The organism is Trinickia soli (assembly GCF_002879855.1).
GTDB lineage: Bacteria > Pseudomonadota > Gammaproteobacteria > Burkholderiales > Burkholderiaceae > Trinickia > Trinickia soli.
In genome coordinates, this window is sequence record NZ_PNYB01000019.1 from 1 (window position 1) to 56434 (window position 56434).

General features: G+C 62.7%; 54 protein-coding genes and 3 tRNA genes (1 of these 57 cut by a window edge). 17 read left to right on the forward strand and 40 right to left on the reverse strand.

Annotated features, from left to right (window positions below; all coding sequences use genetic code 11):
• The coding region (locus tag C0Z19_RS20050) for a C45 family autoproteolytic acyltransferase/hydrolase (protein ID WP_233196222.1) at nucleotides 1-1545 on the forward strand (1545 nt) is incomplete at its 5' end.
• Between the two features lie 90 nt (nucleotides 1546-1635).
• Nucleotides 1636-2886, forward strand: coding sequence for a phosphatidylserine decarboxylase family protein (locus tag C0Z19_RS20055; protein WP_102611594.1), 1251 nt, complete (start codon nucleotides 1636-1638; stop codon nucleotides 2884-2886).
• A 158-nt stretch (nucleotides 2887-3044) separates the two neighbouring features.
• On the opposite strand, the gene C0Z19_RS20060 is transcribed toward C0Z19_RS20055, so the two are convergent.
• On the reverse strand, nucleotides 3045-4607 hold the full coding sequence (locus C0Z19_RS20060; protein ID WP_102611595.1) for a hypothetical protein: 1563 nt from the start codon (nucleotides 4605-4607) through the stop codon (nucleotides 3045-3047).
• A gap of 892 nt (nucleotides 4608-5499) precedes the next feature.
• On the opposite strand from C0Z19_RS20060, the gene C0Z19_RS20065 reads away from it, so the two are divergent.
• Entirely contained in the window at nucleotides 5500-5715 is a 216-nt protein-coding gene (locus C0Z19_RS20065) for a hypothetical protein (protein ID WP_102611596.1), read from the forward strand.
• Nucleotides 5716-5825: 110 nt separating this feature from the next.
• Here the strand turns inward: C0Z19_RS20065 and C0Z19_RS20070 are convergent, their stop codons facing one another.
• From C0Z19_RS20070 to C0Z19_RS20080, 3 genes are all read right to left on the reverse strand, one after another.
• On the reverse strand, nucleotides 5826-6050 hold the full coding sequence (locus C0Z19_RS20070) for a hypothetical protein (protein ID WP_102611597.1): 225 nt from the start codon (nucleotides 6048-6050) through the stop codon (nucleotides 5826-5828).
• A gap of 204 nt (nucleotides 6051-6254) precedes the next feature.
• On the reverse strand, nucleotides 6255-6458 hold the full coding sequence (locus C0Z19_RS20075) for a cold-shock protein (RefSeq protein WP_102611598.1): 204 nt from the start codon (nucleotides 6456-6458) through the stop codon (nucleotides 6255-6257).
• Between the two features lie 278 nt (nucleotides 6459-6736).
• On the reverse strand, nucleotides 6737-7021 hold the full coding sequence (locus tag C0Z19_RS20080; RefSeq protein ID WP_102611599.1) for a hypothetical protein: 285 nt from the start codon (nucleotides 7019-7021) through the stop codon (nucleotides 6737-6739).
• A 311-nt stretch (nucleotides 7022-7332) separates the two neighbouring features.
• Here C0Z19_RS20080 and C0Z19_RS28770 point away from each other — a divergent pair, with 311 nt between their 5' ends.
• Nucleotides 7333-7620 (forward strand): hypothetical protein, encoded by a 288-nt coding sequence (locus tag C0Z19_RS28770; protein ID WP_102611600.1) that lies wholly within the window; start codon nucleotides 7333-7335, stop codon nucleotides 7618-7620.
• Nucleotides 7621-8188: 568 nt separating this feature from the next.
• On the forward strand, nucleotides 8189-8443 hold the full coding sequence (locus C0Z19_RS20095) for a hypothetical protein (RefSeq protein WP_102611601.1): 255 nt from the start codon (nucleotides 8189-8191) through the stop codon (nucleotides 8441-8443).
• On the opposite strand, the gene C0Z19_RS20100 is transcribed toward C0Z19_RS20095, so the two are convergent.
• The 17 genes from C0Z19_RS20100 to C0Z19_RS20185 form a co-directional block, all read right to left on the reverse strand.
• Entirely contained in the window at nucleotides 8440-8664 is a 225-nt protein-coding gene (locus C0Z19_RS20100; RefSeq protein ID WP_175084074.1) for a hypothetical protein, read from the reverse strand. The genes C0Z19_RS20095 and C0Z19_RS20100 overlap by 4 nt on opposite strands.
• Nucleotides 8664-8876: a 30S ribosomal protein S21 gene (gene rpsU / locus C0Z19_RS20105; RefSeq protein ID WP_102611602.1), complete on the reverse strand. Its 213-nt coding sequence runs from the start codon at nucleotides 8874-8876 to the stop codon at nucleotides 8664-8666. The genes C0Z19_RS20100 and rpsU overlap by 1 nt, the downstream gene beginning before the upstream one ends.
• 648 nt (nucleotides 8877-9524) lie before the next feature.
• Nucleotides 9525-9601 (reverse strand) — tRNA-Pro (locus C0Z19_RS20110).
• 53 nt (nucleotides 9602-9654) lie between these two features.
• Complete coding sequence (locus C0Z19_RS20115) at nucleotides 9655-10095, reverse strand: MerR family transcriptional regulator (protein ID WP_102611603.1); 441 nt, start codon at nucleotides 10093-10095, stop codon at nucleotides 9655-9657.
• Nucleotides 10096-10148: 53 nt separating this feature from the next.
• Nucleotides 10149-10565: an integration host factor subunit alpha gene (locus C0Z19_RS20120; protein WP_102611604.1), complete on the reverse strand. Its 417-nt coding sequence runs from the start codon at nucleotides 10563-10565 to the stop codon at nucleotides 10149-10151.
• 68 nt (nucleotides 10566-10633) lie between these two features.
• On the reverse strand, nucleotides 10634-13063 hold the full coding sequence (pheT, locus tag C0Z19_RS20125; protein WP_102611605.1) for a phenylalanine--tRNA ligase subunit beta: 2430 nt from the start codon (nucleotides 13061-13063) through the stop codon (nucleotides 10634-10636).
• A gap of 122 nt (nucleotides 13064-13185) precedes the next feature.
• Entirely contained in the window at nucleotides 13186-14199 is a 1014-nt protein-coding gene (gene pheS, locus C0Z19_RS20130) for a phenylalanine--tRNA ligase subunit alpha (RefSeq protein WP_175084075.1), read from the reverse strand.
• Between the two features lie 134 nt (nucleotides 14200-14333).
• Nucleotides 14334-14693 (reverse strand): 50S ribosomal protein L20, encoded by a 360-nt coding sequence (rplT, locus tag C0Z19_RS20135; RefSeq protein ID WP_004192938.1) that lies wholly within the window; start codon nucleotides 14691-14693, stop codon nucleotides 14334-14336.
• Between the two features lie 29 nt (nucleotides 14694-14722).
• Entirely contained in the window at nucleotides 14723-14920 is a 198-nt protein-coding gene (gene rpmI / locus C0Z19_RS20140) for a 50S ribosomal protein L35 (RefSeq protein WP_102611606.1), read from the reverse strand.
• Between the two features lie 260 nt (nucleotides 14921-15180).
• Complete coding sequence (infC, locus tag C0Z19_RS20145; RefSeq protein WP_102611607.1) at nucleotides 15181-15702, reverse strand: translation initiation factor IF-3; 522 nt, start codon at nucleotides 15700-15702, stop codon at nucleotides 15181-15183.
• A gap of 49 nt (nucleotides 15703-15751) precedes the next feature.
• Nucleotides 15752-17659: a threonine--tRNA ligase gene (thrS, locus tag C0Z19_RS20150; protein WP_102611608.1), complete on the reverse strand. Its 1908-nt coding sequence runs from the start codon at nucleotides 17657-17659 to the stop codon at nucleotides 15752-15754.
• A gap of 305 nt (nucleotides 17660-17964) precedes the next feature.
• Nucleotides 17965-18041, reverse strand: a tRNA-Val gene (locus C0Z19_RS20160).
• Between the two features lie 69 nt (nucleotides 18042-18110).
• The gene (locus C0Z19_RS20165; protein WP_102611609.1) at nucleotides 18111-20345 is read right to left on the reverse strand and encodes a RelA/SpoT family protein; all 2235 of its coding nucleotides are present in this window, start codon (nucleotides 20343-20345) and stop codon (nucleotides 18111-18113) included.
• A gap of 69 nt (nucleotides 20346-20414) precedes the next feature.
• Complete coding sequence (locus C0Z19_RS20170) at nucleotides 20415-20768, reverse strand: RidA family protein (RefSeq protein WP_102611610.1); 354 nt, start codon at nucleotides 20766-20768, stop codon at nucleotides 20415-20417.
• Between the two features lie 81 nt (nucleotides 20769-20849).
• Complete coding sequence (locus tag C0Z19_RS20175; RefSeq protein WP_102611611.1) at nucleotides 20850-21770, reverse strand: alpha/beta fold hydrolase; 921 nt, start codon at nucleotides 21768-21770, stop codon at nucleotides 20850-20852.
• Between the two features lie 144 nt (nucleotides 21771-21914).
• Complete coding sequence (locus C0Z19_RS20180) at nucleotides 21915-22556, reverse strand: CoA transferase subunit B (RefSeq protein ID WP_102611612.1); 642 nt, start codon at nucleotides 22554-22556, stop codon at nucleotides 21915-21917.
• Between the two features lies 1 nt (nucleotide 22557).
• Nucleotides 22558-23262, reverse strand: a complete 705-nt coding sequence (locus C0Z19_RS20185) for a CoA transferase subunit A (RefSeq protein WP_102611613.1) — start codon at nucleotides 23260-23262, stop codon at nucleotides 22558-22560.
• Between the two features lie 252 nt (nucleotides 23263-23514).
• On the opposite strand from C0Z19_RS20185, the gene C0Z19_RS20190 reads away from it, so the two are divergent.
• Entirely contained in the window at nucleotides 23515-24060 is a 546-nt protein-coding gene (locus tag C0Z19_RS20190) for a PAS and helix-turn-helix domain-containing protein (RefSeq protein ID WP_102611614.1), read from the forward strand.
• Nucleotides 24061-24112: 52 nt separating this feature from the next.
• Here C0Z19_RS20190 and C0Z19_RS20195 read toward each other — a convergent pair whose 3' ends face one another.
• Nucleotides 24113-24565: an acyl-CoA thioesterase gene (locus tag C0Z19_RS20195; RefSeq protein ID WP_102611615.1), complete on the reverse strand. Its 453-nt coding sequence runs from the start codon at nucleotides 24563-24565 to the stop codon at nucleotides 24113-24115.
• Between the two features lie 58 nt (nucleotides 24566-24623).
• Entirely contained in the window at nucleotides 24624-25403 is a 780-nt protein-coding gene (locus C0Z19_RS20200) for an SDR family oxidoreductase (protein ID WP_102611616.1), read from the reverse strand.
• A gap of 243 nt (nucleotides 25404-25646) precedes the next feature.
• Here C0Z19_RS20200 and C0Z19_RS20205 point away from each other — a divergent pair, with 243 nt between their 5' ends.
• Nucleotides 25647-27320 carry an electron transfer flavoprotein-ubiquinone oxidoreductase gene (locus C0Z19_RS20205; RefSeq protein ID WP_102611617.1) on the forward strand — a complete coding sequence of 558 codons (1674 nt, stop codon included), beginning with the start codon at nucleotides 25647-25649 and terminating at the stop codon, nucleotides 27318-27320.
• 27 nt (nucleotides 27321-27347) lie between these two features.
• Here the strand turns inward: C0Z19_RS20205 and aroC are convergent, their stop codons facing one another.
• The 3 genes from aroC to C0Z19_RS20220 all read right to left on the reverse strand — a co-directional run bounded on the left by aroC (nucleotide 27348) and on the right by C0Z19_RS20220 (nucleotide 31008).
• Entirely contained in the window at nucleotides 27348-28448 is a 1101-nt protein-coding gene (gene aroC, locus C0Z19_RS20210; RefSeq protein WP_102611618.1) for a chorismate synthase, read from the reverse strand.
• A gap of 143 nt (nucleotides 28449-28591) precedes the next feature.
• Nucleotides 28592-30529: an MFS transporter gene (locus tag C0Z19_RS20215; protein ID WP_102611619.1), complete on the reverse strand. Its 1938-nt coding sequence runs from the start codon at nucleotides 30527-30529 to the stop codon at nucleotides 28592-28594.
• Nucleotides 30530-30549: 20 nt separating this feature from the next.
• The gene (locus C0Z19_RS20220) at nucleotides 30550-31008 is read right to left on the reverse strand and encodes a CBS domain-containing protein (protein ID WP_102611674.1); all 459 of its coding nucleotides are present in this window, start codon (nucleotides 31006-31008) and stop codon (nucleotides 30550-30552) included.
• Nucleotides 31009-31201: 193 nt separating this feature from the next.
• Here C0Z19_RS20220 and C0Z19_RS20225 point away from each other — a divergent pair, with 193 nt between their 5' ends.
• From C0Z19_RS20225 to C0Z19_RS20235, 3 genes are all read left to right on the forward strand, one after another.
• The gene (locus tag C0Z19_RS20225; protein WP_102611620.1) at nucleotides 31202-32521 is read left to right on the forward strand and encodes an O-acetylhomoserine aminocarboxypropyltransferase; all 1320 of its coding nucleotides are present in this window, start codon (nucleotides 31202-31204) and stop codon (nucleotides 32519-32521) included.
• The gene (locus C0Z19_RS20230) at nucleotides 32518-33351 is read left to right on the forward strand and encodes an alpha/beta fold hydrolase (RefSeq protein ID WP_102611621.1); all 834 of its coding nucleotides are present in this window, start codon (nucleotides 32518-32520) and stop codon (nucleotides 33349-33351) included. Before C0Z19_RS20225 ends, C0Z19_RS20230 begins: the two co-directional genes overlap by 4 nt.
• A gap of 203 nt (nucleotides 33352-33554) precedes the next feature.
• Nucleotides 33555-33875, forward strand: coding sequence for an Mpo1-like protein (locus C0Z19_RS20235; protein WP_102611675.1), 321 nt, complete (start codon nucleotides 33555-33557; stop codon nucleotides 33873-33875).
• A gap of 58 nt (nucleotides 33876-33933) precedes the next feature.
• Here C0Z19_RS20235 and C0Z19_RS20240 read toward each other — a convergent pair whose 3' ends face one another.
• Nucleotides 33934-35238 carry a YihY family inner membrane protein gene (locus tag C0Z19_RS20240; RefSeq protein WP_102611622.1) on the reverse strand — a complete coding sequence of 435 codons (1305 nt, stop codon included), beginning with the start codon at nucleotides 35236-35238 and terminating at the stop codon, nucleotides 33934-33936.
• 89 nt (nucleotides 35239-35327) lie between these two features.
• Here C0Z19_RS20240 and wrbA point away from each other — a divergent pair, with 89 nt between their 5' ends.
• The 4 genes from wrbA to C0Z19_RS20260 all read left to right on the forward strand — a co-directional run bounded on the left by wrbA (nucleotide 35328) and on the right by C0Z19_RS20260 (nucleotide 38716).
• Entirely contained in the window at nucleotides 35328-35930 is a 603-nt protein-coding gene (gene wrbA / locus C0Z19_RS20245) for an NAD(P)H:quinone oxidoreductase (protein ID WP_102611623.1), read from the forward strand.
• Nucleotides 35927-36367, forward strand: a complete 441-nt coding sequence (locus C0Z19_RS20250; RefSeq protein ID WP_102611624.1) for a DUF2069 domain-containing protein — start codon at nucleotides 35927-35929, stop codon at nucleotides 36365-36367. Before wrbA ends, C0Z19_RS20250 begins: the two co-directional genes overlap by 4 nt.
• Complete coding sequence (locus C0Z19_RS20255; protein ID WP_102611625.1) at nucleotides 36364-37800, forward strand: FAD-binding oxidoreductase; 1437 nt, start codon at nucleotides 36364-36366, stop codon at nucleotides 37798-37800. The genes C0Z19_RS20250 and C0Z19_RS20255 overlap by 4 nt, the downstream gene beginning before the upstream one ends.
• An 85-nt stretch (nucleotides 37801-37885) precedes the next feature.
• Complete coding sequence (locus C0Z19_RS20260; RefSeq protein WP_102611626.1) at nucleotides 37886-38716, forward strand: metallophosphoesterase; 831 nt, start codon at nucleotides 37886-37888, stop codon at nucleotides 38714-38716.
• A 46-nt stretch (nucleotides 38717-38762) separates the two neighbouring features.
• Here C0Z19_RS20260 and C0Z19_RS20265 read toward each other — a convergent pair whose 3' ends face one another.
• The 3 genes from C0Z19_RS20265 to C0Z19_RS20275 all read right to left on the reverse strand — a co-directional run bounded on the left by C0Z19_RS20265 (nucleotide 38763) and on the right by C0Z19_RS20275 (nucleotide 41978).
• Nucleotides 38763-40481 carry a sensor histidine kinase gene (locus C0Z19_RS20265; protein WP_102611627.1) on the reverse strand — a complete coding sequence of 573 codons (1719 nt, stop codon included), beginning with the start codon at nucleotides 40479-40481 and terminating at the stop codon, nucleotides 38763-38765.
• Nucleotides 40482-40611: 130 nt separating this feature from the next.
• Nucleotides 40612-41565 (reverse strand): spherulation-specific family 4 protein, encoded by a 954-nt coding sequence (locus C0Z19_RS20270; RefSeq protein WP_102611628.1) that lies wholly within the window; start codon nucleotides 41563-41565, stop codon nucleotides 40612-40614.
• Nucleotides 41566-41901: 336 nt separating this feature from the next.
• Nucleotides 41902-41978 (reverse strand) — tRNA-Pro (locus C0Z19_RS20275).
• Between the two features lie 168 nt (nucleotides 41979-42146).
• Between C0Z19_RS20275 and sixA the strand changes: the two genes are divergently transcribed.
• Both sixA and C0Z19_RS20285 read left to right on the forward strand, forming a co-directional pair.
• Nucleotides 42147-42608, forward strand: coding sequence for a phosphohistidine phosphatase SixA (sixA, locus tag C0Z19_RS20280; RefSeq protein WP_102611629.1), 462 nt, complete (start codon nucleotides 42147-42149; stop codon nucleotides 42606-42608).
• 161 nt (nucleotides 42609-42769) lie between these two features.
• Nucleotides 42770-43573, forward strand: a complete 804-nt coding sequence (locus C0Z19_RS20285) for a GNAT family N-acetyltransferase (protein ID WP_102611630.1) — start codon at nucleotides 42770-42772, stop codon at nucleotides 43571-43573.
• A gap of 169 nt (nucleotides 43574-43742) precedes the next feature.
• Here C0Z19_RS20285 and ppx read toward each other — a convergent pair whose 3' ends face one another.
• Nucleotides 43743-45254, reverse strand: a complete 1512-nt coding sequence (gene ppx, locus C0Z19_RS20290; RefSeq protein WP_102611631.1) for an exopolyphosphatase — start codon at nucleotides 45252-45254, stop codon at nucleotides 43743-43745.
• A gap of 351 nt (nucleotides 45255-45605) precedes the next feature.
• Between ppx and ppk1 the strand changes: the two genes are divergently transcribed.
• Nucleotides 45606-47669: a polyphosphate kinase 1 gene (gene ppk1, locus C0Z19_RS20295; RefSeq protein ID WP_102611632.1), complete on the forward strand. Its 2064-nt coding sequence runs from the start codon at nucleotides 45606-45608 to the stop codon at nucleotides 47667-47669.
• Nucleotides 47670-47736: 67 nt separating this feature from the next.
• Here the strand turns inward: ppk1 and phoR are convergent, their stop codons facing one another.
• The 9 genes from phoR to folP form a co-directional block, all read right to left on the reverse strand.
• The gene (gene phoR / locus C0Z19_RS20300; RefSeq protein WP_102611633.1) at nucleotides 47737-49050 is read right to left on the reverse strand and encodes a phosphate regulon sensor histidine kinase PhoR; all 1314 of its coding nucleotides are present in this window, start codon (nucleotides 49048-49050) and stop codon (nucleotides 47737-47739) included.
• A 68-nt stretch (nucleotides 49051-49118) separates the two neighbouring features.
• Entirely contained in the window at nucleotides 49119-49820 is a 702-nt protein-coding gene (phoB, locus tag C0Z19_RS20305) for a phosphate regulon transcriptional regulator PhoB (protein WP_102611634.1), read from the reverse strand.
• A gap of 26 nt (nucleotides 49821-49846) precedes the next feature.
• A complete protein-coding gene (gene phoU, locus C0Z19_RS20310) occupies nucleotides 49847-50551 on the reverse strand; it encodes a phosphate signaling complex protein PhoU (protein WP_102611635.1) in 705 nt (234 codons plus the stop codon).
• A gap of 17 nt (nucleotides 50552-50568) precedes the next feature.
• Nucleotides 50569-51417, reverse strand: a complete 849-nt coding sequence (pstB, locus tag C0Z19_RS20315) for a phosphate ABC transporter ATP-binding protein PstB (protein ID WP_102611636.1) — start codon at nucleotides 51415-51417, stop codon at nucleotides 50569-50571.
• A gap of 16 nt (nucleotides 51418-51433) precedes the next feature.
• Nucleotides 51434-52330, reverse strand: a complete 897-nt coding sequence (gene pstA, locus C0Z19_RS20320) for a phosphate ABC transporter permease PstA (RefSeq protein ID WP_102611637.1) — start codon at nucleotides 52328-52330, stop codon at nucleotides 51434-51436.
• A complete protein-coding gene (gene pstC, locus C0Z19_RS20325) occupies nucleotides 52327-53310 on the reverse strand; it encodes a phosphate ABC transporter permease PstC (protein ID WP_102611638.1) in 984 nt (327 codons plus the stop codon). The genes pstA and pstC overlap by 4 nt, the downstream gene beginning before the upstream one ends.
• A 107-nt stretch (nucleotides 53311-53417) precedes the next feature.
• Nucleotides 53418-54449 (reverse strand): phosphate ABC transporter substrate-binding protein PstS, encoded by a 1032-nt coding sequence (gene pstS, locus C0Z19_RS20330; RefSeq protein WP_102611639.1) that lies wholly within the window; start codon nucleotides 54447-54449, stop codon nucleotides 53418-53420.
• Between the two features lie 254 nt (nucleotides 54450-54703).
• On the reverse strand, nucleotides 54704-56062 hold the full coding sequence (gene glmM / locus C0Z19_RS20335) for a phosphoglucosamine mutase (RefSeq protein WP_102611640.1): 1359 nt from the start codon (nucleotides 56060-56062) through the stop codon (nucleotides 54704-54706).
• Between the two features lie 107 nt (nucleotides 56063-56169).
• Nucleotides 56170-56434: the end of a dihydropteroate synthase gene (gene folP / locus C0Z19_RS20340; RefSeq protein WP_102611676.1), read on the reverse strand. The gene runs 551 nt beyond the window's last position; only the last 265 of its 816 coding nucleotides appear in the window; the start codon falls outside the window, past its right edge — the gene reads right to left on this strand; it ends in the stop codon at nucleotides 56170-56172.

A 56434-nucleotide genomic window follows, 5' to 3' on the forward strand; every position in this document is an offset into this window, starting at 1 on the left:
ATCCGACATATCGCCGATCGCTTGCTTGATCACATCCTGCACGCGCGAATCGGACATGATTTGCCCGACTTGTCCCATGGCGACCGCTGCATCGGACCGGAGACCATCATGTCCAGCGCGACGTCGAATACGACATCTGTTGCGGCGTCCGCCGCCATCGAACATCTGACCGCGCAGGAACGCGCATGGCTCGCGAAAGCGAGCCGCACGGACATTAACGGCTGGATCCATCTGAAAACGCGCGGCGCACCGTTCGAACGCGGCTTTCAACATGGCTTTCTCGTCGCCGGCGAGTATGCGCAGGCACTGCGCGTCTACAAGGCGATGACGTTGCAGACGATCGGCATGGACTACGCGTTTTTCGTCGAAACCGCAGCCAAATGTCATGGCCCCATCATCGAACGCGTTGCCCCCGACCTGCTGCAAGAGATGCGCGGCATCGCGGCGGGTCTCACCAAAGCGGGCGTGCCGTCGACGCTTGCCGACATCATCGGCTGGAACGCTTACGAAGAACTGACCGGCTATTGGTGGCCAACCGTTGCACAAAAATATGCGGCAGCGCCGATCAATGCCGGCGCACAAGCGAAGAGTCATTGCAGCGCGTTCATCGCAACGGGGTCCGCCACGGCGGACCAACGCATCGTGCTCGGCCATGAGAGTTTCACCGAGTTTTGGAATGGGCAGTACATGAATACCATTCTCGACATCGAGCCCGACGATGGGCACCGAATGGTGATGCAAAGCTGCCCTGGCTGGATTGCCAGCATGACCGATTTTTGGGTGACGGCTGGCGGACTCGTCGTCGCCGAGACCACGATCGTGGGCTTCGCCGGCTACGACATGGAAAAAGTGCCCGAATACATCCGCGTGCGCCGAGCCTGCCAGCGCGCATCGAATATCGACGAGTGGGTCGCGCTGCTCGATGCCGGCAACAACGGCGGTTACGCGAATATGTGGCTCGTCGGCGACATCAACGCCAACGAGATCGCGAAGTACGAGCAAGGGCTGAAGTATCAAAACCTCTCGAAGCGCAGGGACGGTTGGTTTTTCGGCGATAACGCGCCCGACGATCCGCGGATCCGCAACCTCGAATGCACCGATGTCGGCTACAGCGATATCCGTCAGCAAACGGGTGCGCGTCGCATGCGCTGGCCGCAGGTGCTTGCGCAATTCGACGGCCGCATCGACGCGCAGGCCGGGCAAACCATGCTTGCGGACACGTTCGATGTGTACCTGATGCGGATCAATCCAAGCTCTCGCACGATTTGCTCGCACTACGACGTAGACCCGATGGAGTACGCGAGCGATCCGAACGCCGTCTGGAACGTGCCGTATTTCCCGGGCGGCTCCGTCGACGGCAAAGTGACGACGGCCGACATGGCGCGCACGCTGGGCATGCGCGCGCGCTTCGGACGTGCCGACGGCGTGCCGTTCGACGCCGATGAATTCCTGCGTATCCATCCGCAATGGAATTGGCAACAAGGCTACCTCGTCAGCCGTCCGCATCAGCCCTGGACGCCGTTTAACACAGCATCCGAACGATAGCAGCGCCAACCGGCTGCCGCGGCAAAGCGTGTCGCGGCACAACATCGCCGCATGCGGCGATTCCACCACACCAGCAAGGGGAAAGAGCTTATGGATACGCGATCGAGCGCGCCGCTCGCGGCGCGGCGCCGTTTAGGCCACTGGCTACCCGCCAACGAAACCGCCGTCGCAGCGTTTCGCAAGCGCATTGCCGCCCAGGTGCAAGACCAGCAGGTCGTCGTTCCGCTGCTGCCCGTCGTGCAGGAACTCGCGGCGCTCGTCAATGAAGATCCCGTCTTGCGCATGGGCTTCACGCAGGCGATCGACGAAGCGCTCGCGCGCGGGTATCAGCTCGGCTATACGAATGTCGATGAACTGATGGTGCTGATCAATCACGTGATGACCTATGCACCGCCATTCGGCAATTCCGACCTGGTCGGTTGCCCATTGAATGCGTTGCTCGACTGGCCGATGTGCATGCCGTCGGGCTTCGCGCTGTTTCACATGCCCGCGCTCAACGCGCAACTGAAGCGCGTGCTGAACTTTTGGTGCTCGTATTTGAGTGGACCGTATTCGCGCACATACTTGAACATCAACCCGCCCGAAGGCTGGTTCTGCCCCGACGCGATCAAAGCAACGAACATGTCCGAGTTCCGCTGCGATCCGAAGGCACCGTATTGGGGCTTCTCATCCTGGAACGCCTTCTTCACGCGCGAATTTCTGCCAGGCCAACGTCCCGTGGCGGATCCCACCGATAGCAAAGTAATCGTCAACGCCTGCGAGGCAACGCCGTATAACCTCCAGCATGAGGTGAAGCTCGAAGACAGATTCTGGATCAAGGCGCAGCCGTATTCGCTGCAGGACATCTTCACTGCGCAGCATCAAGAGTTGGCGCAGACTTTCGTCGGCGGCACGGTCTATCAGGCGTTTCTCAGCGCATACAACTATCACCGCTGGCATGCACCCGTTAGCGGCAGAATCGTCAAAGCGTATCTGGTCGACGGCACCTACTATTCGGACGCCCAGTCGGAAGGACTGGACCCGGCGGGCCCGAACGATTCGCAGGGCTACATCACGGCCGTGGCCGCCCGTGCGGTGCTGGTCATCGACTGCGACGACCCGTCGATCGGGCTGGTCGGATGCGTCTTTGTCGGCATGGCGGAGATTTCATCGTGCGTGGTCGAGGCGCTGCCGGGCACGCACGTGAACAAAGGCGATGAGATCGGCTACTTCCAATACGGCGGGTCGACGCACTGCCTGATCTTCCGGCCTGGCGTGATCAATAGTTTCGTGCCGAAGAAGCCCTTCAACTTCGAGGCCCCACCTCTGAAGATCAACTCGCACATTGCGACGGCGAATTGAATGCGGCGCCGATCATGCACTTGATGCCCGATTACTTGCCAAGCCGGCCCGGGTGCGTCGCGCCGGCCGGAGGAAGTAAAAAAACCTGAAACGTCGACGCTTTCGCGCCGGCGTTTCAGGCTCTCCCTGTCGAGCGGCTGTGCCTTGTCGTTTGAATTTCAGATGTCTGCGTGCTGCTTGACGAAAGTCTGGAACGTTCCGTACGTCGGCTGAATCGCCGTCAGGTTGTCGAGCACGATCCCGTAAGTGTAGTCGCCGCTCGTGAGTTCATAGAACATGACGGATTCGATCTGATCCGATTGGCGCGCGTTATAGAACTCGGTCAGTTGCTTTCCAACGTAAGTCGAACGGTTAGCTTCCGTGTACTCGGGACCGGCATTCCACTCGGTGATCATGAACGGCACGCCATAGCGAGCCTTGCAATAGACCGGCAGGTTGAAGCCGGGGCCGGCGCCGTCGGTGCCGATGTTGAAGATATCGCCGTAGGGCGAGTAGTTGTGCCACGTCGTGACGTCCCAGCGCACGGCCGGGTGCCCGGTCGAGCCGTCGGGCTGCCTGCCATCCCACAACATATCGGCAGCCGCCACATCGGCCACGCAGAAGTTGACGCCACAGCGCGCCGTCGGCTGCACCGATTTGACTCCGTCGATCATGCCGCGAATGACACCGCGCATGATCGGCCAGTTCGCGTTGTTGAAGTCGTTGTGGGACGTACCGGCCGTCGTCGAGTTCAGGATAATCGCCGGATCGCGCGTCAATTCGTTGCCGCATTCGTAGGTCGTGACGCCATACGGCGCCAACGCCTTGGCGATCGCCGCTGCGTTCGCGTGAACCGCGCTATACGCGGCCGCTTCGCTCGTGTAGAGGGTACCGCTCCCATCGCGCAGGCCATAGTTGATCAGCGTGAAAAGGTCGAGCTTCGCCGTCTGGAACTGCTTGGCCATCGCCACGACCGGGTTCAATTGTTTCGCAGTGTTGACGCAGCCGAGGCGATAGGTCGTGCAACCGAGCGCTTGCAACGCCGCGGCCGTCTGGGTCGGCGTGAACGGATAATCGTAGTGGCCGTTGATCCCATAGAACGAACCGGCCTTCGCGGCCTTGGCGATGCGCGGGTCCGTGCAGGTCAGCCACTCGCCCGTCAAAGACCGAACGTAGAACTGGCCGGTGCCCGTCTTCAGGTAGAACAGCGAGCCGTACCAAAGCAGCATGGCCGCGCTCGGCGCCGTCCTATCCTGCACGCCGTTCTTGAAAACGCCGCCGTTCGACATCGTCCAGTAGTTGTTCGATTTATCGATGATGTACGTCGCCGGCGGGATCGCCGTGCCGTCGGCCGAGGTGCCGCCCAAACGCGGATCGAGGCACTGCTTCCACGACGGGCCGACATACTGATAGAAGGCCTTGCTCGTGTTCTCGCCGTAGATGGCGCCGTTGTACCAGAGCAGCATCGTCATGTTGTACGCGTGCGAATCCTTGACGCCGTTCTTGTAGACGTAACCCTTCGAAAGCGTCCACACGTTGCCCGCGTTATCGACGATCTTCGAAGCGGACGGCACCGTCGTGCCGTTAGGCGAGGCCGTCACGCCCGCAGCGGCATCCGCCACCGCGCTGTCGCCACCGCTTGCGATGTTGCCGAGTGCATCGGTGCCGCCACCACCGCAGGCGACGAGGACATAGCTGCTTGCCGCCGCCGTCAGGCAACCGAGGAATTGACGTCGTTTCATGACTGAAGCTCGAAAGAATGTTGACTAGGGCTCGAGGGTTCGCGGTTGATGACCGCGAACCCTCGTTCGCACTTGAAAATCGCTTAGCAGTCCTAAGTAATCACTGCTGATCTGACTCCAAGTTGCCGCCCTGCTTCTTCGAGCTGCCGGCCGGTTCTATTCAACCTGCCGCGTTGCTACAACCTTGTTGTTGCTGGTCAGTGGCGTGACTTGTTGATATGAAGTATTCCAAAACGGACGTTGCGGCGAAATCAGGTTGGTCGGAGATTGGCGTGGGCCTTGCAGATCGACGCGTAGGATTCATCTGACAAAAGACTGACATGGCGTTTGTAGGCCACTGACGGCGCATTGCCGTGCGGCAGCGCTATGGGTGCTGACTGGAGCGCGAGAGGCAGCCGTTTTTTGCTGTGCACGTCGGGCAATGGGCGTAGTATGAAGCCGTCGCTCGACCTGCAACCGTCCCTGGCGTTTGAGTCGTCGCCACTTCCGACGGAACCGCGTTTCCCGATTTCACCCCAGACCGCGCGACGCGGTCGATTGCGTGCCGTACTGTCGGCGCGGCCACTCACGTCCCCTTGCACCCGCTGTCTTGTGGCGCATGACGATGTGGCTTCACAGGCAACTCACGACAACCGGTTTCTGTCTCTGCCGCCGACTCGCGGGCCGAACGGGACGGCATCCTTCACGACCGTCATCACGAGGTCGACCAGGGCGCGTATTTGATGTTCATGTCGATTCGCGCGCTGCTGTGCGAACGAGGCATGGCCCATATCGAGTCGGATTGCGAAGCGGGCCGGATCATGGCCATGCTGAACACGTGATTCGCACAGATCGATGCCTGCTGCGCCATCCGTAGCCAGGCGGGACCCATGGAGAAATGTAGAGGAATGCAATGCGCTTCAATTCGACGCTGATCGTCATCGACCCGACTCCCCGTCGTGCGGATGGCGAATATATGGCCCACGCACGCATCAGTAGCAGCCGTCCGGACGGCAGCCCGTACGACATTCATTTGAGTGGCGATCTGGCGGGTTTTGACGCGCGCGAGGAGGCGATCGCCTATGCGAGGCGCTGGGCCGAGGAATGGCTGGACGCGCGCTTTGGCTGAGCTTTGCCGGGCAATGTCCGGCATCGAAGCACCAGGAGAAAGCGAGTGATGGGCAATCGGGAGCCGGTAGCCATGCATGTCGTCAGAAAGACGGCATGCAGCAAAGATGATCAACCGCGGGTATCGACCCATTTCCGCGCCCATCGGCGCGAGAACTCGAGCGCATCGGCTTCGCTGACGAAGTACCCGAGCGAGTAGAACTCATAAGACATGGGGCCTGTACGGCGATCGGACCGCCTGAGCGTCAGGTTTGAAGAGAAAGTGCCGTCAGGCAGGTAGTGCGCGGACGGTTTGACCGCGTAGCCGCGATATTGAGTGGTGCCAGATTGTTGCATGGTGACTGATAGACCTGAATATGTGCATGCGACTCCATGGTCCCGTCAAGGGACGCTGATCCGTTCGGAGATCCGGAAACGAAGATGAGCCTGCGATGAATGTCGACCGCCATCTTGCGAGTGAGCGGCAAGAGCGGTCGACACGATGGTATTGCGAGGTAGCGTCCGGCTCCCGTTGGGAGCCCGACGAATAAGCGGAAGCGGTTACAGCGGTTTGATGTTGGACGCCTGTAGACCCTTCGGGCCGCGCTTCGTCTCGAAGCTGACCTTCTGGTTTTCGTTCAGTGTCTTGAACCCGTCGCCGGTAATTTCAGAAAAGTGGGCGAACAGATCCTCGCCGCCTGCATCGGGCGTGATAAATCCGAAGCCCTTGCTTTCGTTGAACCACTTGACGGTGCCGGTATCCATAATGAATCCCTCAAAAATAAAACTGACCATTCCCGGTCCGAATGGAGACGGGGAAGCATCAAGAAAGAGGGAGAAATAAGGAAACGAACTCCGCGCAAATGGCGGACATCAGACGAGCACCAATTGAACTTCCTGAACACTTCAGGCACCGACGATACGCGGATAGTACGGTCCGGTCAACCCATACCTGCGCTGCAGAAGTAACGACACGAAAACGCCGGAATCGGCGGAGCCTCTGCGCCACGCCGAAAAGCCGCCGAAACGCTGCAGCCCGGCACTTAGGCAGGCGACCAGATCGTGCGATCGGACCCGTCGCCGTCAATCAACATTTCCGCGTAAGCCAGGGAAGCACGACGTGCGTCGCCGGTATTCACGAATGGGCGCTTGCCCGGCACACGGAACAAGCGGCTTCGGGGTTCATCGATCCCCGAGCCCGGTTCGCTGATACGGATCGACGCGTCGAATCCCTCCTCGTAATTGCGGCCGAATCCGGTCTGGGTCGCACGATGGGGATACACCAACAGGGAAATATCGAGACCTCGATAGTGGCGAATGGTTGTCATAAGGTAACTCCGTTATGGCCGCAGCACGCGGCCGTTTTTTTGATGGTTGCGCAGATTTGGCGCAAGGCGATATCGCTCGCGAGCGTTATCGGGGATGGCCACACGCAGTGAAGGAGGAAGGACGCTGATAGCCGTCGTCAGGCCATCCTGAAGACGATTGACGACTGTGCAGGCAGTGGTCCGCTTTGCGAACCTTGCAGACCACCATACGCGCGCCGGCATCATCGGTCAATTCAATTCTGGTAACGACCTGCGCGGCCCTACGTGTCCTGTTTCGGGGTATAGTGAGTCTTCCCCTTGGAGTGACCAACATGTCGACCCGCCCGCTTCTTCTCTACAAGGGGTACGAACTTCATCCCCTCGTCTTCGCCCGCACATTCAATCGTTTCGACGGACATTCCCGTTACGCCGAAGGCTATGACATTGCAGTACGGATATGTCGCCCGGGCGCGATAGCGGCTTCCCCGGCCAGCCGCGTTTTCAGGTTGAATCAAGCGCATGCGATCTCCGACTTCGGGGTGGCCAAGCGTGCCGCGCGGCAGCGGGGAGAGGACATCATCGACGGAAAGGTGGACGGAGCTTCCGTCGTCGACATCTGAAAACAGCAATGGGCGTTCGACATGGGCCGGTTTGGTCGAGCGGCGGGTTGCGCTCTCCGCGACGGCCATTTGATCTTAACTGCTTGCAAGAGAGCGGCCGATGGTCAAGCGCCTCTTCCGGAGCAATCTTTTGCTCGGCCAAACGCGGCAACCGCTCCTGCGAACCGGGAAAGCCATCATGCAAAGCGATCACACCGAGGTTCCGCATTACCTCGTTTTACGAGAAGGCTGTGAGCCGTATGTTCTGAACGCTGACCGCCGTGTCGTGCGTCGCGAGGCAAGCCGTCTTCTACGAGCGTTCGCGAGATCATGCGGCAGACCGACATCGATCGCAGACGACACATGGAATGCCTTTTCCAGCTCGGAATCCATTTTGCTCATCGAGCGTGCGCAGATGCAGGCCTACGCACTGGTTAGCGGCATCGAAAGCGAACACCAACTCCGGTTGTTGGCCGGTCTCTGACTGCGCGAACGCGCATTGAGGGTCGACAGCGGACACATCCATCCGCACGCACATGCCCCGATCACGATGCGTGGCATCTTCACCGGCAATCCAAGGGAGTGTCCCGTGTATCGGATGATCACTTATCGCGGCTTCGAAATTCACGTCGAACTCAGTCAGTCCGCGGAAGATCTCTACGACGTAACGTTTCAGATCCGGGATGGCCACAACCTTCCCGTGGTCGGCGAACGTGGAGGCCGAATCCCGCTCCACAACGGCCCTTATACACGTCGTTGGGCATATCTGATCGCCGAAGTGGCGGGACAGGCGGCAATCGACGTGCTCCTTGGCGCCACCGCCACGGACAGCGATCGAACCTAGTTCTCCACGCTCAGCGCTTTCTCGACCGCGGCGATCAACCTGAACGCATCGTCGCGATCGAGCATGAGGCCGCGTCCGCCGTACTCGCATCCGAATGCGTAGAAAGTCGGCAGCAGCGTGACGACATCGCGATGAGCGTCGAAGTCCACTTCAATGCGCGTTATCGGGTAATACGTTCGCCCGGAAACCTGCTTGCATTCCACGCCGCCTCGATCATCCATCAGTAGGCCTTCTTGGGCGGGGTCGCCCGCCTTGTTCGTGCGCGCTGGCGCGACACCGCGCTCGCCAGTTTCCGCTTGCGCTTCGTTGTGGGCTTCTCGTAGGCGCAGCGCGCCCGCAGCTCCTGAATCAGCCCGGTCTTTTGGATCTCCCTGCGAAATCGCCGCAGTGCGACATCGACAGGTTCATTGAGCTTCAAAACGACTTTGGTCATATCTGCCTTGTGGGGTCACTCGGGACCCGGGACAGTCGCGCATCTGCCGCGTGCCCGGCTTGTCCGGTGAGGTTGGGTTACCGCTACTACGCCCGCATCCATCGCTCGCCGCCATCTTGGTCAATCGTGGCGTCGGAGCACGCACGCGACGCATGCCTACAACACAGGCCGTCGAAACGCAGGGCCTTGGTGAAATTAAAACTATCGCGGTGAGACAGTGCAGGTTCGCGCAGGCAGATCCTGGCGCATGCTCATGTCCGACTCCGCGCGATCCGCAAGCTTTTGAAGCGGGTGAATTCGGGTTGACTGCGCGCGCTGAATACGCTCGGGGCAGCCTGTGACGAGAGGGGCGACGAACGGATGATGGCCCGATTCGGCGTGGATCGGATCCAGCAACCTGGTGCCATCCGGAAGTGTGGGTACGCGCCGTACCGTGCGGGACATCATACTCCGGTCTACGGACAAATTGCGACGCCCGTTAGCGAATTCGCGTTTTGCCGGCGAACCATCGATCGATCAAGATGGCGTGTAGCGTGTCGAGAACCGGCGCCAGCCCCCTGCTTCGATCGAGCACAGTAAAGACACGACAGAAACGCCGGAAAAGAACAAGGGGTTACAGACTTGCGATCTGTAACCCCTTGATTTGTCTGGTCGGGGCGAGAGGATTTGAACCTCCGACCACCTGCACCCCATGCAGGTACGCTACCAGGCTGCGCTACGCCCCGAAAGCACAAGAGTATAACAGACACTTACACCGATTAGAACCACCCTCGCAAAACTATCCACGCAGCAGTTCGACGATACCGATGAGATCCTTGCGCAGTTGCGCGACATCGACCGGGGCTTGCGCTTGCGAAGCAGAGGACGCAGACGAAGCGCCCGCCGCGACACTTGCGTCGCGCGGCCCGTCCTGCCCGGGCAACGCGTCGGATTCCTGCTCGATCGTCGTCCCGCGTGCATCGAGCTTGTTGCGTGCGCCGTTGATCGTAAAGCCCTGCTCGTACAGCAGTTCGCGAATGCGCCGTATCAACAGCACCTCGTGATGCTGATAATAACGACGGTTGCCACGACGTTTGACGGGACGTAACTGCGTGAACTCCTGCTCCCAGTACCGCAGCACATGCGGCTTGACGCCGCAGAGCTCGCTCACTTCACCGATCGTGAAGTACCGCTTCGCGGGAATCGGAGGCAAGACGACTTTCTCGACTGTCGTAGTCATCGTCAGTTAACCGTCGTGTTGAAAGGCGCGCCGCCAAGCGTGAAACCCTGCTATCAGCGCGGCAACGCAGCTTCAGCGCCGTTTTCGACGAGCGCCTTCAGCTTCTGGCTTGCATGGAACGTCACGACCCGACGCGCCGCGATCGGAATCGCTTCACCCGTTTTCGGGTTGCGTCCGGGCCGCTGCGGTTTGTCGCGCAATTGAAAATTACCGAAGCCCGACAGCTTGACACTGTCGCCGCCTTCGAGCGCGTCACGAATGACCTCGAAAAACGCTTCGACCATATCCTTGGCCTCGCGCTTGTTCAGTCCGACATTGTCGAACAGCAGCTCGGCCAACTCGGCTTTGGTCAAAGTGGGCGTTTCCGTGGAAGCGGACACGCCAACGGATGAGGTCGGTATTTCGCGAATCATGGCGCCACGCTGCGCCGCAAGGAGGGCTTCGAAATCACTCGAGTTCATTTCGTTCATATCTAAAAACGGCGACTAGCTGATGGCGACACTGTGCGCGAACGCCCTTGCGAGCGTCCTCGCGATCATCAGCGCAACCGCGCGCCGTAAACTCGAGCCAAGCGATCCACCAAGGTCTTGACGGCCAGATCGACCGTCTCGTCCTGCAGCGTGCCGCCAGTATCTTGCAGGGTCACGCGGAAGGCAAGGCTTTTCTCGTGCGCCGCCATACCACCGGAAGTGCTTGATTTTGCACGAAATTCATCGAAGAGCGCAACCCTTTGAACGAACTTGCAGGCGTCCTCGTTCAACGCGCCGTGCATCTCGTCGAGCAAGGCCTGAACTTCCACGTTTTGGTCGACGACAACCGCGATATCGCGTCGCACGGGCGGATACTTCGACACTTCGGCCGGCGTAGGCAGCGTGCGCACCATCAGGGCTTGCGCATCGACTTCAAACAGAATCGGCGCATGCGGCAGGTCGTATTGCTGCATCCAGCGCGGATGCAATTCGCCGATCCAACCCACGCTCTGTCCGTCCACCTCGATGCGCGCGCTGCGGCCCGGATGCAGCGCCGGATGCTCCGCCTTGACGAAGCGCGCGACGCGCGGCGCGAACAAGGCTTCGACATCGCCCTTCACATCGAAGAAATCCACCATTCGCGTAGCAAGGCCCCATTGCTCGTCCGCCGCCGGGCCGTATGCGAGCGCGCCGATGTACTTCGGCTGCGCGTACCCTTGTACCGTCATCTCGCTCGCCGCGACCGATGCATCGCGCACGAACACGCGCCCCGCTTCGAACACGCGCACGCGATCGGCACGCCGGTTCAGGTTGTGGCGCAGCACGTTGATGAGGCTGCCGAACAGCGTCGTGCGCATGACCGACATCTGGCTCGCGATCGGATTGAGCACGCGAACCGGCTTTTCATTGCCCGCGAAATCGCGCTCCCAGCTTTCGTCGACGAAGCTGAAGTTGATCGTCTCCGCATAGTCGCGCGCAGCCAGCGCGTGGCGCAGCGAATGGATCGAACGGCGCGTTTCGTTCGTCGCGCGCATCTCGTTCGCCGCAACGGGCGGCCGTGCCGGGATATTCTCGAAGCCGTAAATGCGCGCGACCTCTTCGATCAGGTCTTCCTCGATCTCGATGTCAAAGCGATAGGACGGCGGCGTCACGGCGAAGATCTCACCGTCGAATTCATACTCGAGCCCGAGGCGCGTGAAGATCCGCGCCATTTCATCGGCATCGATCGCAACGCCGATCACACGCTGCGCACGCGCCACGCGCATCGTCACGGGTACACGCTGCGGCAGATTGACGATCTGATCGTCGACAGGCGCCGCCTCGCCGCCGCAGATATCGAGAATGAGCTGCGTGATCCGTTCGATGTGCAGGACCGTCGTCTCGTAATCGACGCCGCGCTCGAAGCGATGCGCCGCATCGGTCGAGAAGTTGTATTTGCGCGCGCGCCCGCGAATGCTGTCGGGCCACCAGAAGGCGGCTTCGAGATAGATGTTCGTCGTATCGAGCGTGACGGCCGTGCTGTCGCCCCCCATGATGCCGGCGAGGCTCTCGACTTGACGATCGTCGGCAATGACGCCAACCGTTTCGTCGATCTCGATCGTGTTCCCGTTCAACAGCTTGAGGCTCTCGCCGCGTCGCCCCCAGCGTACTTCGATGCCGCCGTGGATCTTGTCGAGATCGAACACGTGCGACGGGCGGCCGAGTTCGAGCATCACGTAATTGGAGATGTCGACGAGCGCCGAGATGCTTCGTTGTCCTGAACGTTCGAGCCGCTCGACCATCCATTGCGGGGTTTTCGCATGCGCATTCACACCACGAATCACGCGGCCCGAGAAGCGGCCGCACAGGTCGGGTGCGGCGATCTTCACGGGCAGGCGCTCGCTCAGCTTGACGGCCGCGGGCGCGATCGCGAGCGGCTTGAGCGTTGCGCCCGTGATCGCCGCCGTTTCGCGCGCGACGCCGAACACCGACAGGCAATCCGCCTTGTTCGGCGTCAGCTTGATTTCGAACACGGTGTCGTCGAGATTGAGCGTTTCGCGGATGTCCTGGCCGATAGGCGTGTCCTCGGGCAGGATCATGAGACCGCTATGATCCTCCGACAACTTGAGCTCGCGAGCCGAGCAGAGCATGCCCTCGCTTTGCACGCCACGCAGCTTCGACAGCTTGATCATGAACGGCGCCCCGCCCTCTTCGGCCGGCGGCAGTTGCGCGCCGACCAGCGCCACGGGCACCTTGATGCCGGGTGCGACATTCGGCGCACCGCATACGATATTGAGCACCGAGCCCGTTCCCGCATCGACCTGACAAACGTTGAGCTTGTCGGCATCGGGATGCTTGACCACTTCGAGCACACGGCCGACAACGATCTTCGAGGTCGGCGGCGCGGCGGGACGCAGCGACTCGACTTCGAGACCAGCCATCGTCAACGCATGCGACAGTTCATCCGTCGTCAGTTGCGGATCGACAAACGTTCGGAGCCAGGATTCAGGGAATTGCATGTGTGTCTACGTTCGTAGGTGTGGGTCCACGCCGGCCGGAAGCGGGTTCGAGACGCTCGCCCGGCCAGGCGCCGCTTCGCAAGCTATCGGCTTTCGACTTTCGCGCGGTGATTGGCTTCGCGCTACGCGAACTGCCGCAAAAAGCGCAAATCGTTCTCGAAAAAGAGCCTCAGGTCCTGCACGCCGTAGCGCAACATCGTCAGACGCTCCAGGCCGCTACCGAAGGCGAACCCGATGTAGCGTTCCGGGTCGAGGCCCATGTTGCGAATGACGTTCGGATGCACCTGGCCCGCCCCCGAGATTTCGAGCCACTTGCCGGCGTTCTTGCCCTCTTCGAACTTCATGTCGATTTCGGCCGACGGCTCGGTGAACGGGAAATACGAAGGTCTGAAGCGCACGAGGATGTCGTCACGCTCGAAGAATTTCTTCAGGAAGTCGGTATAGACGCCCTTGAGGTCGGCAAAGCTGATGTGCTCGTCGATCCACAACCCCTCGACCTGATTGAACATCGGCGAGTGCGTTGCATCGCTGTCGACGCGATAGGTGCGTCCCGGCACGATCACTTTGATCGGCGGCTTGTTGCTGCGCGCGTAGCGAACCTGCATCGGGCTCGTATGCGTGCGCAACAGCAGTGGGCGCCCGCCCGCATCCTGGCCGTCGACGTAGAACGTATCCTGCATCGATCGCGCGGGATGGTTTTCCGGGCTATTGAGCGCCGTGAAGTTGTACCAATCGGTTTCGATCTCGGGGCCGTCCGCCACATCGAACCCGATCGAGCCGAAGATCTGCTCGACGCGTTCCCACGTCTGCATCACAGGGTGCAGGCTGCCGGCGTTCAGGCCGCGCCCGGGCAGCGTGACGTCGATCGCTTCTGCCGTGAGGCGTTGTTCGAGCAGCGCCTGCGCCAGCGCTTCGCGCCGCGCGTTCAGGGCCGCTTCGACCTGTTGTTTCGCGACGTTGATGCGTGCGCCCTCGGCCTTGCGCGCCTCGGGATCGAGCTTGCCCAGCCCTTTGAGCAATTCGGTCAACATGCCCGCCTTGCCGAGAAAACGGGCCTTCTCGTTTTCGAGCGTCGTGCTATCGACGGCTCGGGAGAAGGCTTCTTGCGCGTCGGCGACAATCCGGTCCAGATCCATTGATCCCATCATTTCAACGTCGGTGATTTACGGAACAGCAAAAAAAAGGGGCTCGGTGAAGAGCCCCGTTTTTTGTCGAAAGCACCGGCATGCACCGGCGCCCCCGACGAACCACGCAGTACTAATCTGATCAATTAGGCTGCAACGGCGGCTTTCACCTGCTTCACGATCGCGGCAAAAGCAGCCTTGTCGAACACGGCCATATCGGCCAGCACCTTGCGGTCGAGTTCGATCGACGCCTTCTTCAGGCCGTTGATGAACACGCTGTACGTCATGTCGTGCTGACGAACCGCCGCGTTGATACGCGTGATCCACAGCGCACGGAATACGCGCTTCTTGTTACGACGGTCGCGGTAGGCGTACTGGCCTGCGCGCATGACCGCCTGCTTCGCGATCCGGTAGACGTTATTGCGACGGCCGCGGTAACCCTTGGCCAGGTTGATGATCTTCTTGTGGCGGGCACGTGCCGTTACCCCACGTTTGACTCGAGGCATGTTTCGCTCCTATGAGTAAAGGTTAAGGGTTAGGCGAAGGGCATCATGGCGCGCACGGAATCCAGATTGGAATCGTGAACGGCCGTGGAACCGCGCAGGTGGCGCTTGTTCTTCGTGGTTTTCTTCGTGAGGATGTGGCGCTTGAAGGCTTGACCGCGCTTGACGGTACCGCCCGGACGCACCACAAAGCGCTTTGCAGCGCTCTTCTTGGTCTTCATCTTAGGCATGACGAACTACTCCGTTATTTGATGGCGATGGGTGTGCGGCCGGCCGAAAAGCCCCAGATCCGCCCTTTGAAACCCAGTCCACTTGTCTGCAGCCGGCCGTTTCCGGCCGCCGCGCTTTCAGGAACCGCGCCCGGCGTTGCCGGACACGCTTCCGAAACCTGCTTACATCTCTCACTGCTTCGCCGCATGCACCGCCCGCCCGCCACGCGTTCAGGCCGACAGCCGGCCAACCGCGCAGACCGACAGCGGCGCGCCGGTGATCACTTCTTTTTCTTCGGCGCGAGCACCATGATCATCTGGCGCCCTTCCATCTTCGGCATCTGCTCGACCTGGCCCACCTCATCGAGATCGGTGCGCAACCGTTCGAGCATCCGCATGCCGATTTCCTGGTGCGCCATTTCGCGCCCACGAAAACGCAATGTGATCTTCGTCTTGTCACCCTCTTCGAGGAAGCGCACGAGATTCCGCAGCTTGACGTTGTAATCGCCGTCATCGGTACCCGGCCGGAATTTGACTTCCTTGACCTGGATGACCTTCTGCTTGAGTTTCGCCTCGTGCTGCTTTTTCGATTCCTGGTACTTGAACTTGCCGTAATCCATCAAACGGCAGACAGGAGGAACCGCCTGCGGGGCGATCTCCACCAGATCGACGTCCTGCTGTTCCGACATGCGGAAAGCATCAGCCAGTTTCACGATGCCGAGCGGTTCGTTCTCGACTCCGACTAGACGCACCTCGGGTGCCGTAATCTCACCGTTGATGCGATGCGACTTATCAGTAGCGATGTTTTGTTTCCTCTAAAAATTAAAAAAACGAGCCGCGCTGCCGCAGTGGCTACTTGAACGCCGCAATGTCTTGCTGGAGGCGCTCAACGAAGGCGTCGACGGGCATTACACCCAGATCGACACCGCCACGGGCACGCACGGCTACCGTTTGTGCTTCACGCTCTTTGTCGCCTACCACGAGCAGGTATGGCACTTTTTCGAGCGTATGCTCGCGTATTTTATAGCTAATTTTCTCGTTGCGCAAATCCAGCTCAACTCTAAGCCCTTGTTTTTGCAACGTTTGGGCTACGGACTGCGCATATTCAGCCTGGCTTTCGGCGATATTCATGACCACCGCCTGCGTCGGGGCGAGCCACGACGGCATCGCTCCGGCATGGTGCTCGATCAGAATACCGAGGAAGCGCTCCATCGAACCGACGATCGCACGGTGCAGCATGACGGGCCGGCGGCGGCCGTTGTCCTCGGCCACATATTCGGCGCCGAGGCGCTCGGGCAGCACCATGTCGAGCTGCAACGTGCCGCATTGCCACGAACGGCCGAGCGCATCCTTGATGTGGTATTCGATCTTCGGACCGTAGAACGCGCCCTCGCCCGCGAGCTCCTCCCATTGCAGGCCGCATGCCGTCAGCGCCTGCCGCAATCCTTCCTCGGCGCGATCCCAGATCTCATCCGTCCCCGCACGCTGTTCGGGGCGCAGCGAGAGCTTGATGTCGATGTTCTCGAAACCGAAGTCGCGATACACGCTCATCGCGAGCGTATTGAACTTGATCGATTCCTCGATGAACTGCTCTTCCGTACAGAAGATGTGCGCATCGTCCTGCACGAAGCCGCGCACGCGCATGAGACCGTGCAGCGCGCCCGACGCCTCGTTGCGATGGCACGAGCCGAACTCGGCGTAGCGCAGCGGCAGATCGCGGTACGAACGCAGGCCATGCTTGAACACCTGCACGTGACCCGGACAGTTCATCGGCTTGATCGCGTAGTCGCGCTTCTCCGATTCCGTCGTGAACATGTTCTCGCGATAGTTCTGCCAATGACCCGACGCTTCCCACAGCGAGCGGTCCATGATCATCGGCGTCTTGATCTCGAGGTAGCCGTCGGCGTTGACGCGCCGGCGCATGTACTGCTCGACCTGCTGCCAGAGCGACCAACCCTTCGGATGCCAGAACACCATGCCGGGCGATTCGTCCTGCAGGTGAAACAGGTCGAGCTGACGGCCGAGCTTGCGGTGATCGCGCTTCTCGGCTTCTTCGAGCATGTGCAGATAGGCATCCTGCTCTTCCTTCTTCGCCCAGGCCGTGCCGTAGATCCGCTGCAATTGCTCGTTCTTCGAGTCGCCGCGCCAATACGCGCCAGCGACCTTCATCAGCTTGAACACCTTGAGCTTGCCGGTCGAAGGGACGTGCGGGCCGCGGCATAGATCGGTGAAGCCGCCGTGCGAATAGAGCTTGATCTCGTCGCTCGCGGGAATCGACTCGATGATCTCGGCCTTGTATTTTTCCCCGATGCTCTTGAAGTAGGCCACGGCTTCGTCGCGCGAAACGACGCGGCGCGAGACCGGCTCATCCTTCCTGGCGAGCTCTTGCATGCGCTTTTCGATCTTCTCCAGATCCTCCGGCGTAAACGGCCGTTGATAGGCGAAGTCGTAATAGAAGCCGTTGTCGATGACAGGCCCGATCGTCACTTGCGCTTCGGGATAAAGATCCTTCACCGCGTAGGCGAGCAAATGCGCCGCCGAGTGGCGAATGATATCGAGGCCGTCCGCATCCTTTTCGGTCACGATCGCAAGCGATGCATCGCGCTCGATCAGCGCCGACGTATCGACGAGCTCGCCGTCGAGCTTGCCGCCGAGCGCGGCCTTCGCGAGGCCCGGGCCGATCGAGGCCGCAACCTCGGCCACCGTCACCGGGTGATCGTACTGTCGAACCGAACCGTCAGGCAGGCGTATCGAAACCATTGCGTTCTCTCCGAAATGCCACGCGTGGCATCAAAACAATCGGTTGGCGGCAACAAACCAAAACTGCAGGTGCGTGCGCAGCGAAAGACGGATAAAAAAAATGCGGCCCCGCTTTCGAGGGGCCGCATTCACTTTCACAAACCAGCAGACTAACAGGGCGAATGTGATCCTCGACTAGCGTCGTTCCGAAAAGGTTTCGGTCAACGTTCGCGGTGTCATAACCGTATTCGCCTTGTGCGCCGAGCGCATTTGACTGCCATTGAAGACCCGACATCATCCTGCATTGCCGGGCATTCGATTTTCGTTGGTAGGCTCGATTGGACTCGAACCAACGACCCCCACCATGTCAAGGTGGTGCTCTAACCAGCTGAGCTACGAGCCTGAAGAAGACGAGATTATATGGAGCCTATCTGACCTTGGCAAGCACTTTTATGCTTCCACATGAAAAAAGTTACGACTTGCGCTGGGCGCGCACCACGCCGCCCACTTCGCCTAGCAACGTACACGCGCGCTGAACCTGCACAGCGCTTGAAACCTCAACGGTGAACTGCATGAACGCCGCGTTGCGCCGGCTCATCGTCTTCACGCCGACCACATTCATCTTCTCGCGCGCGAAGACTTCGGAGATGTCGCGCAGCAGGCCTTGACGGTCATGAGCTTCAATCGCAATGTCCACGGGATAGACCGACGAACCGCGCCCGCCAAGCACATCGGCCGACCACGCGGTTTGCAGCACGCGCTCGGGTGCGCGCGCGGCCATTCGTTGAAACGTCGCGCAATCGCTGCGGTGAATGGACATACCCTTGCCGCGCGTCACGAAGCCGCTGATTTCATCGGGCGGCGCCGGCCTGCAGCAGCGCGCGAGCTGCGTGAGCAACGCATCGACGCCGACGACGAGCACCCCCGTCGACGCGCCGCGCGCCACGCTTGCACCGCTGCCGCGCTTTTCGAACTGCTCTGGCGTATCGGGCTGCGGCTCGGGCGGCATCGTATCGGAGAGCGCCTGCTCTACGCTGCGCAGACTGAACTCCTCCTTGCCGACGACGTTGAACAGATCCTCGGGCGATTTGAAGCCGAGCTTGGCCGCGAGTTGGTCGAGATTGACCGACGTCCTGCCTTCGCGCTGCAATGTCTTTTCGACCATCGCCCGGCCGTTCGCGATCGTCTCTTGCAGATCGACCGCATTGAACCACGCGCGCACCTTCTGCTTGGCGCGGTTGCTGCGCAGATAGCCGAGCTGCGGGTTGAGCCAATCGCGCGAAGGCCCGCCCTCCTTCACTGCCACGATCTCGACCGTCTGGCCGTTTTGCAGCGAAGTGTTGAGCGGCACCATCGCACCGTCCACCCGCGCGCCGCGGCAACGATGACCGAGTTCGCTATGCAGGTGATACGCGAAATCGAGCGGCGTCGCGCCTTGCGGCAATGCGATCACGCGCGCTTGCGGCGTCAACACGTAGATGTGATCGTCGTCGAGCGTGGCTTGGCGCAATTGCTCCCACGGGTTGGGGGCAGCCTGCTCGCCTTCGGCGATATCGTCCTTCCATGCGAGTAGCTGGCGCAGCCATGCGATCTTTTCGTCGTATTTCTCGCTCGCACTGAATTGACCGCCGTAGCCGCGCACGCCGGCTTCCTTGTAACGCCAGTGCGCGGCCACGCCATATTCGGCGAAGCGATGCATTTCATGCGTGCGGATCTGCACCTCGAACGCGCGACCGTCGTCGCCGATCACAACCGTGTGCAACGACTTGTATCCGTTCGGTTTCGGCCGCGAGATGTAATCGTCGAATTCCTTCGGCACCGGCTGCCAGAGGTTATGGACGATGCCGAGCACCGTGTAGCAATCCTTGATGTCCGGCACGATCACGCGAAACGCGCGCACATCATAGAGCTCGGCAAAATCGAGCGCCTTGCCGCGCATCTTGCGCCAGATGCTGTAGATGTGTTTTGGCCGGCCGCTGACCTCAGCCGCGATGTGCGCACTGGCCAATTCGTCCTGCAGACGCGAAATCGCCTGCGCCACGTAGGTCTCTCGCTCGACGCGTTTCTCGTCGAGCAGCCTGGCGATGCGCTTGTAGGTGTCCGGGTCTTCGAAGCGAAACGCGAGATCCTCGAGCTCCCACTTCAGCTGCCAGATCCCGAGCCGGTTCGCGAGCGGCGCATAGATTTCGAGCGTCTCGCGCGCGACGTCGACGCCCGGCGACGTCTTGGCAGCCGCGTAGTAGCGCAGCGTCTGCAAGCGCGACGCAAGACGGATCAACACGACGCGGATATCCTGCGCGAACGCGAGCAGCATCTTGCGCAGCGCTTCGATCTGAGCGCGCCGCGCGGCCTGGGCATCGCGGCCGGCGTCGAGCGCGGCGTTCTGCGCCGCCCGCAGGCTGACGGTACCGAGCCGCAGCAGCTTGCGCACATCGCCGACGAGCTGCGCCACTTCTTCGCCGAAGCGCTCGGCAATGGCCCGCTCGGGATCCGCAAGATGCGGCGTAAGGGCGAACAGCGCCGCCGCCAGCACGGCCGGCGGGTCGACGTTGAGCCTGGCGACGATCGAAGCCGTGCCCGTCGCATGGTCGGCGAGCAGCTCGCCCGACGACAGGCGTGCATCGCCGGCGTGCTCGCGCACGAAGGCGAGCGCCTCCTCATACGACGGCAATGATTGCGCGCCGGGGGTGGCCGTATCGGCGTTCATCGTTCGACTCTCGTGCGGGACCGTGACTGCGAACTGCTCATGCTCGCTGCAAGATTGCCTGACGCGCGCTCAGTCTCGCTGAGCGGCAACCACGACGATCTCGACGAGGCATGCCGGATTCGCCAGCCTGGCCTCGACGGTTGCGCGCGGCGGCGTGGCCCCTTGCGCGACCCACTCGTCCCACACCGCGTTCATTCCGGCGAAATGCACCATATCCGAGATATAGATCTGCACCGACAACAGGTGCGCCTTGTCGCTGTTCGCTTCGCCCAACAGCCGATCGATGTGGCCGAGCACTTCGCGCGTCTGGCCGGTGATGTCCTGCGTCGTATCTTCGGCAATCTGCCCGGCAAGATAGACCGTGCCGTTGTGGATGGCGGTTTCGGAGAGGCGGTTGCCGACGTGATGACGAATGACTGCCATTTTCAATCTTCCTGTTCCAGAGGGAGCGGACCGAAGCTGCTCCGGTTTCGCACGGCCGTTTCGCACGCCCGCAAACCTCTATTATGACGCGCCGACGAAGAAGCGCCTTGCAACGGCGATTTGGGCCGGGTCCAGGAACGCCGGCGCATGGCCTACGCCGACCATCTCGACCGCCTGTACGTCGCGTCCGCGTTCGACCATGCGCGAAACCGTCTCGCGCGAAAGCAGATCGGATTCGGCCCCGCGCGTCACCAGCACAGGCCCCTCGATTCGTGCGAACAAGTTCCAGAGCGCCGCTTCGCCCGCGCTCGCCGCCTCGGGCGTCGTTGTGCCGAACGGCACGGCGATCGCGGGGTCGTAGCGAAACACCCACGCGCCGTCGTCCCGCTGCCGCAACAGCGGCGAATTGATCTCGGCCCACTCTTCGGGCGTCAACGGGCCGAAGCTGGCGGCCAGCGCAGCGGCGTGGGCGATGCCCGCCTCGCGCGTGGCAAAGGTCACGTCCTGGCCGACGTATGAGCCGATGCGCACGAGCGCCTCGGGCTCGATGTGCGGGCCGATGTCGTTGACGAGCAGCTTGCGTACGGGCGAGTCTGGCAACCCGGCGAGCGTCATCCCGATCAGGCCGCCCATCGACGTGCCGAACCAGTCCAACGTCTCGACGTTCAGCCGCGCGATCAGCGTGACCATGTCGGCCACGTATTGCGGCACGACGTAGCGGCTTGGATCGCTGAGCCATGCCGAACGGCCGCGGCCGACGACATCCGGGCAGACGACGCGATAGACGTCGGACAGCGCTGCGGCGACGCGGTCGAAGTCGCGCCCCGAGCGCGTAAGCCCATGCACGCAAACCAGCACACGCGGATTGTCGGGATCGCCCCACTCGCAATAGGCCATGCGATGAAGGCCCACAGGGCTCGCGCAGAGAACCTCGCGCTCGCGCGGCGCTGGCGTCGGCGCCTTGGCTGGGGAAGATACGGCGGCAACGTTCGACTCGCTCATCGCATGTCCTTATTGGTGATCTGCGGGGCGGCTCTGCCTTACGCATCAAGCAAAAACGGGCGAAGCGCCCGCCTCACCCGTTTCGTCGTGCTCGAGCGAGCCGCAAAGGCCTGTATACGCGTTGCAGGCCCAGCGCTCGCGGCTTCAGTGAATGGCGCTCGTATCGAGCGGCGCGCCGGTCTTGGCCTTGATTTCGTCCACCGTCACCCCCGGTGCGAGTTCCACCAGCTTCAGGCCCGCATCGGTGACGTCGATGACGCCCAGATCCGTAATGATCCGATCGACGACGCCCACGCCCGTCAGCGGCAGCGCGCAGCTTTCGAGAATCTTGTGCTGGTCGCCCTTCGCCACGTGCTCCATCAGCACGACGACGCGCTTGACGCCCGCGACGAGGTCCATCGCGCCGCCCATGCCCTTGATCATCTTGCCCGGGATCATCCAGTTGGCCAGATCGCCGTTCTTGCTGACCTGCATCGCGCCGAGAATCGCCAGATTGATGTGGCCGCCGCGAATCATGGCAAACGAATCGGCCGACGAGAAGATCGACGAGCCCGGCAGCGTCGTGATCGTCTGCTTGCCGGCGTTGATCAGGTCCGCATCGAGTTCTTCTTCGGTCGGCGACGGGCCGATGCCGAGCAAGCCGTTTTCCGATTGCAGCCAGACGTCGATGCCGGGCGGCACGTAGTTCGCGACGAGCGTCGGCAGCCCGATGCCCAGGTTCACGTAGAAGCCGTCTTGCAGCTCTTTCGCCGCGCGCGCGGCCATCTCTTCACGAGTCCAAGCCATGTCAGTCTCCTTTCACGCGCACGACGCGTTGTTCGATGCGTTTTTCCGGATGCGCATTGAGCACGATGCGCTGCACGAAGATGCCCGGCGTATGAATCGCGTCCGGATCGAGTGCGCCCACTTCGACGATCTCCTCCACTTCGGCCACCGTGATGCGCCCGGCCATCGCGCACATCGGGTTGAAGTTGCGTGCGGTACGGCGGTAAATGAGATTGCCGGCCGTGTCGGCTTTCCATGCTTTCACGAGGGCGACGTCGGCTGTCAGCGAGCGCTCGAGCACGTAATGGTTGTCGCCGAATTGACGCGTTTCCTTGCCCTCGGAGATGACCGTGCCGTAGCCCGTGGCCGTGAAGAACGCGGGAATGCCGGCGCCGCCCGCGCGCAGCTTCTCAGCGAGCGTGCCTTGCGGCGTGAATTCGAGCTCGAGCTCGCCCGCCAGATACTGGCGCTCGAACTCCTTGTTCTCGCCCACGTACGAGGAGATCATCTTCTTGATCTGGCGCGTTTCGAGCAGCAAGCCCAGGCCAAAGCCATCGACGCCCGCATTGTTGCTGATGCAGGTGATGCCTTTGACGGCCGAGTCGCGCAGCGCCGCAATCAACGCTTCGGGAATGCCGCACAAGCCGAAGCCGCCAACGGCAAACGTCTGCCCGTCTTTGACGATGCCCTCGAGCGCGGCGGACGCGCTTGGATAGACTTTGTTCATCTGTGTGTCCCTTCCGTGATGGAAATCCGAAATCGGATGGCGCGGTAAGCATCGATGCATCGGTGCCTATTCTAGTCGTCGCGCGCGCATCCGTCGTGGTCGTCATGGCAGCGGTGGCCTGACGGCAGTGGACACGCGTCGCCGCGCTTCGTTTAATGCGCCAAAGGGTACGATGCCCGGCGCTTGCGGCACAATACGCAAAAATACATAAGCGAAAGCCCCCGTGCGAAATACGACGGCCTGCCGCGAACTATGCCCAAAATCGATTACCAGACCGCCTTTCACCTTGCGCCGATCGGCCTCGTGCTTTCGCGTGACCGTGTCATCGAGGATTGCAACGATGCGGTCGCCGCCATCTTTCGTTGCGATCGCTCGGCGCTGATCGGGCTTTCGTTCGAAGCACTGTACCCGTCGTCGGACGAGTTCGAGCGCATTGGCGAGCGGATCGGACCCATCATGACGGCCCAGGGCAGTTATGCAGACGATCGGATCATGAAGCGCGCCGACGGCGAACTGTTCTGGTGCCATGTGACGGGCCGGGCGCTCGAGCGCCATGCGCCGCTGGCCGCGGGCGTGTGGACCTTCGAGGACTTGAGCGCGACGCGCCGCGTTGCCGTCGAACTGACCCCGCGCGAGCGCGAGGTGGCCGCGCAGCTGGCGACGGGCAAAACGAGCAAACAGATCGGCCGCGTGCTCGATATCAGCTCGCGCACGGTCGATATCTACCGCGCGCGGCTCATGCGCAAGTACGGCAGCGGCAACGCCACCGAACTCATGCAGCGTCTGCTCGGCCAGTGAGGCCGGCCGCCCAACACGCGCGAACGCGCGCCTTTGGCGGTCAAGGTGCGCTTCAGCGCGCCCGCTCGAACGGAGGGTTTTCGAGCTGCGAACGCAACGGTTCGGGCAGCGGCACCGAGCGCCCCGCCGCATAATCGATCCAGACGCAGCGCGCCGTGCCGCGGGCATAGAGCGTGCCCGGATCGTCGGCGCGGCGCAGCTCGAAGCCCGTGTCGAAGCTGCTGCGCCCCGGCTTGCCGACCGACATCAGACCGACGACGTCGCCCGGATAATGAAGCTGCCGCAAGAACTCCATCGACGCATTGACGATGACGGGGCCCTGCCCGTGTTCCGCGCCGCCGATGATGCCCACGGCCTCGAACCAGCTGATCCGCACCTGCTCCATGTAGCGAAAGTACACGGTGTTGTTGACGTGCCCGAACGCATCCATGTCGCCCCACCGGATCGGCATCGACATTTCGAACACAGGGCGGTAATCGCTGTTCGGCGCTTCCTTCAGATCCATTACTTCAGCCACTTCTCTTCTACCTTCCTTCGATACTTCGAAACAAAAACCGGAATCGTCAGGACAGACCCAACCCATCGTCGGCCGCGATGACGGCGCCGTTGATGAACTGCGATTCGTCGGCTGCCAGCAGCAGCAGCAAGCCGTCGAGGTCCTCGGGCTGCCCGACGCGACGGCGCGGCAGCATCGCCAGCAGCTTCTGGCCCGCTTCGGACGACCAATGCTGATGATTGATCTCCGTATCGATATAGCCAGGCGCGATCGCATTGACGTTGATGCCGTGCCGGCCCCATTCGAGCGCCATCGCGCGCGTCATATGGACGACGGCCGCCTTGCTCATCGAATACAGGCCGATCTGCGGCAATACGCGCAGCCCCGCCACCGAAGCAATGTTGATGATGCGGTAGGCCGGCTTCTGCATCGCCCCGCCCGAGCGCATGATCATGCGCTTGGCCACTTCCTGCGCGACGAAGAACGCGCCACGCGTGTTCGTATCGAACACAAATTCGTAGTCGGCCGGCGTGACCTCGGTGAGCTTTTGCGTCGTCGACACACCTGAGTTGTTGACCAGGATGTCGATCGTGCCCGCCTCGGTCTCCGCATGTGCAACGGCCGACTTGATGCTTTGGTAGTCGGTCACATCGAGCGAGACGACGTGCGCCGCGCCGCCCGACGCCTCGATCTCGGCGCGTAATTCCTTCAAACGCTCCACGCGCCGGCTCGCCAGCACCACTTTCGCCCCTGCCTGCGACAGTACGAGCGCGAAGCGCTTGCCGAGGCCGCTGGACGCGCCCGTAATCAGCGCGACCTTGCCTTCCAAATTGATCGAACGGCCCATTCTCGTTCCTTTACGCTGTGAATTTGGTGAATTCGGTGAATTCGGTGAACCCGGTGATACTGCGCGATGCGCGATCGGACGCAGAACACATCGGGCAATAAAACAGCCGACACGGACGGAGCCGCCACTCTATCACGCAAATAGAACGATCGTGCTAATCTCTACCCGCGCGGTTGCAGCGTCCCTACTGTTCGCTGACAATACGAACCCGAAAAAAAGCATTCTAATGGCTAAGGAGCCTCAATGACCCCCGAAAGTCTGATCGAGCAATATGGCCCTCGCGAGTCGATGGAGTACGACGTCGTGATCGTGGGCGGCGGTCCCGCCGGTCTGTCGGCTGCGATCCGGCTCAAGCAGCTCGCACAGGAAAAAGGCGTCGACATCGGCGTGTGCGTGCTCGAGAAGGGTTCGGAGATCGGCGTGCACATCCTGTCGGGCGCGGTCATGGATCCTCGGGCCATGAGTGAGCTGATTCCCGATTGGAAGGAGAAAGGCGCGCCGCTGAACGTCGAGGTGACGGAGGACCGCTTCCTTTTCCTGTCCGAGAAGGGCGCCGTCAAAACGCCGAACTGGGCGCTGCCCGACATTTTCCAGAATCACGGCAACTATGTGATCAGCCTGGCCAATGTGACGCGCTGGCTCGGCCAGCAAGCCGAAGCGCTCGGCGTGGAGATTTTCCCGGGCTTTGCCGCGGCCGACGTGCTGTACAACGAAGACGGGTCGGTCAAAGGCGTGGCCACCGGCAACATGGGCATCGGCAAGGACGGCGAGCCGCTTGATAACTTCCAGCTCGGCATGGAGCTGCACGCGAAGTACACGCTGTTTTGCGAAGGCGCGCGCGGGCACCTGGGCCGCCGGCTCAACGACACATTCAAGCTCGACCAGGGCGCGGACCCGCAGGTCTACGGCATTGGCATCAAAGAGCTGTGGGAAATCGATCCGGCCAAACATCAGCCGGGGCTCGTGATCCACACGGCGGGCTGGCCGCTCGATACGCAGACCTACGGCGGCTCATTCCTCTATCACATCGACAACAACCAGGTGATGGTCGGTTTCGTTGTCGGCCTGGGCTACTCGAACCCGTACCTGTCGCCGTTCGAAGAATTCCAGCGCTACAAGACGCACCCTGAGATTCGCAAGTTCCTCGAAGGCGGCAAGCGCATTTCGTACGGCGCGCGTGCGATTACGGCCGGCGGGCTGATGTCGCTGCCCAAGCTCGTGTTCCCGGGCGGCGCGCTCGTGGGCGACGATGCCGGGTTCTTGAACGCCGCGCGCATCAAAGGCAGCCACGCAGCGATCAAGAGCGGCATGCTGGCGGCGCAAGCTGCGTTCGACGCCGTGCAAGCGGGCCGTCAAAACGATGAACTGCTTGCGTACCCCGAATCGTTCAAGCAATCGTGGCTGCACACGGAACTGCACCGCTCGCGCAACTTCAAGCAGTGGATGAGCAAGGGCCTCTACCTGGGCACGCTCATGGTCGGGATCGAACAGAAGCTGCTGGGCGGTAACGTGCCGTGGACGCTCCATCATCAGCATCGCGATCACGAGATGCTCAAGCCGGCTTCACAATGCACACCGATCGCTTACCCGAAGCCCGACGGCAAGCTCACGTTCGATCGGCTTTCCTCCGTATTCCTGTCGAATACGAACCATGAGGAAAATCAGCCCGCACATCTGACGCTCAAGGATGCGTCGGTGCCCGTCAACGTCAACCTGCACACGTACGCGGGCCCCGAGGGACGCTATTGCCCGGCGGCCGTGTACGAGTTCGTCAAGAACGACGACGGCAGCGATCGCCTCGTGATCAATGCGCAGAACTGCGTGCATTGCAAGACCTGCGACATCAAGGACCCGACGCAGAACATCGTCTGGGTCACGCCTGAAGGCGGCGGCGGGCCGAACTACGCGAACATGTGATCGCAAAAGCCCGCGGGGGGCGCAGGCTTAGTCCCCCCGGGCAGCAATCCGAGGCGTCGCGACGCTGACATCCCCGCATTGCGCGCGATGGCGCAGTGCGTGATCGATCAGAACGAGCGCAAGCATAGCTTCCGCGATCGGCGTCGCACGGATGCCGACGCAGGGATCGTGGCGTCCGAACGTTTCGACCACGACGGGATTGCCGTTCTTGTCGATCGATCTGCGCGGCGTGCGGATACTGGACGTAGGCTTAATCGCGATCGAAACCGTGATGTCCTGCCCGGTCGAAATACCGCCGAGCACGCCACCCGCGTGGTTGCCGATGAAGCCGTCCGGTGTCAGCTCATCGCCATGGACCGACCCGCGTTGCGCCACGCTGGCAAATCCGGCGCCAATCTCAACGCCCTTGACGGCGTTGATACCCATCATTGCATGCGCGATGTCGGCGTCAAGACGATCGTACAGCGGCTCGCCCCAACCTACGGGAACGCCGCTCGCTACAACGGCGATGCGGGCGCCGATGGAATCGCCGTCCTTGCGTAGCGCATCCATGTAGGCTTCGAGCTGCGGCACGACCTGCGCATTCGGCGCGAAAAAGGGATTTTGCGAAACCTCGGACCAATCGACGAACGGGATCTCGATTTCGCCGAGCGCGCTCATGTAGCCGCGCACTTGCACGCCGAACTTCTCGCTCAACCACTTCTTCGCGACAGCGCCTGCGGCGACCGTCGGCGCCGTCAGCCGCGCGGACGAGCGCCCGCCGCCCCGGAAGTCGCGCACGCCGTATTTGTGCCAGTACGTGTAATCGGCATGGCCCGGGCGAAACGTCTCGGCGATGTTCCCGTAATCCTTGCTGCGTTGGTCCGTATTCCGAATGAGAAGCGCGATAGGCGCACCGGTCGTCACGCCCTCGAACACACCCGACAGGACCTCGACTTTGTCCTCTTCCTGCCGCTGCGTGACGTGGCGCGATGTACCGGGCTTGCGGCGATCGAGTTCGCCTTGAATATCGGCTTCCGACAGCGCCATCCCGGGCGGGCAACCGTCGATCACGCAGCCGATCGCCGGACCGTGCGATTCGCCGAACGTCGTGACGGTGAAAAGCGTGCCGATAGTGTTGCCGGACATGAGCGTGGCCTCAAAAAAAAATAAATGAGCAAGGCGCTATTATGCCTTGCACCGGGCCCTGCCACGCTCGGCCGGTTGGCCAGCACGATTTGCTTTCGGCGCTACGACCGGGACTGACTACCGGGACTGACTGCCAGGGCCGACTACCGGCGCGCGCCCCGCAAGTCGCTGACGATGCGTTGCAGCGTCTCGGGCGTCGCGGCGCCCGGATCGAGCGGCTCGGCCACGGCCAGCGTGAGACGACTCATGACGCCCTTACGGATCGGACGTGGAAAACGAGCGTCGGCGTGGCGGGAAAACACGCTGCCCCAAAGACCGCGCAGCGCCATTGGAATGACGGGCACGGGCGTGCGCTCGACGATCTGCGTGACGCCGCGACGGAACGTATTGAGTTCGCCGTCGCGCGTCAGTTTGCCCTCGGGAAAGATGCAGACGAGTTCGCCTTCCGCCAGGGCCGCCGCGCATGAATCGTAGGCCCGTTCCAGCATTGCCGCGTCCTCATGGGCCGGCGCGATCGGAATCGCCTTGGCATGGCGGAACAGCCAGCCGACGAACGGCGTGCGGAAAATGCGGTAATCCATGACAAATCGGATCGGCCGCGGACTTTCGGCCATGATCACGACCGCATCGACATAGCTGACATGATTGCAGGCAAGCACCGCGGCGCCCTGCTCGGGGATGCGCTCGGCATGCACGAGACGGATTCGGTAAAACGTGTGTACGAGCACCCACGCTATGAAACGCAGCAAAAATTCGGGCACCAGCGAATAGATATACGCTGCCACAACGACGTTGAGCAAGGCTGTCGCGGCGAAGATGCCGGGAATGCTGACGCCCGCGGCGGTCAACCCTATCGCCATGAGCGCAGAGACGATCATAAAAAACGCGTTGAGAATGTTGTTTGCGGCAATGATCCGGGCGCGGTGCGTTGGCTGACTGCGGCTTTGGATCAAAGCGTAGAGCGGCACGCTATAAAAGCCGCCGAACATCGCGAGCAGGAACAGGTCGGCCAAAATGCGCCAATGGCGCGCGTGACTCAGGAATTCGGCCACGCCGATGAGCGGCCCCGCCTGCGGTAACCCGCGGCTGGCCCAGAACAGGTCGAACGCGAACACGCTGATGCCGATCGACCCGAGCGGCACGAGCCCGATCTCGACGCGCCGCTTCGATAGCCGTTCGCACAACAGCGAGCCCGTGCCGATCCCGAGCGAGAACGTGGCGAGCAGCACGGTCACGACATCGGGATTGGCCGACAGCACGTCCTTGGCGTAGCTGAAGAACGAAGTCAGGAACGTCGCCCCGACGAACCAAAGCCACGAGATGCCCAGCAGACTCAAAAACACGGTGCGGTTCTGACGGGCGAGCGAGAGGTTGCGCCACGTTTCGGTGATGGGGTTCCAATTGATTCGCAAATCAGGCTGGGACGCGGGTGAGACCGGCACCCGCGCGGAGGTGAACCGCCCGGCGAGCGCCACCGCGAGGCACATACCGGCCAGCCACCAGGCGCCGTGTTCGGGCGAGGCCGCTGCTGCGCCGCCTATGATCGTGCCGATCAGAATGGCGACGAACGTGCCCATTTCGACGAGACCGTTGCCCCCGACGAGTTCCTTCTCATCAAGATGCTGTGGCAGATACGCGTATTTGACGGGACCGAACAGTGTCGAATGCACGCCCATCAGGAAAGTGCAGAGATAGAGCAGCGGCGCGTGATGGGTGATGAAACCGGCGCCGCCGATCAACATCACGACGATTTCGAAGGTTTTGACGAAGCGCGTGAGCTTCGCCTTGTCATATTTGTCGGCGATCTGACCCGACGTAGCCGAAAACAGGACGAACGGCAGTATGAAGATGGCCGAGATCAGAAACGCGGCCGTCTTGGCGTCGACGCCCGAGAACCGCGCCGTCTGGTAAGTGACGAGCGAACTGAAGCCGACCTTGAAAACGTTATCATTCAGCGCGCCGAGAAACTGCGTCCAAAAGAACGGCGCGAATCGCCGTTCGCCGAACAATGTGAACTGGGAATGGGACTGGCGCGGCGCGCGGCGCGGCAGTGAAGCGGGAGGCAGCGGACGGTCGCTCATAGATGAATGCTGCGTTCCCCTCAGCGTGTGTCATGCGTCTGCCCTTCTTCGGGCCAGTCGCGGATATAGGCCTTGAGCATACGATTCTCGAAACTTTGCTCCTCGACGACGGCTTTGGCGACGTCGTAAAACGAGATGACGCCCATGAGCGTGCGGCTTTCCATCACCGGCAGATAGCGGACATGATGCTCGAGCATGATGCGGCGCACTTCGTTGACATCCGTTTCGGGCGTGCAGGTGATCGGGTGATCGTCCATCACCTTGCGAATCGTAGCCGTGCCGACGCCGCCGTCGTTTTGCTTCAACGTGAGGATGATTTCGCGGAATGTCAGCATGCCGACGAGATCGCCGAACTCCATGATGACGAGCGAACCGATGTCGTGCTCGGCCATCGTATTCACCGCTTGGAGCAGCGGCGTATCGGGCGTGACCGTGTACAACGTGTTGCCCTTGACCTTCAAGATGTCGCTGACTCTCATGGCGTTCTCCCGATGAAGCTTGAGTGGATCGGTCGATCCTAGCGGAAAGGCTTGCAAAAGGAAAGCGAGAGCCCTGCCACTCGGACCGATGGCGCACAGTGCGAGACGAAGCTTGCGAAAGGCCGGCGGCTCGCCTGGCGATGGTACGATGGCCGCCACCGCAACTTTGCCGGGCGCCGGCCCGGCCGACGTCATGTCCGCCAACCGTTTCGACACGCTTGCAGTGCATGCCGGCGCGGCTCCCGATCCCGCTACGGGAGCGCGCGCCACACCCATCTACCAAAGCACGGCCTTCGTCTTTCGCGATGCCGACCACGCCGCCGCGTTGTTCAACATGGAGCGCGCCGGCCACGTCTATTCGCGCATCTCAAATCCCACCGTCGCCGTCTTCGAAGAACGCGTCGCGGCGCTCGAGAACGGCGTCGGCGCCATCGGCGCCGCGAGCGGCCAGGCGGCGCTGCATCTGGCCATCGCCACGCTGATGGGCGCCGGCTCGCACATCGTCGCGTCGAGCGCGCTGTACGGCGGCTCGCACAACCTGCTGCACTACACGCTGCGCCGCTTCGGGATTGAAACGACGTTCGTCAAACCGGGCGACCTCGACGCCTGGCGCGCGGCGATCCGCCCCGACACGCGTCTGCTGTTCGGCGAAACGCTCGGCAATCCGAACCTCGATGTGCTCGACATCGCGGGCGTGGCCGAGGTTGCGCATGCGCACGCGATTCCGCTGCTCGTCGATTCGACGTTCACCACGCCGTACCTCGTCAGGCCGTTCGAGCACGGCGCCGATCTGGTCTATCACTCGGCAACCAAATTTCTCGGCGGCCACGGGACGACCGTCGGCGGCGTGCTCGTCGACGCCGGCACGTTCGATTTCGCCGCCTCCGGGCGCTTTCCCGAATTCACCGAGCCTTACGACGGCTTTCACGGCATGGTCTTCGCCGAAGAAAGCACGGTCGCGCCCTTCCTGTTGCGCGCGCGCCGGGAAGGCCTGCGCGACTTCGGCGCCTGCCTGCATCCGCAAGCCGCGTGGCAGTTGTTGCAAGGCATCGAGACGCTGCCGCTGCGGATGGAGCGACACGTCGCGAACACGCGCAAGATCGTCGAATTCCTGGCCGCACATCCGGCCGTGGAGTCGGTCGCCTATCCCGAGCTGCCGTCGCACCCCGATCACGCGCTGGCCAAGCGCCTCCTGCCGCGCGGTGCAGGCGCGGTCGTCAGTTTCAATTTGCGTGGCGATCGTGCCGCCGGGCGCCGCTTCATCGAAGCCCTGTCGCTGTTCTCCCATCTCGCAAACGTGGGCGACGCGCGCTCGCTCGTCATCCATCCGGCCTCGACGACGCACTTCCGTATGGATGCTGCCGCACTCGCGGCCGCGGGCATCGCGGAAGGCACGATTCGCCTGTCGATCGGACTCGAGGATCCCGACGATTTGATCGACGACCTCAGGCGCGCCCTGAAAATCGCGACGAAGCCGGCGGCCGGCACGCCTTCGAAGAAGGAGTCGGCATGATCGTCACCGTGCAAGGCAAACCTGCCTACGCCTACACCGGCGGCAAGCCCTTTGACGCGGCGCTGCCCACGGCCGTGTTCATCCATGGCGCCCAGCACGACCACAGCGTCTGGGCGCTGCAAAGCCGCTACTTCGCTCATCACGGCTTCAATGTGCTGGCGGTCGACCTGCCCGGCCACTGCCGCAGCGAAGGGCCCGCGAAAACCACCATCGAGGCACTATCCGATTGGGTTGCCGCGCTGCTCGACGCCGTCGGCGCGCCCGCCGCGGTCCTGATCGGGCATAGCATGGGCTCGCTCGTCGCACTCGAGTTCGCAAGCCGCCACCCGGCGCGCGCACTGGGCGCGGCCCTGGTCGCGACGGCGGTCCCCATGGCCGTGTCCGATGCGCTGCTCGAGGCGGCGCTCTCGCGCGAGCCGGAAGCAATCGAACTCGTGAACCGCTGGTCGCACTCGACGATCGCCGCCAAACCTTCCTGCCCGGGACCGGGCTTCTGGCTGCACGGCGTCAATCAGCGGCTCATGGAACGGGTATCGGCGCGCGGCGAGCCGCATCTGTTCCACACCGACTTCTCGGCCTGCAACGCTTATGCGCACGGGCTCGAGCGCGCGGCGCAAGTGCGCTGCCCCGTGCGGCTCGTGTCGGGCACGAAGGACATGATGACGCCGCCACGCGCTACGCGCGCACTCGTGGACGCGCTCAAAGCCGGCGGCGCGCGGGTGGACGTGATCACGCTCGATGCCGGCCATGCGCTGATGTCCGAGCAGCCCGATGCGACGCTCGACGCCCTGTTCGCGTTCGCCCGTTCGGTGGTTGCAACACAGGCTTGAACGAGGTTCGAACGAAGGTCGGAGATACGCTCGGCCGTTTGTCTGCCGCCAGGCCGGACGGCCAGGTTGCGCCTTGGCGCCGATCGCCGGACAATGGTTTTTGTCGGCCGAAAGTAGCGCGGCACGCGGGCAGGTCGAACATTGTCGCGCTCGCCCCGCCCGGGCACGACGGCAAGCGCCCATCGGCGCAAACGGAGGAAGCGATGGCTCACAGCGCTCACACAGCCCACTTCGCGAGCTTCGCAGAGTTTTACCCGTTTTATCTGGGCGAGCATCGCAACAGCGTTTGCCGCCGCCTGCATTTCGTCGGTTCGCTCGGCGTGATCGGGTGTCTGGCGATGGCCGTGGCGACGGGCGGTTGGCTTTGGTTGCCGGCCGCGGTGGTCTGCGGCTACGGCTTTGCGTGGATCGGACACTTCTTCTTTGAAAAGAACCGCCCCGCCACGTTTCGCCATCCCGTCTACAGCCTGATGGGCGACTGGGTGATGTTCAAAGACATCTGCGTCGGCAAAATCGCGCTGTAGCGGCGCGCAGAACACGGCCGCGCGGGGGGCCGCACGTGCGTCGCGCGGCGCATCCCACCTACGCCGGCTGATTCGGCCACGGCGGCGAACCCATCGGCTTGCCGCGGCCCTGCTCCGAGCCGCGCACGCTGCGCGCGGCCATTAACACCGCCAACGTCAGTTCGAGCTTCGGATTGTGCAGCGCATCAAGCAACAGCCCGGCATCCACGCGTGTCGAATCGAGCCGCAATTGGTATTCGAGTTCGGGCCGATCGACGACGAACATGTCGAACAACCGGCCGACGGTCACCTGCGACGGATTGGCGATCAAGACGTAGCACGGCGCGGCCTCATCGGCCAGCCGCGTAATCCACTCGCGACGCTCCAGCTTGCCGAGCAGCCGCGTGACGGTGTCGATATCGCAGCGCAGCATCCGGGCGAGGTTGATCGGCGTGACGCCCGGCCTGCCCGCCTCGCGAGCTTCGTCAAGACGCACGAGCAGTTCGAGCGCATCGAGCAGATCGCTGCCCGCGTAGTGCCGGCGGTGGAACTGGCCCAGGCGGATGGCCGGCAGCGCGGAAACCACCGTGGCGCCTGCCAGCGTGATGAACCAGCACAGGTAGACCCACAAGAGGAACAACGGCACGAGCGCGAAGGCGCCGTACACGGCCGTGTACGTCGGCATCCGGCGCACGTAATAGCCGAAGCCGCGCTTCGCGAGCTCGAACGCGACGGCCGCGAGCAGGCCGCCGACCAATGCGTCGCGCCACGCAACGGCACAGTTCGGCAGATAGACATAGAGCAGCGTAAACGCGAGCGCGGTCAGCGGCAGCGCCGCGCCCGTCAATGCCCATTCCACCAGCGTCGGCACATGGCCGTTGGCGAGCGCGGTCGATTGTGTAAACAGATACGACGAAATCGACAAGCTCACGCCGATCAGCAGCGGGCCGAGCGTAATAATCGCCCAATAGACGAGCACGCGCTGCGCGAACGGCCGCGGTTTGACGACGCGCCAGATCGAATTGAGCGCCGATTCGACCGTCATCATCGTCATGACGGAGGTCACGAACAGGATGATCATGCCCGCCGTCGTCAGCCCCTTCGCCTTCGACGCGAATTGGTTCAGATACTTGAAGATCTGATTGTTGATCTGGTCCGGCATCAGGTGCTGCGCGAGGAACATCTGCAGCGATGCCTGGAATTGCGCAAAGATCGGGAACGCCGTGAACAGCGCGAATGCGACCGTCGCGAGCGGAACGATCGCGAGCATGGTCGTAAACGTCAAACTGCCCGCCACCTGGGCGATGCGATCCTCCCCGATGCGCTTCGCGGCGAAACGCGTCAGACGTTTGAGCGTATGCAGTTCGGAACCGAGCGTCGGCAAGTATCGTTCTCCTGTTGGTTCAATGGCCGCGTCAGACGGCACGCGCTAGCGTACACGCCCCTATAATAAGCCGCTCACAACCGCCCCTTATGAAAGACATTCTCGTACTCTATTACAGCCGGCACGGCGCAACCCGCGATTTGGCACTTGCCATCGCCCAAGGCGTCGACAGCGTGGCCGGCATGCAGGCCCGCGTGCGAACCGTGCCGGCCGTCTCGGCCGTAAGCGAAGCAACTGCGCCGGCCATTCCGGCAGATGGGCCGCCCTATGCCGAGCTGCGCGATCTCGAAGAATGCGCGGGCCTCGCGCTCGGTTCGCCGACGCGCTTCGGCAATATGGCCGCCTCGCTGAAGTACTTCCTCGACGGCACGACGCCGCAATGGATGAGCGGCGCCCTTTCCGGCAAACCCGCCTGCGTTTTCACGTCGACGAGCAGCCTGCACGGCGGCCAGGAATCGACGCTGCTGTCGATGATGCTCCCGCTTCTGCACCACGGCATGCTGATGCTGGGCATTCCGTACACAGAAAGCACGCTCGCCACGACGCAAACGGGCGGCACGCCGTACGGCGCCTCGCATGTCTCAGGCGCCGGCGCGCGCGAATCGGTGCTGTCGGCCGATGAAAAGACGCTGGCCGTCGCGCTTGGCGCGCGGCTCGCGCGCACTGCCGCGCTATTGGCCAGCCGCCCATGACGCCCGGCCACACCGATACGGCCAACGCGGCGGCCGCACCAGCCAGCGCGGTCGCCCCGCGCGATCGCTGCGCGCTCGGCGCGCTGTTTGCGCTTGTGGCCTTGATCGTGCTGGCCGTAGCTTGGGAGCGCTGGCTTGCTCCGCTGCGGCCCGGCGGATCGGCGCTCGTGCTGAAGGCGTTGCCGCTCGTCTGCGCGTTGCCGGGCGTCTGGCGGCGCAAACTTTACACGCTGCAATGGGCGTCGATGCTCGTGCTGCTCTACCTGGCCGAGGGCATCGTGCGCGGCATGACCGACGGCGCGCTGTCGGCTCGGCTCGGCTGGGCCGAAGTCGCACTCGCCACCCTCTTCATCGCGTGTGCGGTCGCTTACGTCGCCCCGTTCAAGCGCGCAGCGCGAGCGGCGCGGCGCGACGCCGGTTCGGGACGATCATCATGACGCAAACCACTTCAACCGCACGCGACGCGTTCGTCGCCGCATGCCGCGACGCCATCGGCGCGGCCCATGTGCTCACCGAGCCGCACGACACTGCGCCGTTCCTGACGGATTGGCGGCGCCGTTATACCGGAGCCGCCTGCGCCGTACTGCGGCCCGGCACGACGCAGGAAGTCGCCGCGATCGTCCAGCTCGCCAACACGCACCGCGTCCCGCTCGTCCCGCAGGGCGGCAATACCGGCCTCGCTGGCGGCGCGACGCCCGATGGCTCGGGCGCGCAAGCAGTCGTCAGCCTGGCCCGCTTGAACCGCATCCGCGCGTTGGACCCACTCAACAACACGATCACCGTCGAGGCGGGCGTCGTGCTCAGGCAGGTGCAGGATCATGCGCGCGAGGCCGGTCGCCTGTTTCCGCTGAGCCTGGCCGCCGAGGGCAGTTGCACGATCGGCGGCAACCTTGGGACGAATGCCGGCGGCACCGGCGTCCTTCGGTACGGCAATACGCGCGAGCTCTGCCTGGGCCTCGAAGTCGTCACGCCGCAGGGTGAAATCTGGGACGGATTGCGCGGCCTGCGTAAAGACAACACCGGCTACGACTTGCGCGATCTCTTCATCGGTGCCGAAGGCACGCTCGGCATCATCACGGCCGCCGTCATGAAGCTGCACCCGCTGCCTGCCGCGCGCGTCACGGCGCTGGCCGCCCTCGCCTCGCCGCATGCCGCGCTCGATTTTCTCGCGCTTGCGCATCGCTGCGCCGGGCCGCTCTTGACGGGATTCGAGCTGATGTCGGACTTTTGTCTGCGGCTCGTCGGCAGGCATTTTCCGCAGATGCGCTATCCGTTCGAGCAGCCGCACGCGCAAATCGTCCTTCTCGAACTCTCCGACAGCGAAAGCGAGGAGCACGCGCGCGCGCTGTTCGAGCAGATGATGGAGCAGGCGCTCGAGTCGGGCCTCGTGGAGGACGCCGTCGTGGCCGAGAATCTCGCACAGTCGCGGGCGTTCTGGGATTTGCGCGAGCATATTCCGCTCGCGCAAGCGGAAGAAGGGTTGAACGTCAAGCACGACATCGCGGTCCCCATTTCGCGCGTTGCCACCTTTATCGAGGAAACCGATGCAGAGATCGCCGCGGCCGTACCCGGCGCGCGCATGGTCACGTTCGGGCACCTCGGCGACGGCAACCTCCATTACAACGTTCAGGCGCCAGAAGGCGTCGATGCGCGGGCGTTTCTCGCGCAATTCCAAGCGCAGTTGAATCGCATCGTTTATGAAAGCGTGTATCGTCAAGGCGGCACGTTCAGCGCCGAGCACGGCGTCGGACAGCTGAAAGTCGATGAATTGAAGCATTACAAATCGTCGGTCGAACTCCGGCTCATGCGGGCGATCAAAGCCGCGCTCGACCCGCTCGGCTTGATGAACCCCGGCAAAGTGGCAGGCTGAGGATCGCCGTCGACCCGGTCAGCAGGCTGCAGCGACAGATCAGGCCGTTGCGGCAAACGCGGCCGGCGAGGCAAGGAGGCGTTTCGTGAAAATCCGCGTGTTGTCCGACCTGCACCTCGAGTGCAACGAGCCCGAGGCCATCCCCCACGTCGAGGCCGATCTCATCGTGCTTGCCGGCGACATCCATAATCACGCCGAAGGCATCCGCTGGGCAGCGCAGACTTTCGGCGGAACCGCGAGCGTCGTCTACGTGCCGGGCAACCATGAGTACTACGACGGAGAGTTCGGCGCGTTGGAAGTGGCGATGCGCGATGCCGCGGCCGGCGTCGACAACGTCCACTTCCTCAATAACGCGGCGCTGATCGACCCCGAAGGCCGCTGGCGCGTGCTGGGCACGACGTTGTGGACCGACTTCGAATTGTTCGGCGCGGACGAAGAGACCGTCGCCGCATCGGTCGCCGCCGCCGAAAAGGTCATGCTCGATTTTCGCGGGCCGATCGAGGTAACGTGGCCCACCAGCGCTACGGCGGCAGGAGCACCAGGACAAGGCCCGCGTTTGCTGACGCCCGCCGATACGCTCGCATTGCATGCGCACGCGCGCGCGTGGCTCGTTCGAGAACTCGGCAAGCCGTTCACCGGCAAGACCATCGTCGTCACGCATCATGCCCCCCACCGGGCAAGCCTCGCCGATCGCTTCGCCAGCGATCTCGCTTCGGCCGGCTTTATCAGCCACCTGCCCGATCTGGTCGGGCCGCCCGTCGCGCTCTGGGTTCACGGGCATACGCATACGCCATTCGATTACGTCGCCAATGGCACGCGCGTCATCTGCAACCCGCGCGGCTATGTCGATCGACGCCGCAATCGGCTCGAAAACCCGAACTTCGCCTGGGTCAAGATCGTCGATCTCGACACCTGATGCGGCCCGCGGCAACGCACGTCCGCCAATGGGCTGCAGCGTCGGCCTATGACAGCGCCCGCTCCTGCGCCGCGCGCAGTGGAATACGCACTTCGATCGTCGTTCCGTGTCCCGGCGACGACTCGATCTTGAGCTCGCCCTCAACCAGGTAGGCGCGCTCGCGCAGGCCCGCGAGGCCGAACGATGCACTCTTGCGCGGCAGCGCCGGGTCGAAGCCGACGCCGTCGTCGCGTACAGTCAGCACCACGCGATCCGGCTCTCGCGCGATGCGGACGTCGACGCGCGAGGCGCGCGCATGCCGTCCCACATTGGTCAGCGATTCCTGCAAGATCCGAAACGTCGCCGTCGCGTACGGTTCGTCGAGTTCGAGGCCCGCAGGCTCGACGCTGAGGTTGCACGCAATCTCGTGGCGCTGGGTGAACGACTGCACGAGCCATTGAACCGCCGGAACGAGCCCGAGGTCGTCGAGCACGAGCGGCCGCAAGTCCGACGCGATCCGACGCGTCGATGCGACGGCGTCGTCGAGCAATGTGCGCATTTCCGTGAGCGTGTGCGCCGTCGGTGCGCCGTCGTCGTTGCCCGCCACCGATTCGCGCAGCCGGTCGGTTTCGATTCTCAACGTAGCCAGCGTCTGCGCGAGTTCATCGTGCAATTCACGGGAAATCCGACGCATTTCCTGTTCTCGCGCCGAGCTGCCGATCGCCGCGACTTCGCGCAACTCGTTCTGCGACAACACGAGCGCGGCCTCGGCCCGCTTGCGCTCCATGACTTCGTGCAGCAGCTCGCGATTCGAATCGGCGAGTGCGGCCGTGCGGGCGGCGACACGCTCTTCGAGCAGCGCCTTCGCTTCGTTCAATTGCGCCGTCCGATGTTGCACGAGCCGGTGTTCTGCCCGCTCCCGATCGAGCGCCTGCACAACGCGTGCGTAAAGCTTGATGTTGTCGAAAGTCAGCGAGACAAGAACGAAGCTCGATGCGATGAGGCCATAGATGCGCCCGGCGTAGAAACCCAAATCGAAGCGCGCGTGATTGAGGACGGCCGATAGTGCGATGTCGAAGATCCAGGCACAGACGACGACGATCATCCATAGATCGAGCACCGTGCGTCCACGCCGCAGAATCAACGCCCCGAGCGCACAAAAATTGAGGAACCAAACGATCGAGACGACCCAGACAATCCCTCCTGCCTCGCGTGAACCATGCATGATCGGCGGTAGCCAGGCATGGCCGACGGTAGCGACCGCCGTCATTGCGCAGGCAAGTGCGACAGCAGTAAAGATGCAAAGCAATGGGGGACGCCATGGCATCCTGGGCCTCACGCCCTCGCTGGGCGCGCCGGCGCGCGCGTACGCGATGACCGCGAGCGGAAACGCACCGTGCCACATCATATAGAGCCATGCGGTGGTCTGCGGCCCCGCTCCGAGTAAACCTGTCGGAGAGAACAGCCCCGGAAACGAGAGCATATGCGCGATCGCCATACAGGCGCACAGCAGATAGCCGCCCGCCAGCATCAATAACGACCGGGAAAACAGGATTCCGTACTGGCCGATGAACAAGGCTGCCGTCAGCAGATCGCAGACTGCGAGCGCCGATTGGTAGATCGGGACGAATGCCCACACCGGCGCCAGCGGCGTTTTGGCGAAGGGCGCCAGCGCCGCGAACACGACGATCGAAACCAGCACCACGCTGAGCGCAAGCCAGCGCTCCCGCCGGTCCGGCCGCAACGTCGAAATGAATACTCGCGCCTCGTCGGTCGACTCGCCCAAATTGGTGTCCTCGTGTTCGATTCGCCCCGGGCCCGTGTTCACGGGATTGCGGTTTCATTATGGGACGCGATCAAGCGCGAGGAAAGCGGGAAACTACGAGTCCGCCGACGAAGGGCGTCAAAGCTTGCTATCAGGGCCCCAACGAGCCGGCGTATGCGACCTCGCCATTGAGGTAGCTGGGCATCACCGTCCACGGATTGACGTACGGCCCGACCATATACGCATCGGTGGCGAGCACATAGCCAGCCTGACGTTGGAACGCCGTATTGACGACGGTCGCCCAGTCGGCATTGCCTGCGTTGTAGACGAGGTGCCAGAACCGCGAGCTGCCATATTGCGAGCCCGAGACGTACTGTCCGCCCGAGATCACATTGCCGCCGACCCAGCCGGGGCCGGAGCCGTCGCTCGGCGCGTTCACGAGGTAGTGGGCGGCTGTGTCTTCGAAAGTAACGAAAACATCGGCCGTATCGTGATCGGTGTCGAGATAGCAGCTCGCGACGGCCGTGCCGATATTGTCGACGACGAGATCTTGCGTATTGGGTAGCTTCGCCCAGACGTACTCGCGCGCTCGACGGTATTTGTCGCGCCAGCTCATATCGCCGGTTGTCGGGCCACAGCTGGACGGCACCTCGTCGAAGAAAATGCCCTCGTAATGGATCGAGCCGTTACGCGCGGTCAGATAACGGTCGACGCTGTAGCGGATGGCATCGTCGGTGCGTTGGCCATACGACGTGTAAACGTAGCCGATTACTTTGACAGGCCCGCCGTTGGCGGCCGTGCGCGCGCGCAGGAGGTCGGCGTCGTGATCGAGGATGGACTCGTCCGCGTCGCCGTTGCCGATATTGACGATGACGATCGACGGCGGCACCGGCGTCTGCACCGGGTCTTCCAGTGCCTTCAAATAAGGGTCGCCCGGATACACGTAAGCGGGCACGCCCACTTCGATACCGCGCGCCGATGCCGGCAGCGCGGCCGCACCGACCGCGACGGCGAGCATCGTGGGCGCCCATTGAAACCGACGGCCGCGGCTTGCCAGTTGCTTGGTTCGCTTGGCTTCATGTGCGCTTTCGACCGATCCTTTCATTGCGTCCTCGCTATTGATCGGCCCGCAACGTATATCCTCGTTTGAGGTTGGTTTTCGTGGCCGCGTTGGCTTCTTAGCCGGGGCAGTATCGCTTGGCGCCCAGCGGTCAACAATCCACCGATCCGTAGTTTTGTCGACGTGATCACGGCTTGCGCGCCACGCGTCCCACGAAGGATAGGCCACCGGTGTAGAAGGGCCGTGGATCTCAAGCGTTTTGGATGAAGAGAAGACAGTACCGAGCCCTGAAGCGAACTCGCGAAGTGCGGACACGAACGGTGTTGCCTTCGCCGCGCGCTTGCGCGGCTGGCGGACGGCAACGCCGTTGTTTGTATATAGTGGTCGGAGCGATAGGATTCGAACCTACGACCCTCTGATCCCAAATCAGATGCGCTACCAGGCTGCGCTACGCTCCGACGAATCCAGGATTCTAGCCGTGTTGATGGCTCGCGGTCAATCACGGTGCCGCCTTTCTTCTCGTCGACGTTCGTTCCGCCTCGTTCGATTTCGCTATTTTGCTTTCTAGCCGTCTTGCTCCCGATGACCGATGGCGCGCCCCCGCGTCGCAAGCTAAAGGAGGAAACATGATGGATCTGATTCTCTGGCGCCACGCAGAGGCCGAGGACACCGCCGCCAGCGATGCCGCCCGGCAACTGACGGCACGCGGCCGCAAACAGGCGCAGACCGTGGCCAAATGGCTCAAGCCACGGCTCAGTCACGATGCCGTGATCCTCGCGAGCCCGGCCGCGCGCACTGTGCAAACGGTCGAAGCGCTGACCGATCAATACCGCACCGTCGATTCGATCGGCCCCGGCGCCACGCCGCAAGCCGTGCTCGACGCCGCGCAGTGGCCGAACGGCCTTGCTTCGATGGTCGTCATCGTCGGCCACCAGCCAACGCTGGGCCTCGTCGCCTCGCAGCTCCTCGCCGGCCAAAGCACCGAGTGGACGATCAAGAAAGGCGCGCTCTGGTGGCTCGCCAACCGCGATCGAAACGGATCGGGCCAGTGCGTCGTGCGAGCGGTCATTTCGCCCGATCTCGCTTAGCGGCAGCCCTGCTACCTGCCCGTCACAACGTGAAATGCGCGTGTCCGCCGCGCGACATGTCATCGCAACGACACGCGTTTGCCATGCAAACGTCATCGCCCGTTACTACATTGGCGAAGACCCAGCATTCCTTTCATAGTCATTAGGAACCAGGAACCCCTATGCGAGATCTGCCGACGCCGACCCTGCCCTTCGCTTCGATCCCGCTCGATTCGCGCCGCCGTCTGCCGCGCGAGAAAGAAACCGTCACGCAGGAACATCGTCTGCAAGTGGCTTGGGCACGCACCGACGAAGAGCTGCGCGAAGCGCAGCGCCTGCGCTTTCGCGTATTTGCCGAAGAAATGGGCGCCAGTGTCTCGGGCCCTGCCGGCCTCGATGTCGACGCGTTCGACGCCTATTGCGACCACCTGCTCGTGCGCGATCTCGACACGCTGCAAGTTGTCGGCACCTATCGCGTGCTGCCGCCGCACCAGGCCGCCCGCATCGGCCGCTTGTACGCCGAAGGCGAATTCGACCTGTCGCGCCTCGCTCACCTGCGCTCGAAGATGGTCGAAGTGGGCCGTTCGTGCGTGCATGCCGACTATCGCAGCGGCTCCGTCATCATGTCGCTCTGGGGCGGCCTCGGCACTTACATGATGCAGAACGGCTATGAGACGATGCTCGGCTGCGCGAGCGTGCCGATGGCCGATGGCGGCCACTTCGCCGCAAACCTCTATGAATCGTTGCGCGAGCAGTCGCTGACGAGCCCCGAATATCGGGCGTTCGCCCACACGCCGCTGCCCGTCGAAGAGTTACGCACGGGGGTACGCGTCGCCCCGCCGCCGCTCGTGAAAGGCTACCTGCGCCTCGGCGCGAAGATCTGCGGCGCACCGGCCTGGGATCCCGACTTCAACTGCGCCGATTTCCTGACGCTGTTCCGGTTGGCCGACATCAACGCGCGCTATGCGCGTCACTTCCTCGGCTAACGAGCCTCTCGACGAAACGTCGGATCGAAACGCGGCCGCCCTTTTCCCGCTTTCGATCAGCCACCAAGCGGCCCGCACTCGTTGCCTCGAGCGTCGACGAGCGCGGGCCGACTCTTTCTTCCCGGATGACCCATCCACCTACTGCTCAGTCATCCGCTCAGTCATCCGCTCAGTCATCCGTATAGATGACGCGATAGTGGATGCCGACCTTCTCCCATTCCGCCGCTTCCTGCGTCAGGCTGTAATCGGTCAGCGGATTGCCCGCCACCCATTCGTTCGGCAAACGCACCTCGTAACCGGAGTTGGAGCGCGCCACGCGGATGCCGGGCAGCCCCGCATCGGTGCGCCGCCGGCACAGTAGCGCCGCGAGGCGCAGGCAGAACAACAACGGCCATTCGACTTCGCGCGTTTGCGACAGTTTGCCGAGCTTGCCGGCATGGCCGAGCACGAGCGCCGCGACCCGTGCCTGGTCCGTGCGCGAGAAACCGGGCATGTCGGCGTTGCTCGCGATATAGGCCGAATGCTTGTGATACGCGCTGTGGGAAATCGACAAACCGATCTCGTGCAACGCGGCCGCCCAGCCGAGAAATACACGGCCTTCCTCCAGGCGCTCGCGATCGGCCTCGCCGAGCTGGTCGTAGAACCCGACGGCCAGTTCGCCGATACGTTCGGCTTGCGCGCGGTCGACGCCATAGCGGCGCATAAACCCTTCCACCGTCACAGCGCGCATGTCTTCATGCTGGGTTCGGCCAAGCAGGTCATACAGCACGCCAAGCCGCAAGGCGCCATCGGTCGTATCGACGTAATCGATGCCCAGCTCTTCGAACACGGCCAGCATGATCGACAAGCCGCCTGCCAGCACGGGCACGCGATCGGGCTTGAGCGCGACGAGCTTGAGCCGATTGACGTTCTCGGCCTTGATCAGCGCACGCTTGAGCCGCTCCAGGCCGCCACGCGAGATGCCATGCGTGATGCCGGCATCGTTGAAGCCGTTGGCTTCGACGAGTTCGGCCAACGCGCGCGCCGTGCCCGACGAGCCAATCGCCTGATCCCATCCGGCCTGCTTGTACTCGCGCGAGATGATCTGGATTTCGCGCTTGGCCGCGAGTTCGGCCTGGCGCATCGTGTATTCGTCGACATTGCCTGCCGGAAAGAACGCACGGCTGTGGCTCACGCAACCGATGTAAAGGCTCTCCATGACGAGCGGCGTGTAGTGCTGACCGATAATGAACTCGGTCGAGCCGCCACCGATATCGACGACGAGCCGCTTGCCCGATATCGCCGGCACCGAATGCGCCGCCCCCGCATAGATCAACCGCGCTTCTTCGCGGCCCGCGATGACCTCGATTGGAAAGCCGAGCGCGCTTTGCGCTTCGACCAGAAACTCCGGCGCGTTCTTGGCCACACGCAGCGTGTTCGTCGCCACGGCGCGCACGTGATCGGGGTGGAAATCGCGCAGCCGCTCGCCGAAGCGCTTGAGCGCATCCCACGCGCGAACCTGGGAAGCGCGATCGAGCATCTTGTCGGTCGACAACCCCGCGGCAAGCCGCACGGGCTCGCGCAGCGCATCGACCTGATAGATCTGCGCGCCGGCGGGCATTTCTTCGACGCGGCCGACAATGAGCCGAAAGCTGTTGGAGCCGAGATCGACCGACGCCAGAAGGTGCGGGGTATTAGGCATTAGGAAAGCGAGCTCCCGTTCGCACGCCGGCCGGCCCGGTACGATCGCCCGGTGGCCGCGCGGTGCTGTTCAAAAACGCCAATTTAAGCACATAGTGTTTCGCGTCGGCGCATTGCATCAATGCGTGGTCGCCCGCGAAACGTATCGCACGGCAGGCGCGCCAACAACCGTAACGTTACCAACGCCCAACCAACGCCCTGGCCATGCCCTACGACGAGCGCCAAATTCATCTCGAATGTCCGTAGAATGGGTAAAAAATGACAGTATGACTTTTCATCGCAATGACACCCAACCATGAGAATGTCCGAGCGTCCGTTTGTTTCTCCATCCGACCCTTCTCATTTGCTGCCGATGTCGCTGCGTTATCCCCTGCTCAATCGTGAGCTTGGCATTCTGGGCTTCAACGAGCGCGTGCTCGCCCAAGCCGCCGATCCCTCCGTGCCGCTGCTCGAACGGTTACGCTTTATTTGCATTACCAGCAGCAACCTCGACGAGTTCTTCGAAGTACGGATGGCCGGGCTGCAGGAGCAAATGCGCGACAACCCCGGCACGCTCGCTCCCGACGGGATGTCGCTGCAGCATGTCTACGATCTCGTCGCCGAGCGCGCGCACAAGCTGGTGCATCGACAGTACACGATGCTGCACGAAACGGTGCTGCCCGCGCTCGAGCAGGAAGGCATCTACTTTCACGGCGCCGAGACCTGGAGCGACGCGCAGACCGAATGGGCGCGGCGGTACTTCGTCGACGAATTGCTGCCGGTGCTCACGCCGATCGGCCTCGATCCCGCCCATCCGTTCCCACGCGTGCTCAACAAGAGCTTGAATTTCGTCGTCGAGCTGGAAGGCAAAGACGCGTTCGGTCGCCAGGCCGTCATGGGCATCGTGCAGGCGCCACGCGCATTGCCGCGGCTCGTGCATATGCCGCAGGAACTGTCGGGGTTCGCTTACGGATTCGTGCTCCTCAGCTCGTTCATGCAGCGTTTCGTGCATGAGTTGTTTCCCAACCTGACGATCCGCAGTTGCAATCAATTTCGCATCACGCGCAACAGCGAATTGTTCGTCGACGAAGACGAGATCACGAACCTGCGCGTGGCGCTCCAAGGCGAACTGCCCGCGCGCCATCTCGGCAATGCGGTGCGTCTCGAAGTATCGGCCGACACGCCGCCTCATCTCGTGCGCCGCCTGCTCGACGAAAGCGGTCTGTCGGAAAAAGACTGTTATCGCGTCGACGGCTCTGTCAATCTCGTGCGGCTCATGCAGTTGCCCGAACTCGTCGACCGTCCCGACCTGAAGTTCGTCCCGCACGTGCCTGCATCGCCCGCCTCGCTGACCAACGCCTCGAATCTGTTCGACACGCTCGATCAGGGCGACGTCCTGCTTCATCATCCGTACGAAAGCTTTCAGCCCGTCCTCGAGCTATTGCTGCAAGCGGCGCAAGACCCGAATGTCGTCGCCATCAAGCAGACGATCTACCGCACCGGCACCGATTCGCCGCTGATGGATGCACTCATGCAGGCGGCGCGCAACGGCAAGGAAGTGACGGTCGTCGTCGAGTTGCTCGCGCGCTTCGACGAAGAAACGAATATCAACTGGGCCTCGCAACTCGAGGCGGTCGGCGCGCATGTCGTCTATGGCGTGGTCGGCCACAAGTGCCACGCGAAGATGATGCTGATCGTGCGTCGTACGACGAACAATGGCCGCTCGACGCTCAAACGCTACGCGCATCTCGGCACCGGCAACTACCACCCGCGCACGGCCCGGCTCTATACCGACTTCGGTCTCATGACGGCCGATCAGCTCATTTGCGAAGATGTCCATCACGTGTTTCAGCAGTTGACCGGCATCGGTGGCGAGCTGAGGTTGCACGAGCTCTGGCAATCTCCGTTCACACTGCACCCGAAGCTCGTGGAGGCGATCCGCACGGAAGCCGATCACGCACGTGCCGGAAAAAAGGCGCGCATCGTGGCGAAGATGAACGCGCTGCTCGAGCCGACCGTCATCGCCGAACTCTATGAAGCCTCGCAGGCGGGCGTGAAGATCGATCTGATCGTCCGCGGCGTTTGCTCGCTACAGCCGGGTGTCGAAGGGCTATCGGAGAACATCACCGTGCGCTCGGTCGTCGGCCGGTTCCTCGAGCATCATCGGATCTTCTATTTCTTTGCCGATGGCGCGGAAAACGTCTACCTATCGAGCGCCGACTGGATGGACCGCAATTTCTTCCGCCGCGTCGAAGTCGCGTTCCCGGTCAAGGACCGCCGCCTGAAGCGACGCGTCATTGCCGAAGGGCTATCGGCCCTGCTCGGCGACAACCAATCGGCCTGGGTCATGCAAAGCGACGGACACTACCGGCGCAGCCGCCCCGGCAAGACCTCGCGCAACGCCCAAGCCGGTTTGCTGCTGAAGTTCGGTTGCTGAGGACCGTGACTGGCGCCGCCGCGCGCGGCGCGCACGTCGCCTGATGCGCAAGGTGTTGCCGTAGAACTCAAGCATGCGCCGGTTGCCGGCGCATCGTCCTTTGAGCGGGAAAGCGCACGCTGAACGTGCTGCCTCTGCCTTCCTCGCTCTTCACTTCGAGCGTCGCGTCGTGCCGTTGCAGCACGTGCTTGACGATGGCCAGCCCCAGACCTGTTCCGCCCGTGTCGCGCGAGCGACTGCGGTCGACGCGATAGAAGCGCTCGGTCAAGCGCGGGATGTCGGCCGATGGAATGCCGAACCCCGTATCGGTCACCGAAAACACCGCTTCATGGCCCACCTGTTTCCAGACGACGTCGATCGAACCGCCGTCGGGCGTGTAGCGAATGGCGTTCGTGACCAGATTGCCGAGCGCGCTCATGATTTCCGTCCCGGCGCCGCTCACGGTCAGGTCGTCATCGGCGGTGAACGTGATCCGATGACGCCCGCCCGAGAGCGTCGTGGCGTCGTCGCGCAAGTGCGCGACAGCGGCGCGCATGTCGATCGCGTGATCGCCGGGCGGCTTGGCGTCGCCTTCGAGCTTGGCCAACACGAGCAGATCGTCGACGATGTTGCGCATGCGCGAAGCCTGCTGATCCATCAGCTCCATGTAGCGTTCACGGTCGGCTTGCTCGAGCGGAAGCTCGCGCAACGTTTCGAGGAATCCCGAAAGCACCGTCAGCGGCGTCTTCAATTCATGCGAGACGTTCGCGACGAAGTCTCGCCGCATCGCGTCGGTGCGCTCGAGTTCGGTGATGTCGGTCGACAGCACGAGCTTGCGATTTTCCCCGTAAGGGAACACTTGCACGGACAGCACGTTCTGGCGCTTCTCGCCCGTGCCGCGCATGACCAGCATTTGCTCGTAGTGTTGCGAATTCAGATAGCGCACGAAGTCGGGATGACGCACGAGATGCGTGATGTGCTGGCGCAGGTCGCGCTTTGCGTCGAGCCCGAAATGCTGCTCGGCGATCGCGTTGCACCATTCGATCTGGTCGTGATCGTCGAGCATCGCCACACCGTTCGGTGACGCCTGAATCGCCTGAATGAATCGCGAATGCTGCTGCTCGACCTGTCTCACCTGCGCGTGCCAGCGCTTGGCAAGCTTATGCAGCCGATAGTAGATCTCGCCCCAGACGCCGGGCGCGCTCGGCACTTCGCCATAGACGGGCGCATCGAGCAGGCGCCACAGGCGTTCCGTGTGATAGGTCGAGAACAGGATCTGCGCAACGAGCGCCAGAGCGGCGAAGATCAAAGCCGTCCGCACGCTGGCGATGGCCGCGATTGCCGCGCAGACGAGCGCGAGCAACAGCAGCGATACGATCGAACGCGCCCAAATAATATTCATGGTCTGCCGGGTGGATCGGATGAAAGGCGCGCCGCAGCTTCCCCGCGCGGCCGCGCCCTGCGCAAGCGCTACGCGCTCTTGGCGAGGCGATAGCCGCTGCCGCGTACCGTTTCGATCATAGCATCGCAGCCGGCCGGCTTGAGCGCGGCGCGAAGACGCTTGATATGGACATCGACCGTACGCTCTTCGACGAACACGTGATCGCCCCACACCTGGTCGAGCAACTGCGTGCGGCTATGCACGCGCTCCGGGTGCGTCATGAAGAAGTGCAGGAGCCGGAATTCCGTGGGCCCGAGATCGAGCTTGATCTCGTTGCCCGACGCATGCGCCGCGACACGATGCGTGGCCGGATCGAGCTTGAGCCCGTTGATGGCCACGACGTCCTCGGTCAATTGCGGCGCACGACGACGCAGCACGGCCTTGATGCGCGCCATCAACTCCTTCGGGGAAAACGGCTTCGTGACATAGTCGTCGGCGCCGATCTCCAGGCCGAGCACCTTGTCCTGCTCGTCGCCGCGCGCCGTCAGCATGATGATCGGGATGTGCTTCGTCCGCTCGTTGTTGCGCAAATCGCGTGCGAACGCGATGCCCGACTTGCCCGGCAGCATCCAGTCGAGCAAGACGAGATCGGGCAGCACGTCGCTGATCAACGCCTGAGCCTGCTCCGCGTTGTAAGCGCGAATGGGGCAATGGCCCGCATGCTGCAGGTTGACGGAAATCAGCTCGGAAATGGCGGGCTCATCTTCGATGATGAGAATGCTGCTCGGCATCGTCACCTCTTGATACGTATGAACGATTAACTGAGGGCTTCGCGTTCGAGGGCGTCGCGCGATTTGTGCCGCACGTCGGTCCCCTTCACGATGTAAATGATGAACTCGGCGATGTTCTTTGCGTGATCGCCGATGCGCTCGATCGCTTTGGCGATGAACAGGAATTCGAGCCCAGCCGAAATCGTGCGCGGGTCTTCCATCATGTACGTGACGAGCTTGCGCACGAAAGCGCGGAATTCCTCGTCGATCGCCTTGTCGTCGCGCACGATCTGCGCGGCCGCAACCGTGTCCAGACGCGCGAACGCATCGAGCGCGCGACGCAGGATGGACACCGCCATCTCGCCCGAGACCTTGATCTCCGCGATGTTCACCGTGCGCGACGCGCCGTCTTCCATCAACCGCTTGACGCGCTTGGCAATCTTTTCGGCCTCGTCGCCGGCGCGCTCGAGATTGGTGATCGTCTTCGAGATCGCGAGCAAGAGCCGCAGGTCTCGCGCGGCCGGCTGGCGACGCGCGATGACATTGCTGCACTCTTCGTCGATCTCCACTTCCATTGTGTTGACCGTTTCCTCCGCCGCGATGACCTGATCGGCGACGGCCGCATCGAACTCGTTCAGCGCCTGCATCGCGCGCGTGATCTGCGCTTCGACGAGGCCCCCCATTTCCAACACCTTCGACGAGACCAGGTTGAGATCCGCGTCGAATTGACTCGACAGATGCTTGTCCGACATCGCTGCCTCCTATTTGGTCAGCCGAAGCGGCCGGTGATGTAATCCTCGGTTTCCTTGCGGACCGGCTTGATGAAGATCTTTTCGGTATCGCCGAACTCGATCAGTTCGCCCAGATACATGTATCCGGTGTAATCGGAGCAACGTGCGGCCTGCTGCATGTTGTGCGTCACGATCACGACGGTGTAATCGCTCTTGAGTTCGGCGATCAGTTCTTCGACGCGCCCCGTCGAAATCGGATCGAGCGCCGAACAGGGTTCGTCGAGCAACAGGACCTCGGGACGAATCGCAATGCCGCGCGCGATACACAGCCGCTGCTGCTGACCGCCCGACAGGCCGTAGCCGCTTTGACCGAGCTTATCTTTGACTTCCGACCACAACGCCGCTTTCGTCAGCGCCCACTCGACGCGATCGTCCATCTCCGAGCGCGACAGCGACTCGAACATCTTCACGCCGAACGCGATGTTGTCGTAGATCGACATCGGGAACGGCGTCGGCTTTTGAAACACCATGCCCACGCGCGCGCGCAGCAGCGAAATATCGCGATTCGACGTCAGCAGGTTTTCGCCATCCATCATGATCGCGCCTTCGGCGCGCTGCTCGGGATAGAGCGCAAACATCTTGTTGAACGTACGCAGCAGCGTCGACTTGCCGCAGCCCGAGGGACCGATGAACGCCGTCACCTTGCCTTCGGGAATGGACATGTTGATGTTCTTGAGCGCGTGATACTTGCCGTAGAAGAAGTTCAGATTCTTCACTTCGATCTTGGGCGTAACGGGCGCATGCGACGGCCCGCCCGTCGCCGGCTCGTGACCGGCGGGCGCAGCGGGACGCTCGATTTGGGAAAGGTGACTCTCAGCCATATTCATTAGGCGCTCCGTCGCTTTATTTCTTGTCGAACACCGCACGCGCCAGGATGTTCAGTCCAAGCACGCCGAGCGTAATCAGGAACACACCGGCCCACGCAAGCGATTGCCACTGCGCGAACGGGCTCATTGCAAATTTGAAGATCGTCACGGGCAGATTCGCCAGCGGCTGATTCATGTCGACCGAGAAGAACTGGTTCGACAACGCCGTGAACAGCAGCGGCGCCGTCTCGCCGGCGATCCGTGCCACAGCCAACAGCACACCCGTCGTCACGCCCGCCATGGACGCCTTCAACGTGATCGACAGCACCATTTTCCACTTCGGCACGCCGAGCGCAAACGCCGCCTCGCGCAGCGCGTTCGGCACGAGGTTCAACATGTTCTCGGTCGTGCGAATCACGATCGGAATCTGCAGTAGCGCCAGCGAGATCATGCCGGCCCAGCCTGAAAAATGGCCCATCTTCGCCACGACGACCGCATAGACGAACAAGCCCACGACAATCGACGGCGCCGACAGCAGAATGTCGTTGATAAAGCGCGTCGTGCTGGCGAGCCATCCCTTCTTGCCGTATTCGGCCAGATAGACGCCGGCGAGCACACCGATCGGCGTACCCAGCAACGTGGCTGCGCCCACCAGCATCAGCGTGCCGACGATCGCGTTCGCCAGCCCGCCGCCATCGCTGTTGGGGGGCGGCGTCGATTGCGTGAAGAGCGCCAGCGACAGACCGCCGACGCCCAGGCTCAGCGTCGTATAGAGAATCCAGACGAGCCAGAGCAGACCGAACGCCATCGCGGCCAGCGACAGCGAGAGCGCGATCGCATTGATCGTACGGCGGCGACGCTGCAGGCGATCGCGCGTCGCAGCGAAAATCTCGGGGCTCGCGGAGCCCGGAATGTGCGTCGACGGGCCGCTCATTTTGCCCCCTCTGCTTTCTCGAGACGCAGCAGCATCAGCTTGGAAATCGCCAGCACGACGAAAGTGATGACGAACAGGATCAGGCCAAGCTCCATCAGCGCGGACGTGTGCAGGCCCGCGCCGGCCTCGGCGAACTCGTTCGCAAGCGCCGAGGTGATGCTGTTGCCCGGCGAAAACAGCGAAACGTTATCGAGCAGGTTCGTGTTGCCGATCACGAACGTGACGGCCATGGTCTCACCGAGCGCGCGGCCGAAACCGAGCATGATGCCGCCGATCACCCCGCTCTTGGTGAACGGCAGGACGATCTTCCACATGACTTCCCACGTCGTGCAGCCGATACCGTAGGCCGATTCCTTCAGCAGCACGGGCGTGACTTCAAACACGTCGCGCATGACCGAAGCGATATACGGAATGATCATGATCGCGAGAATGACGCCAGCGCAGAGAATGCCGATGCCGATCGGCGGCCCTTTGAACAGCGCGCCGACGATCGGCATCGAGCCGAGCACGGCGCCGAGCGGTGCCTCGAAATACGTCGCGAAGATCGGCGAAAAAACGAGCAGACCCCACATGCCGTAGACGATCGACGGGATGGCTGCGAGCAGTTCGATGGCGATGCCGAGCGGCCTGCGCAGCCACACCGGCGAGAGTTCGGTCAGGAACAACGCAATGCCGAAGCTGACAGGCACCGCGATGACGAGTGCGATGATCGAAGTAGCGATCGTGCCATAGATGGGCACGAGGGCGCCGTATACGTCGCTGGGAGGATCCCAATCGGACGTCCACAAAAAGCGAAAACCGAACTTTTCGATCGTCGGCATCGAGTCGACGATCAGCGACACGATGATGCCGCCGAGCAGCACCAGCGTCACGATGGCGGCCAAGCGGGCCAGGTTGCCAAAGATGAGATCGCCGAGTCGGCTCGGCGCGCGTTGCGCATGTTCGGCTGGAGCGATCGACATGAGTCGAGTATCGGACATGTGAACCCGTATGCGATTGCCGCGCCCGGGATGGCCGCGGCCGATGGCGATGCCCGGCAAAGCGCGTACGCCTTGCCGGGCCTTTCCTTCGTACTACCTGTTTGCGCTTACTGAGCGACAGCCTTGCCCGAAGCGTCTTTCACGTTCGCCTTCCATTGCTTCTCGATTTCAGCCGTGACCGAAGCCGGCAGCGGGATGTAGTCGAGCGAGTTCACCGCATCGGAGCCGTTCTTGAAGCCCCAACCGAAGAACTTCAGCGTTTCCGCACCTTCCGCGGCCTTCGCTTGCGTCTTGTGCACGAGCACGAACGTCGCACCGACGATCGGCCATGCTTGCGCGCCCGGCTCGTCCGTCAGGATCTGGTAGAACGTCTTGTTCCACTCGGCGCCCTTGGCAGCGGCGGCGAACGTGGCCGTATCCGGCGTAACGACCTTGCCGTCGTGGTTCACCATCTTCGTGTAAACCATGTGGTTCTGCTTTACATAGGCCCACTCGACATAGCCGATCGCGCCCGGCAGACGCTGGATGAACGCGGCGACGCCGTCGTTACCCTTGCCGCCCGTGCCCGTCGGCCAGCTGACCGTCGTGCCTTCGCCGACCTTGCTCTTCCACTCCGGGCTCACCTTCGACAGGTAGTCCGACCAAATGAAGGTCGTGCCCGAACCGTCGGCGCGGCGCACCACGGCAATGGCCGTATCCGGCAGCTTGACGCCCGGGTTCAGCTTGGCGATCGCCGGGTCGTTCCACTTCGTGATCTTGTTCAGATAGATGTCGGCCAGCACCGGGCCCGACAACGTCAGCTCACCGGCCTTGACGCCCGGCACGTTGACGGCCGGCACCACACCGCCGACAACCGTCGGGAACTGGAACAGGCCCTGCTTTTCGAGTTCGTCATCCTTGAGCGGCATGTCCGAACCGGCGAAATCAACGGTCTTCGCTTCGATCTGCTTGATACCGCCGGCCGAACCGATGCCTTGATAGTTGACCTTACCGCCACCCGATTTGACATACGAATCGGCCCACTTCGTGTAAAGCGGTGCGGCAAACGTGCTGCCCGCGCCGGTGATGTCGGCGGCTTGCGCGGAAACGGCGAAAAGCACGCCGGCAAGGCCAGCGAACGCGGTCTGCATCAATTTCATGGAATTAACCCCCAGTGGTGTGGTCGTGTGGAATCGCGACACCGCGAAGATTAGGGCGAAACTGTGACAGTAATATGACGGACGATGAAGCCCGCATGACAGGTTCCTTACTTGATGAAAGGAAAATCATGCCGTTGGCGCAAGATAGGATGAAATTAGGGGAAGATGTGGGCATCTCACTCTGACGCAGGTCACAAGCATAGAAGAAAAATGCCGCCCCGGCAGCGCCTCGGCGGCATTTTTGTCCGAATCGATCAACTCGTTGCCTGTTCGGCGACACGCGCGATGTTTTGGGCGTGACGAACGGCCGCGTCGCGCTCGCTCGCCTCGACCATCACACGCAGCACGGGCTCCGTGCCCGACGCGCGGATCAGCACACGGCCGGTGCCGTCGAGCGAGCGTTCCGCGTCCGCCACCGCCTGCTTGATCGCGTCGCTCTGCTTCCAATCGGCGCCCGGGCGCATCCGCACATTGATCAGCTGTTGCGGAAACAACGTGACGCCCTCGAGCAACTCACCGAGTGTGCGACCACTGCGCTTGATCGCGGCAAGCACGAGCAACGCCGAAATGATGCCGTCGCCCGTGGAGTGCCGATCGAGCGACAGAATATGCCCCGAGCCCTCGGCACCGAGCTGCCAGCCGCGCTCGCGCAGTTGCTCGAGCACGTATCGGTCGCCTACGGCTGCCCGCACGAAGGGCACGCCTTCGCGAGCGAGCGCCACCTCGACGGCCATGTTCGTCATCAACGTGCCGACCGCTCCGGACACGCGGCCGTCGGTGGCCAAGCGGTCCTTGACGAGCACGTAGAGCAATTCGTCGCCATTAAAGAGCCGGCCCGTCGCGTCGACGACCTGCAGGCGATCGGCATCGCCGTCGAGCGCGATGCCGAGATCGGCGCGATTGGCGCGCACGGCACGGATCAGGGCATCGGGCGCCGTCGCGCCAACGCCGTCGTTGATGTTGAACCCGTTAGGCGCGACACCGATCGGCACGACGTCGGCGCCGAGCTCGTGAAAGACATGCGGCGCGATGTCATAAGCGGCCCCATGGGCGCAATCGACGACGAGCTTGAGCCCATGCAGGTCGAACGCCGCCGGGAACGTGCTTTTGCAAAATTCGATGTAGCGCCCGGCCGCATCGTCGAGCCGTCGCGCCTTGCCGAGCTGCTCCGAACTCGCGCAGGCGAGCGGCTGCTCCAGTTGTTCTTCGATCCGCAATTCGACTTCGTCGGGCAGCTTGTTCCCGTCTGCGCTGAAGAACTTGATGCCGTTGTCGTAGTACGGGTTGTGCGACGCGCTGATCACGACGCCGGCCGCAAGCCGCAGCGCGCGCGTCAAATAAGCCACGCCAGGCGTCGGCATCGGCCCGGCCAGCATCACGTCGACGCCTGCCGCGGAGAAGCCCGATTCAAGTGCGGCCTCGAGCATGTAGCCCGACACGCGCGTGTCTTTGCCGATCAGCACCGTCGGCCGCGACCCGGCTTTCGCCCATCGGTCGGCCTGAGCCAGCACCTTTCCCGCCGCATAGCCGAGCCGCAACACGAAATCGGGTGTGATCGGCGCGTCGCCCACTTTCCCCCGAACGCCGTCTGTACCGAAATAACGCCGTGCCATCGTCTGATTCCTTTGCTCTCGAGTGATTGAATTGATGAATCGTTATTGTTTATAACCGCCGCTTGGCCTCGGCACCGCTCGCTGCCGCGCGCTGCCGATCGAACCGATCAACGGGCAGCCAGTTCCGCTTCGCGAACGGCAGCCCATACCTTGAGCGCATCGACCGTTTCGGCGACATCATGGACGCGCACGATCGCCGCGCCCCGCTCCACCGCGCACACCGCCGCCGCGACGCTGGCCGCTACGCGTTCGGCCGGCGTCTTGCGCCCGGTGACGGCCCCGAGCATCGACTTGCGCGAAATCCCGGCCAGAATGGGAAACGGCGCTTCGCCCGCGCGGGGCTGCGGCGCCGTCTCGGACAATCGCGCCAGC

Excerpts from the sequence above, each read along its gene's own strand:
- C0Z19_RS20055 (WP_102611594.1), top strand. The coding sequence starts at position 1,636 with ATGGATACGCGATCGAGCGCGCCGCTCGCGGCGCGGCGCCGTTTAGGC.
- C0Z19_RS20060 (WP_102611595.1), bottom strand. The coding sequence starts at position 4,607 with ATGAAACGACGTCAATTCCTCGGTTGCCTGACGGCGGCGGCAAGCAGC.
- C0Z19_RS20065 (WP_102611596.1), top strand. The coding sequence starts at position 5,500 with ATGCGCTTCAATTCGACGCTGATCGTCATCGACCCGACTCCCCGTCGT.
- C0Z19_RS20070 (WP_102611597.1), bottom strand. The coding sequence starts at position 6,050 with ATGCAACAATCTGGCACCACTCAATATCGCGGCTACGCGGTCAAACCG.
- C0Z19_RS20075 (WP_102611598.1), bottom strand. The coding sequence starts at position 6,458 with ATGGATACCGGCACCGTCAAGTGGTTCAACGAAAGCAAGGGCTTCGGA.
- C0Z19_RS20080 (WP_102611599.1), bottom strand. The coding sequence starts at position 7,021 with ATGACAACCATTCGCCACTATCGAGGTCTCGATATTTCCCTGTTGGTG.
- C0Z19_RS28770 (WP_102611600.1), top strand. The coding sequence starts at position 7,333 with ATGTCGACCCGCCCGCTTCTTCTCTACAAGGGGTACGAACTTCATCCC.
- C0Z19_RS20100 (WP_175084074.1), bottom strand. The coding sequence starts at position 8,664 with ATGGATGATCGAGGCGGCGTGGAATGCAAGCAGGTTTCCGGGCGAACG.
- rpsU (WP_102611602.1), bottom strand. The coding sequence starts at position 8,876 with ATGACCAAAGTCGTTTTGAAGCTCAATGAACCTGTCGATGTCGCACTG.
- C0Z19_RS20115 (WP_102611603.1), bottom strand. The coding sequence starts at position 10,095 with ATGACTACGACAGTCGAGAAAGTCGTCTTGCCTCCGATTCCCGCGAAG.
- C0Z19_RS20120 (WP_102611604.1), bottom strand. The coding sequence starts at position 10,565 with ATGAACGAAATGAACTCGAGTGATTTCGAAGCCCTCCTTGCGGCGCAG.
- pheT (WP_102611605.1), bottom strand. The coding sequence starts at position 13,063 with ATGCAATTCCCTGAATCCTGGCTCCGAACGTTTGTCGATCCGCAACTG.
- pheS (WP_175084075.1), bottom strand. The coding sequence starts at position 14,199 with ATGGATCTGGACCGGATTGTCGCCGACGCGCAAGAAGCCTTCTCCCGA.
- rplT (WP_004192938.1), bottom strand. The coding sequence starts at position 14,693 with ATGCCTCGAGTCAAACGTGGGGTAACGGCACGTGCCCGCCACAAGAAG.
- rpmI (WP_102611606.1), bottom strand. The coding sequence starts at position 14,920 with ATGCCTAAGATGAAGACCAAGAAGAGCGCTGCAAAGCGCTTTGTGGTG.
- thrS (WP_102611608.1), bottom strand. The coding sequence starts at position 17,659 with ATGGTTTCGATACGCCTGCCTGACGGTTCGGTTCGACAGTACGATCAC.
- C0Z19_RS20165 (WP_102611609.1), bottom strand. The coding sequence starts at position 20,345 with ATGAACGCCGATACGGCCACCCCCGGCGCGCAATCATTGCCGTCGTAT.
- C0Z19_RS20170 (WP_102611610.1), bottom strand. The coding sequence starts at position 20,768 with ATGGCAGTCATTCGTCATCACGTCGGCAACCGCCTCTCCGAAACCGCC.
- C0Z19_RS20175 (WP_102611611.1), bottom strand. The coding sequence starts at position 21,770 with ATGAGCGAGTCGAACGTTGCCGCCGTATCTTCCCCAGCCAAGGCGCCG.
- C0Z19_RS20180 (WP_102611612.1), bottom strand. The coding sequence starts at position 22,556 with ATGGCTTGGACTCGTGAAGAGATGGCCGCGCGCGCGGCGAAAGAGCTG.
- C0Z19_RS20185 (WP_102611613.1), bottom strand. The coding sequence starts at position 23,262 with ATGAACAAAGTCTATCCAAGCGCGTCCGCCGCGCTCGAGGGCATCGTC.
- C0Z19_RS20190 (WP_102611614.1), top strand. The coding sequence starts at position 23,515 with ATGCCCAAAATCGATTACCAGACCGCCTTTCACCTTGCGCCGATCGGC.
- C0Z19_RS20195 (WP_102611615.1), bottom strand. The coding sequence starts at position 24,565 with ATGGATCTGAAGGAAGCGCCGAACAGCGATTACCGCCCTGTGTTCGAA.
- C0Z19_RS20200 (WP_102611616.1), bottom strand. The coding sequence starts at position 25,403 with ATGGGCCGTTCGATCAATTTGGAAGGCAAGGTCGCGCTGATTACGGGC.
- C0Z19_RS20205 (WP_102611617.1), top strand. The coding sequence starts at position 25,647 with ATGACCCCCGAAAGTCTGATCGAGCAATATGGCCCTCGCGAGTCGATG.
- aroC (WP_102611618.1), bottom strand. The coding sequence starts at position 28,448 with ATGTCCGGCAACACTATCGGCACGCTTTTCACCGTCACGACGTTCGGC.
- C0Z19_RS20215 (WP_102611619.1), bottom strand. The coding sequence starts at position 30,529 with ATGAGCGACCGTCCGCTGCCTCCCGCTTCACTGCCGCGCCGCGCGCCG.
- C0Z19_RS20220 (WP_102611674.1), bottom strand. The coding sequence starts at position 31,008 with ATGAGAGTCAGCGACATCTTGAAGGTCAAGGGCAACACGTTGTACACG.
- C0Z19_RS20225 (WP_102611620.1), top strand. The coding sequence starts at position 31,202 with ATGTCCGCCAACCGTTTCGACACGCTTGCAGTGCATGCCGGCGCGGCT.
- C0Z19_RS20230 (WP_102611621.1), top strand. The coding sequence starts at position 32,518 with ATGATCGTCACCGTGCAAGGCAAACCTGCCTACGCCTACACCGGCGGC.
- C0Z19_RS20235 (WP_102611675.1), top strand. The coding sequence starts at position 33,555 with ATGGCTCACAGCGCTCACACAGCCCACTTCGCGAGCTTCGCAGAGTTT.
- wrbA (WP_102611623.1), top strand. The coding sequence starts at position 35,328 with ATGAAAGACATTCTCGTACTCTATTACAGCCGGCACGGCGCAACCCGC.
- C0Z19_RS20250 (WP_102611624.1), top strand. The coding sequence starts at position 35,927 with ATGACGCCCGGCCACACCGATACGGCCAACGCGGCGGCCGCACCAGCC.
- C0Z19_RS20255 (WP_102611625.1), top strand. The coding sequence starts at position 36,364 with ATGACGCAAACCACTTCAACCGCACGCGACGCGTTCGTCGCCGCATGC.
- C0Z19_RS20270 (WP_102611628.1), bottom strand. The coding sequence starts at position 41,565 with ATGAAAGGATCGGTCGAAAGCGCACATGAAGCCAAGCGAACCAAGCAA.
- sixA (WP_102611629.1), top strand. The coding sequence starts at position 42,147 with ATGATGGATCTGATTCTCTGGCGCCACGCAGAGGCCGAGGACACCGCC.
- C0Z19_RS20285 (WP_102611630.1), top strand. The coding sequence starts at position 42,770 with ATGCGAGATCTGCCGACGCCGACCCTGCCCTTCGCTTCGATCCCGCTC.
- ppx (WP_102611631.1), bottom strand. The coding sequence starts at position 45,254 with ATGCCTAATACCCCGCACCTTCTGGCGTCGGTCGATCTCGGCTCCAAC.
- ppk1 (WP_102611632.1), top strand. The coding sequence starts at position 45,606 with ATGTCGCTGCGTTATCCCCTGCTCAATCGTGAGCTTGGCATTCTGGGC.
- phoR (WP_102611633.1), bottom strand. The coding sequence starts at position 49,050 with ATGAATATTATTTGGGCGCGTTCGATCGTATCGCTGCTGTTGCTCGCG.
- phoB (WP_102611634.1), bottom strand. The coding sequence starts at position 49,820 with ATGCCGAGCAGCATTCTCATCATCGAAGATGAGCCCGCCATTTCCGAG.
- phoU (WP_102611635.1), bottom strand. The coding sequence starts at position 50,551 with ATGTCGGACAAGCATCTGTCGAGTCAATTCGACGCGGATCTCAACCTG.
- pstB (WP_102611636.1), bottom strand. The coding sequence starts at position 51,417 with ATGAATATGGCTGAGAGTCACCTTTCCCAAATCGAGCGTCCCGCTGCG.
- pstA (WP_102611637.1), bottom strand. The coding sequence starts at position 52,330 with ATGAGCGGCCCGTCGACGCACATTCCGGGCTCCGCGAGCCCCGAGATT.
- pstC (WP_102611638.1), bottom strand. The coding sequence starts at position 53,310 with ATGTCCGATACTCGACTCATGTCGATCGCTCCAGCCGAACATGCGCAA.
- pstS (WP_102611639.1), bottom strand. The coding sequence starts at position 54,449 with ATGAAATTGATGCAGACCGCGTTCGCTGGCCTTGCCGGCGTGCTTTTC.
- glmM (WP_102611640.1), bottom strand. The coding sequence starts at position 56,062 with ATGGCACGGCGTTATTTCGGTACAGACGGCGTTCGGGGGAAAGTGGGC.